This is a genomic window from Pseudoxanthomonas sangjuensis (genome assembly GCF_010211755.1).
Classification (GTDB): Bacteria; Pseudomonadota; Gammaproteobacteria; order Xanthomonadales; family Xanthomonadaceae; genus Pseudoxanthomonas_A; species Pseudoxanthomonas_A sangjuensis.
The window spans coordinates 1-57,332 of the sequence record NZ_PDWR01000010.1 but is presented as its reverse complement, the minus strand read 5'-3'; the positions used below and the strand labels follow the sequence as shown (position 1 = coordinate 57,332).

General features: G+C 64.4%; 49 protein-coding genes and 1 pseudogene (1 of these 50 running past the window's edge). 11 read left to right on the top strand and 39 right to left on the bottom strand.

Going from position 1 to position 57,332, the window contains the following annotated elements:
* On the top strand, positions 1-1,661 hold the 3' portion of the coding sequence (locus CSC71_RS07085; protein ID WP_162373662.1) for an N-acetylmuramidase domain-containing protein. 1,000 nt of this gene lie to the left of the window's left edge; only the last 1,661 of its 2,661 coding nucleotides appear in the window; the start codon falls outside the window, past its left edge; it ends in the stop codon at positions 1,659-1,661.
* Positions 1,662-1,698: 37 nt separating this feature from the next.
* On the opposite strand, the gene CSC71_RS07080 is transcribed toward CSC71_RS07085, so the two are convergent.
* Positions 1,699-3,180: a tryptophan 7-halogenase gene (locus CSC71_RS07080; protein WP_162373661.1), complete on the bottom strand. Its 1,482-nt coding sequence runs from the start codon at positions 3,178-3,180 to the stop codon at positions 1,699-1,701.
* A gap of 126 nt (positions 3,181-3,306) precedes the next feature.
* Between CSC71_RS07080 and CSC71_RS07075 the strand changes: the two genes are divergently transcribed.
* On the top strand, positions 3,307-3,783 hold the full coding sequence (locus CSC71_RS07075; RefSeq protein WP_162373660.1) for a DUF1801 domain-containing protein: 477 nt from the start codon (positions 3,307-3,309) through the stop codon (positions 3,781-3,783).
* A gap of 199 nt (positions 3,784-3,982) precedes the next feature.
* Here CSC71_RS07075 and CSC71_RS07070 read toward each other — a convergent pair whose 3' ends face one another.
* The 3 genes from CSC71_RS07070 to CSC71_RS07060 all read right to left on the bottom strand — a co-directional run bounded on the left by CSC71_RS07070 (position 3,983) and on the right by CSC71_RS07060 (position 5,622).
* Entirely contained in the window at positions 3,983-4,669 is a 687-nt protein-coding gene (locus CSC71_RS07070; protein ID WP_425501926.1) for a hypothetical protein, read from the bottom strand.
* Positions 4,670-4,820: 151 nt separating this feature from the next.
* A complete protein-coding gene (locus CSC71_RS07065; protein WP_162373659.1) occupies positions 4,821-5,087 on the bottom strand; it encodes a hypothetical protein in 267 nt (88 codons plus the stop codon).
* A gap of 355 nt (positions 5,088-5,442) precedes the next feature.
* Complete coding sequence (locus CSC71_RS07060; protein WP_162373658.1) at positions 5,443-5,622, bottom strand: hypothetical protein; 180 nt, start codon at positions 5,620-5,622, stop codon at positions 5,443-5,445.
* Between the two features lie 35 nt (positions 5,623-5,657).
* Here CSC71_RS07060 and CSC71_RS07055 point away from each other — a divergent pair, with 35 nt between their 5' ends.
* Positions 5,658-7,070, top strand: a complete 1,413-nt coding sequence (locus CSC71_RS07055) for an acetamidase/formamidase family protein (RefSeq protein ID WP_211367921.1) — start codon at positions 5,658-5,660, stop codon at positions 7,068-7,070.
* 72 nt (positions 7,071-7,142) lie between these two features.
* On the opposite strand, the gene acnB is transcribed toward CSC71_RS07055, so the two are convergent.
* Genes acnB through CSC71_RS07040 form a run of 3 tightly spaced genes read right to left on the bottom strand, consistent with a single transcriptional unit; the run spans position 7,143 to position 10,369 of the window.
* On the bottom strand, positions 7,143-9,737 hold the full coding sequence (gene acnB, locus CSC71_RS07050) for a bifunctional aconitate hydratase 2/2-methylisocitrate dehydratase (protein ID WP_162373657.1): 2,595 nt from the start codon (positions 9,735-9,737) through the stop codon (positions 7,143-7,145).
* A gap of 39 nt (positions 9,738-9,776) precedes the next feature.
* Complete coding sequence (locus CSC71_RS07045) at positions 9,777-10,175, bottom strand: type II toxin-antitoxin system VapC family toxin (protein WP_162373656.1); 399 nt, start codon at positions 10,173-10,175, stop codon at positions 9,777-9,779.
* A complete protein-coding gene (locus CSC71_RS07040; RefSeq protein ID WP_162373655.1) occupies positions 10,172-10,369 on the bottom strand; it encodes an AbrB/MazE/SpoVT family DNA-binding domain-containing protein in 198 nt (65 codons plus the stop codon). The genes CSC71_RS07045 and CSC71_RS07040 overlap by 4 nt, the downstream gene beginning before the upstream one ends.
* Positions 10,370-10,527: 158 nt before the next feature.
* Between CSC71_RS07040 and acnA the strand changes: the two genes are divergently transcribed.
* Positions 10,528-13,284 carry an aconitate hydratase AcnA gene (gene acnA / locus CSC71_RS07035; RefSeq protein ID WP_162373654.1) on the top strand — a complete coding sequence of 919 codons (2,757 nt, stop codon included), beginning with the start codon at positions 10,528-10,530 and terminating at the stop codon, positions 13,282-13,284.
* 160 nt (positions 13,285-13,444) lie between these two features.
* Positions 13,445-13,882 carry a hypothetical protein gene (locus tag CSC71_RS07030; protein WP_162373653.1) on the top strand — a complete coding sequence of 146 codons (438 nt, stop codon included), beginning with the start codon at positions 13,445-13,447 and terminating at the stop codon, positions 13,880-13,882.
* A gap of 7 nt (positions 13,883-13,889) precedes the next feature.
* Here CSC71_RS07030 and CSC71_RS07025 read toward each other — a convergent pair whose 3' ends face one another.
* On the bottom strand, positions 13,890-14,324 hold the full coding sequence (locus tag CSC71_RS07025; RefSeq protein WP_246192058.1) for a nuclear transport factor 2 family protein: 435 nt from the start codon (positions 14,322-14,324) through the stop codon (positions 13,890-13,892).
* 139 nt (positions 14,325-14,463) lie between these two features.
* Between CSC71_RS07025 and CSC71_RS07020 the strand changes: the two genes are divergently transcribed.
* Together CSC71_RS07020 and CSC71_RS07015 are read left to right on the top strand one after the other, a co-directional pair.
* Entirely contained in the window at positions 14,464-16,149 is a 1,686-nt protein-coding gene (locus tag CSC71_RS07020) for a long-chain fatty acid--CoA ligase (RefSeq protein WP_162373652.1), read from the top strand.
* Positions 16,150-16,400: 251 nt separating this feature from the next.
* Complete coding sequence (locus CSC71_RS07015) at positions 16,401-17,273, top strand: crotonase/enoyl-CoA hydratase family protein (protein ID WP_162373651.1); 873 nt, start codon at positions 16,401-16,403, stop codon at positions 17,271-17,273.
* Between the two features lie 116 nt (positions 17,274-17,389).
* Here CSC71_RS07015 and CSC71_RS07010 read toward each other — a convergent pair whose 3' ends face one another.
* From CSC71_RS07010 to CSC71_RS06990, 5 genes are all read right to left on the bottom strand, one after another.
* Positions 17,390-19,588 carry an ATP-binding protein gene (locus CSC71_RS07010; protein ID WP_162373650.1) on the bottom strand — a complete coding sequence of 733 codons (2,199 nt, stop codon included), beginning with the start codon at positions 19,586-19,588 and terminating at the stop codon, positions 17,390-17,392.
* 7 nt (positions 19,589-19,595) lie between these two features.
* A complete protein-coding gene (locus tag CSC71_RS07005; protein ID WP_162373649.1) occupies positions 19,596-20,732 on the bottom strand; it encodes a response regulator in 1,137 nt (378 codons plus the stop codon).
* 326 nt (positions 20,733-21,058) lie between these two features.
* Positions 21,059-22,582, bottom strand: coding sequence for a lysine--tRNA ligase (gene lysS, locus CSC71_RS07000; RefSeq protein ID WP_162373648.1), 1,524 nt, complete (start codon positions 22,580-22,582; stop codon positions 21,059-21,061).
* 43 nt (positions 22,583-22,625) lie between these two features.
* Positions 22,626-23,751, bottom strand: a protein-coding gene (gene prfB / locus CSC71_RS06995; protein WP_162373647.1) for a peptide chain release factor 2 whose coding sequence is annotated in 2 segments (ribosomal slippage) — positions 22,626-23,675 and positions 23,677-23,751 — 1,125 coding nt in all. Because the reading frame shifts where the segments join, the coding sequence is not laid out codon by codon here.
* 52 nt (positions 23,752-23,803) lie between these two features.
* Positions 23,804-24,682 (bottom strand): LytTR family DNA-binding domain-containing protein, encoded by an 879-nt coding sequence (locus CSC71_RS06990; RefSeq protein WP_162373646.1) that lies wholly within the window; start codon positions 24,680-24,682, stop codon positions 23,804-23,806.
* A 153-nt stretch (positions 24,683-24,835) separates the two neighbouring features.
* Between CSC71_RS06990 and CSC71_RS06985 the strand changes: the two genes are divergently transcribed.
* Positions 24,836-26,038 (top strand): acyltransferase family protein, encoded by a 1,203-nt coding sequence (locus CSC71_RS06985; protein WP_162373645.1) that lies wholly within the window; start codon positions 24,836-24,838, stop codon positions 26,036-26,038.
* Here CSC71_RS06985 and CSC71_RS06980 read toward each other — a convergent pair.
* From CSC71_RS06980 to CSC71_RS06930, 11 genes and pseudogenes are all read right to left on the bottom strand, one after another.
* Positions 25,992-27,032, bottom strand: a pseudogene (locus CSC71_RS06980) (DHHA1 domain-containing protein); the annotation flags it as partial. The gene CSC71_RS06985 and the pseudogene CSC71_RS06980 sit on opposite strands and share 47 nt — an antisense overlap.
* A gap of 800 nt (positions 27,033-27,832) precedes the next feature.
* Complete coding sequence (locus tag CSC71_RS06975) at positions 27,833-28,588, bottom strand: enhanced serine sensitivity protein SseB C-terminal domain-containing protein (RefSeq protein ID WP_162373644.1); 756 nt, start codon at positions 28,586-28,588, stop codon at positions 27,833-27,835.
* A gap of 124 nt (positions 28,589-28,712) precedes the next feature.
* On the bottom strand, positions 28,713-29,114 hold the full coding sequence (locus CSC71_RS15545; protein WP_246192056.1) for a copper-binding protein: 402 nt from the start codon (positions 29,112-29,114) through the stop codon (positions 28,713-28,715).
* Positions 29,115-29,191: 77 nt separating this feature from the next.
* Complete coding sequence (locus CSC71_RS06965; protein WP_162373643.1) at positions 29,192-29,557, bottom strand: hypothetical protein; 366 nt, start codon at positions 29,555-29,557, stop codon at positions 29,192-29,194.
* A gap of 53 nt (positions 29,558-29,610) precedes the next feature.
* Entirely contained in the window at positions 29,611-32,799 is a 3,189-nt protein-coding gene (locus CSC71_RS06960; RefSeq protein ID WP_162373642.1) for an efflux RND transporter permease subunit, read from the bottom strand.
* Entirely contained in the window at positions 32,796-34,331 is a 1,536-nt protein-coding gene (locus CSC71_RS15535) for an efflux RND transporter periplasmic adaptor subunit (RefSeq protein ID WP_162373641.1), read from the bottom strand. The genes CSC71_RS06960 and CSC71_RS15535 overlap by 4 nt, the downstream gene beginning before the upstream one ends.
* Positions 34,328-35,620 (bottom strand): TolC family protein, encoded by a 1,293-nt coding sequence (locus CSC71_RS06950; RefSeq protein ID WP_162373640.1) that lies wholly within the window; start codon positions 35,618-35,620, stop codon positions 34,328-34,330. The genes CSC71_RS15535 and CSC71_RS06950 overlap by 4 nt, the downstream gene beginning before the upstream one ends.
* Positions 35,621-35,697: 77 nt before the next feature.
* Positions 35,698-36,084, bottom strand: coding sequence for a hypothetical protein (locus CSC71_RS06945; RefSeq protein ID WP_162373639.1), 387 nt, complete (start codon positions 36,082-36,084; stop codon positions 35,698-35,700).
* Positions 36,085-36,177: 93 nt separating this feature from the next.
* A complete protein-coding gene (locus CSC71_RS15530; protein WP_484573186.1) occupies positions 36,178-36,468 on the bottom strand; it encodes a GDCCVxC domain-containing (seleno)protein in 291 nt (96 codons plus the stop codon).
* Positions 36,383-36,667 carry a heavy-metal-associated domain-containing protein gene (locus CSC71_RS06935; protein WP_162373637.1) on the bottom strand — a complete coding sequence of 95 codons (285 nt, stop codon included), beginning with the start codon at positions 36,665-36,667 and terminating at the stop codon, positions 36,383-36,385. The genes CSC71_RS15530 and CSC71_RS06935 overlap by 86 nt, the downstream gene beginning before the upstream one ends.
* 10 nt (positions 36,668-36,677) lie before the next feature.
* Entirely contained in the window at positions 36,678-37,034 is a 357-nt protein-coding gene (locus tag CSC71_RS06930; RefSeq protein WP_162373636.1) for a mercuric transporter MerT family protein, read from the bottom strand.
* A 41-nt stretch (positions 37,035-37,075) separates the two neighbouring features.
* Between CSC71_RS06930 and CSC71_RS06925 the strand changes: the two genes are divergently transcribed.
* Positions 37,076-37,480 (top strand): MerR family transcriptional regulator, encoded by a 405-nt coding sequence (locus CSC71_RS06925; RefSeq protein ID WP_162373635.1) that lies wholly within the window; start codon positions 37,076-37,078, stop codon positions 37,478-37,480.
* A gap of 26 nt (positions 37,481-37,506) precedes the next feature.
* Here CSC71_RS06925 and CSC71_RS06920 read toward each other — a convergent pair whose 3' ends face one another.
* The 9 genes from CSC71_RS06920 to CSC71_RS06880 form a co-directional block, all read right to left on the bottom strand.
* The gene (locus CSC71_RS06920; protein ID WP_162373634.1) at positions 37,507-38,400 is read right to left on the bottom strand and encodes a cation diffusion facilitator family transporter; all 894 of its coding nucleotides are present in this window, start codon (positions 38,398-38,400) and stop codon (positions 37,507-37,509) included.
* Between the two features lie 24 nt (positions 38,401-38,424).
* Positions 38,425-39,687 carry a sodium:proton exchanger gene (locus tag CSC71_RS06915; RefSeq protein ID WP_170295390.1) on the bottom strand — a complete coding sequence of 421 codons (1,263 nt, stop codon included), beginning with the start codon at positions 39,685-39,687 and terminating at the stop codon, positions 38,425-38,427.
* A gap of 34 nt (positions 39,688-39,721) precedes the next feature.
* Positions 39,722-40,042: a P-II family nitrogen regulator gene (locus CSC71_RS06910; RefSeq protein WP_162373633.1), complete on the bottom strand. Its 321-nt coding sequence runs from the start codon at positions 40,040-40,042 to the stop codon at positions 39,722-39,724.
* Complete coding sequence (locus CSC71_RS06905; RefSeq protein WP_162373632.1) at positions 40,039-43,167, bottom strand: efflux RND transporter permease subunit; 3,129 nt, start codon at positions 43,165-43,167, stop codon at positions 40,039-40,041. The genes CSC71_RS06910 and CSC71_RS06905 overlap by 4 nt, the downstream gene beginning before the upstream one ends.
* 40 nt (positions 43,168-43,207) lie before the next feature.
* Positions 43,208-44,368, bottom strand: coding sequence for an efflux RND transporter periplasmic adaptor subunit (locus CSC71_RS06900; protein WP_162373631.1), 1,161 nt, complete (start codon positions 44,366-44,368; stop codon positions 43,208-43,210).
* The gene (locus CSC71_RS06895; RefSeq protein ID WP_162373630.1) at positions 44,365-45,645 is read right to left on the bottom strand and encodes a TolC family protein; all 1,281 of its coding nucleotides are present in this window, start codon (positions 45,643-45,645) and stop codon (positions 44,365-44,367) included. The genes CSC71_RS06900 and CSC71_RS06895 overlap by 4 nt, the downstream gene beginning before the upstream one ends.
* A 64-nt stretch (positions 45,646-45,709) precedes the next feature.
* Entirely contained in the window at positions 45,710-46,135 is a 426-nt protein-coding gene (locus CSC71_RS06890) for a hypothetical protein (protein ID WP_162373629.1), read from the bottom strand.
* On the bottom strand, positions 46,132-46,833 hold the full coding sequence (locus CSC71_RS06885) for a cation efflux transmembrane domain-containing protein (protein ID WP_162373628.1): 702 nt from the start codon (positions 46,831-46,833) through the stop codon (positions 46,132-46,134). Before CSC71_RS06885 ends, CSC71_RS06890 begins: the two co-directional genes overlap by 4 nt.
* 10 nt (positions 46,834-46,843) lie before the next feature.
* Positions 46,844-48,727, bottom strand: coding sequence for a cytochrome c/FTR1 family iron permease (locus tag CSC71_RS06880; RefSeq protein WP_246192053.1), 1,884 nt, complete (start codon positions 48,725-48,727; stop codon positions 46,844-46,846).
* Between the two features lie 152 nt (positions 48,728-48,879).
* On the opposite strand from CSC71_RS06880, the gene CSC71_RS06875 reads away from it, so the two are divergent.
* Positions 48,880-49,293 carry a MerR family transcriptional regulator gene (locus CSC71_RS06875; RefSeq protein WP_162373626.1) on the top strand — a complete coding sequence of 138 codons (414 nt, stop codon included), beginning with the start codon at positions 48,880-48,882 and terminating at the stop codon, positions 49,291-49,293.
* Positions 49,294-49,327: 34 nt separating this feature from the next.
* Here CSC71_RS06875 and CSC71_RS06870 read toward each other — a convergent pair whose 3' ends face one another.
* Positions 49,328-49,669: a helix-turn-helix domain-containing protein gene (locus CSC71_RS06870; RefSeq protein WP_246192051.1), complete on the bottom strand. Its 342-nt coding sequence runs from the start codon at positions 49,667-49,669 to the stop codon at positions 49,328-49,330.
* 106 nt (positions 49,670-49,775) lie between these two features.
* Between CSC71_RS06870 and CSC71_RS06865 the strand changes: the two genes are divergently transcribed.
* Entirely contained in the window at positions 49,776-50,546 is a 771-nt protein-coding gene (locus CSC71_RS06865; RefSeq protein WP_162373624.1) for a hypothetical protein, read from the top strand.
* Between the two features lie 63 nt (positions 50,547-50,609).
* On the opposite strand, the gene CSC71_RS06860 is transcribed toward CSC71_RS06865, so the two are convergent.
* Genes CSC71_RS06860 through CSC71_RS06840 form a run of 5 tightly spaced genes read right to left on the bottom strand, consistent with a single transcriptional unit; the run spans position 50,610 to position 57,213 of the window.
* The gene (locus CSC71_RS06860; protein WP_162373623.1) at positions 50,610-52,376 is read right to left on the bottom strand and encodes a single-stranded-DNA-specific exonuclease RecJ; all 1,767 of its coding nucleotides are present in this window, start codon (positions 52,374-52,376) and stop codon (positions 50,610-50,612) included.
* Positions 52,373-52,879, bottom strand: coding sequence for a hypothetical protein (locus tag CSC71_RS06855; protein ID WP_162373622.1), 507 nt, complete (start codon positions 52,877-52,879; stop codon positions 52,373-52,375). Before CSC71_RS06855 ends, CSC71_RS06860 begins: the two co-directional genes overlap by 4 nt.
* A complete protein-coding gene (locus tag CSC71_RS06850) occupies positions 52,876-55,017 on the bottom strand; it encodes a helix-turn-helix domain-containing protein (protein ID WP_162373621.1) in 2,142 nt (713 codons plus the stop codon). The genes CSC71_RS06855 and CSC71_RS06850 overlap by 4 nt, the downstream gene beginning before the upstream one ends.
* 1 nt (position 55,018) lies before the next feature.
* Positions 55,019-56,617 carry a hypothetical protein gene (locus CSC71_RS06845; protein WP_162373620.1) on the bottom strand — a complete coding sequence of 533 codons (1,599 nt, stop codon included), beginning with the start codon at positions 56,615-56,617 and terminating at the stop codon, positions 55,019-55,021.
* Positions 56,599-57,213 (bottom strand): site-specific integrase, encoded by a 615-nt coding sequence (locus tag CSC71_RS06840; protein WP_162373619.1) that lies wholly within the window; start codon positions 57,211-57,213, stop codon positions 56,599-56,601. The genes CSC71_RS06845 and CSC71_RS06840 overlap by 19 nt, the downstream gene beginning before the upstream one ends.
* Positions 57,214-57,332: the final 119 nt, after the last annotated feature.

Genomic DNA, 57,332 nt, shown 5'->3' with positions numbered 1-57,332 from the left:
AGGACGAGGACGGCGGCTCGTCGCTGCGCGGCGCGCTGAAGGGCTGGCTGCGCCACGGCGCCAGTGCCGCGCGGCTGTGGCCGAAGCTGGAAATGCCCGAGGCCAGGCCGAACGCCGGCGAGGACTGGTGGACCGACGCGATCAAGCGCCCGCTCGGCGCCTACTACCGCATCGATCCGCGCTCGCTGCGCGACATGCATGTCGCGATCGACCAGGTCGGCGCGCTGTACGCCAGCGCCTTCACCCACCGGGGCTGGGAGGAGCTGCTCGCCGACAGCGCCGTGCCGCGACCGGAGGACCCGGAAGACCTGCCGCTGATCCGCCGCCTGAAAGGCCGCCCCGACGGCGGCCATGCCTTCGCCATCGTCGGCTACACCAAGGACGGCTTCATCGTGCACAACTCGTGGGGCCCGGCCTGGGGCAAGGGCGGCTTCGCGGTGCTGCGCTACAGCGACTGGCTGGAGAACGCGATGGACTGCTGGGTCGCGCAGCTGGGCGTGGTCACCGCCGAGCACGAGGCGATCGCGGAAGCGACGTCGCTGCGCACCGACGAGAGCGACCGTTCGCGCGCGGTGGTGTCGAACAATCCGATTCTGGCCGCGCACGAACTGAGCCCGTTCATCATCAACATGGAGAACAACGGCCTGCTCAGCCGCCGTGGCCAGTTCCGCACCCGGCCCGAGGACATCGATGCGCTGTTGCGGATCCACCTGAAGGAAGCCTGCCGCAAATGGAAGATCCCGGCCAACGGCACGGTCGACATCGCCATCTACGCGCACGGCGGCCTCACCAGCGAGGACACGGCGGCGCAGAACGCCCGCTTCTGGGTGCCGGCGCTGTACAACGAACGCATCTTCCCGATCTTCCTGATGTGGGAAACCGGCGCGATCAAGACCATCTCGAACATGATCGAGGACAAGCTGGCGCCGGAAGCCGCGCGCGCGGGCGGCGCCTGGGACCGCCTGAAGGAAGACTGGAAGGAGTGGTGGAACGAGCGCCTCGAGACGCTGGCGCGCCCGCTCGGCCGGCCGCTGTGGCGCGAGATGAAGGAGAACGCCGGCAAGATCAGCAGCAACCCGGATTCCGGCGTCAGGATCCTGTTCGACGACTACCGCGCGAAGGCGCGCGAGTACGCGTTGCCGAAGATCCGCCTGCACCTGATCGGCCATTCCGCCGGCGCCATCCTGCACAACCACCTCGGCGCGCGCGCGATCCAGGCCGGCTTCGACCTGCGCACGGTGAGCCTGATCGCACCGGCGGTGCGCGTCGACGAATTCGACGCGATCCTCGGCAAGGCGGTGCAGAAGACCGGTACCCGGCTGCTGGTCGGCCACCTGACCGACGCGGCCGAGCGCGCCGACCCCACCTGCAAGCCGTACGGCCATTCGCTGCTGTACCTGGTGTCGCGTTCGTTCGAGGACCGGCAGGAAACGCCGATCCTCGGTATGGAGCGCGACCTGGTGCCGGCGCGTGCGACGCTGCCGTGGGGCGCGCGGACGATCGCGGTGGCCAGCCCGCAGATGAGCGCGTCCCGGCTGCCGCACGTCAGGGCGGACGGCGGCGAGCGGCCGGGCAAGCCGACCGAGGCCACCACGCACGGTTCGCTCGACGACGATCCCGGCCTGCAGCAGCGGATCTTCGACCTGATCCACGCGAAGTGAGGCAATCTGCCCTGCAGAGCGCCGGGCAAGCCCGGTGCTACGGGGGCGATGCGTGCACCGATGCGACGAAGGCATCCAGTTCCCTGCGCTGCTCCGGCGGCAGGCTTCGCAGTTCCGCCTGCGCGGCCTGCGGCGGGATCGCGCCGACGCCCTGCCCCACCGCCAGCCAGCTCGGCGGGCCGAACATCGAGATCTGCGCGCGCAGCCGGTACGGCACCGTGTCGAACGGACGCGGCGTGCGCCGCTGCCATACCTGCTTCAGTGCGGCGTAACCCGGCGACAGCGGCCGTTCCGCGGCGTCGCGCCAGAACGGCGTGTCGCGCCGGCGCACGTCGTAGTGCATGCGCAGGAAGTCGAGGATGCCGCGCCAGTAGTCGGCGTTGGCCTGGTTGAAGCGCTCGATGGCGAGGTCCGAGACCACGCCGTGGCTGCCGGCGACGAGCAGGCCGAACGCGGCGAGCTGCTCCAGCATCTGCCCGATCGACGTCGCTTCCAGCGGTTCGACGAAGCCCGAGGCCAGCCCCACCGCCATCACGTTGCCGCGCCAGACCTGCTCGAAATGCCCAGGCTCGAAGCGTAGCGTGCGCATCGGCTGCACGGCGAAGCCGAGGCGCCGTTCGATCTCGCCCAGCGCGGCATCGTCGTCGACGTGCGCGCTGCTGTACACGTAACCGGCGCCAACGCGCTTCTGCAGCGGGATCTGCCACATCCAGCCGTTCGGCATCGCCAGCGCGTTGGTGACCAGCGCCGGATTCGGGCCCGGATGCGGCATGTGGAAAGGGATCGCGCGGTCCAGCAGCAGCCACGGCGCGAACGAACGCCATGCCGCCTTGTAGGTGCGGCCGAGGCTGAAGCGCGCGAAGCCGGAGGCGTCGATCAGGAAACCCACCGGAACCTCGTCGCCGTCATCCAGCTTCAACGCACGGACCCAGCCGGTTTCCGGGGCCAGCAGCAGTTCCTGCACCTTGGCCAGCCGCAGCTGCACGCCGCGCCCGGTGGCGACGCGGCGCAGGTATTCGGCCAGGCGATGGCTGTCGAAATGCAGCGACGCGGTGAAGCCGGGATTCTCTTCCTTCAGCGCCTGCAGCACGTCGTCCTGCGAAGCGCCGCGCACGACCAGCGGCATCGAACGCACGGCATGGCCGATGCCCAGGCCGTTCGCCAGCAGCGCCGACATCTGCGGGTCGAAGCCGTTCGCCAATTCCAGCGGGCCGTTGAACAGGTGGTAGTAGACGTCCTCCTCGCCGCCGCCGTGCCAGCCGCGGTAGGCGAAGCCGAGCTTGAACGCGCCTTCGGTCTCGCGCATGAAGGCCAGCGGGTCGATGCCGTTGCGCTTCAGCGCCTCGACCAGGTTGACGATGCCGCCCTCGCCCACGCCGACGATGCCGATGTCCGGCGATTCGACCAGGGTGACGGCGGTCTGCGGACCGAACAGGCGCCGCGCCTCGGCGGCCGCGAACCAGCCCGCCGCGCCGCCGCCGAGCACGACGACGTCGCGGATTTCGTTGAAGTCCAGCATCGCCCCTCCCAAGGCCCGACCAGACGCGGCGAGCATACACCGGGCCATCGCGGGCCCCCGCGGCGCTGCATTCGTATTCGATGCCTGCGCTATGCTTCGGCACGGCTCAAGGTTCGGGAGACAGGAATGACCACGGGTACGTCCGGCAGCAGCAAGCCGCGCAAGTCGGCCACCAAGTCCGTGCGGAAGACGGCGAAGAAGGCCGAGCCGGCCGCGAGTCCGGCGGATTGGCGCGTCGAAACCCTCGCGCGCATGCGCGCGCTGATCGTCGAGGCCGTGCCGGATGCGGTCGAGGAGCGGAAATGGATGAAGCCCAGCAATCCGCTGGGCGTGCCGGTCTGGTCGCGCGACGGGATCATCTGCACCGGCGAGACGTACAGGCAATACGTGAAGCTGACCTTCGCGAAGGGCGCCAGCCTTCCCGACCCGGCGCAGTTGTTCAATGCCAGCCTGGAAGGCGGCACGCGGCGGGCGATCGACATCCACGAGGGCGGGAAGATCGATGCGCGCGCATTCAAGGCGCTGGTGAAGGCTGCGGCGGCGTTGAACGGTTCGTCGGCGAAGAAGAAGGCCAAGCCTGCAGCGGAAAAACGCAGCCGGTGAAGCGGCCATCGAGCGGCAACCCGCGGCCTTCGCGGGTTGTCAGCTGCAGTCGGGGCCGAAGCCGGTTGGCGATTTTGCAAGAGCGTCGATGGCTGCCCGGATGCTCATGCGGCGAGCGTATGCCCGGGCTTGTCCCGGTTTCGCGGAACCGGCTTGCGCAGGAGTCTTGTTCGGACCCTGGCCATGACCTGCGCGGGCTTCACTGGCGGGCGGACCGCCTGCGTTTTTTGACGCTGCGTTGCGCAGTCGCGCGACTTTGTGCGAACTCCGGGAACACCTCCGCCAGCGACGCCTTTTCCGGCAGGATGTAGAACACCCCGCCCCGCTCGAACGTCGGGCGGACGACCTGCTCGTAAAACTCGGGCGAGACGTTGATGCAGCCATGCGTGATGCGGTTGTCGTCCGGCGAAGGCGATGCAAGGCGTTCGACGCGCCTCTCGGCCGGGACGCCGGTAGCGGTAGGGTGCATGGAGACCGCGGAATCGTAGTCCACCCACAGCACGCGCCCGGCGTCGATCGACGGGCCGAAACCGCCCACATAGCGACCGGCAGGCGTCGTGCGATCCCGGCCCGGAATCTCGCGAAGCGCGAGACCGGCGACGCCGGGGGCAGAATGATCCCCGATCGCCGAGCCAAAGAGCCCGGGCGCTACGCCGCGAAGCCGGCCGTCGCTGCCGAACACCAGGATCTGTGCGGCGGCCTTGTCCATGATCGCGAATGGATAGCCTTGGCTGTCCTGGGTCGCGACCACCCAGCCCGCGAGTTCAACCACCGTGTCGGACACTTCCTGGTCTGGCGGAAGCAGGTCGACGGCGGCTACCGGTTGCGCGTTGGCATCCTTGGCGCTGGCCACGTCGAAGTTCGCGGATGCCAGTGTCAGCGCCAGCACGCCGCAAGCGACCCGGATCGCAGGGAGTATGTACGTACGGATGGGATGGCTCCTTGGAGTGAAGACCGAGTGAAGAAAGGAGACCGGTGGCCAACGAAGGCCACCGGGTTCCGGATACAAACCGTTCGTCACGAATCGTGAAAGGCGATCAACCGCGCGGCGCGCGGCGCGGCGCCGTTTCGAGCTGCTGGACACGGCTTTCCATTTGATCCAACCGCTGGTTGGCCTGCTGCGCGGACTGATTGGCGGATTCGGCACTCTGAGCCGCACCCTGCACCTTCATGTCGAGCTGATCGAGGCGCGAATTGATCCCTGCAAATTCGTCGTCATAGGTAGCGCAGGCGGCAAGGCTCAGGGCGACGATCGCCACGCCGAGCGTACGCGCCGTCTTCAGATGTTGCTTGGTCAGAAACATTTCCACTTCTCCTTCTTCTAGGGGCACGCGAAATATAACCACCCTTTTTGTTGGAGTCACTACAAGTATTGGTCTCCTATCTTGCTACGTGAAAGCCAGGTGAAATGCATCACGCGGCATTAACAAAGAAGGCGAACCACCATCTGGATTAGCGCTATAGATTGTGCGCGGTGCAACCGATTGGTCTTGGTGCAGCGATGCTCAACATCGCAATCCATCCGGCATGGCGATGTTGGGTTGCACTCCGTTAACCACAATCCGCATGTCGCTTGTCATTCCCGCTTTCGCAGGAATGACGGGCAAAAGAAAACGCCCGGCTATACCGGGCGTTTTCGTTACTGCGTTCGACCGCGAATCAAGTCTCGACGCTCTCCGCCACTTCAACATGACCCGGGATCTTGTCCAAGTTGAGGTGGGGGTGGATCTTCCTGCCATTCGCATTGATCGCGCCGATGCCCGCCATGTACTCCTCCCTGGTCGGGATGAGGCCCAGGCGCACGCAGATCGTCACCCGCTCTGCCGAACCCGGATACATGCTGGTGTCTCCATCCAGATGGTTCGGGAAACGATTTGCGGACCGGGACGATAAACCTGGCGCTCCGGGATATTGCTGTCCTGCGACGTTTTGCGCGTGATCGGCATCCAGATACGGTGTGTCCCAACCTGGAGAACGGCATGCGATGGTTCCCTTCGGTGGCCTTGGCCTGTTGCCTGTCCTTGCCGTTCCCCGCTCCCGCGTCCACGCAGGACTGGGTCGTCGCCATCGATCTCTGGGGCAATTGGGCGTACCAGTCGCTTCACCTCGTGCGCGATGGCGACAAGCTGGGCGGAGAACTGGATGGAGACGACTTGCGCGGACGCGCGAAGAACGACGGACTGGAGTTCGTTTCCACCGACGCGCGGGGCAACGAGTATCGGTTCTCCGGCAAGCTGTCCGGCGATACGTTTGCCGGCACGGCCGATTTTCCCGATCCCAATGATCGCTCAAGGCGTGTCGAACACGCATTCAGCGCCCGTCCCGCTCCGGAACGCCAGGCCGGCGGAACACGACGCCACGAATTCACCCCGACCGACTACGCCAACGAATTCAGTCCGCACCGCGCCCCGGTGCTTGCGATCTGGCCGGGAGACACGGTGCATACGCGCACGCTGGATTCGGGCGGCGTGGACGAACATGGCGTCACCCGCGCATTGTTCGGCAATCCGCAAGTCGGACCGTTCTTCGTCGTCGGCGCGGAACCCGGCGACACCCTGCTGGTGAAGATCGAACGCCTGCGTACGAATCGCGACTATGCCGACAGCCTGGACGGCATCGTCGGCCGCGCACTGGGGCGATCGCTCGCTGCCAAGGCGACGGATCTCGGCAAGCCGAAGCGCTGGCGGCTGGATGCCGCCCGTGGCGTGGCGCGTCCGGACGCTGCCGACGACGCGTTACGCAACCTCGAAGTGCCGTTGCGGCCCATGCTCGGTGGTTTGGGCGTTGCGCCGGGTTTTGGCTGGCCGGCGATATCCAGCGGGGACAGCGGCCGTTTCGGCGGCAACATGGACTTCAATGAAGTCGTGGAAGGCAATACCGTGTACCTGCCGGTGTCCCAGCCGGGCGCCCTGCTCTACCTCGGCGACGCGCACGCGGCGCAGGGCGACGGCGAGACGACCCAGTACGCACTGGAAACCTCGATGGACGTGGAATTCGGCGTGGAACTGGTCAAGGGCAGGCAGGTCGGCCTACCCCGGGTCGAATCGCCGACGCATTTGATGGTGCTGGGACAGGCCGGCTCGCTGGACGAAGCCTTGCGGATGGCGACTACCGGCATGATGCAATGGTTGCAGCAGGACTACGGGCTGGGCCTGTCCGAGGCCTCGCAACTGCTGGGCGCCTGCGTGGAATACCGGGTGGCGACGCTGGCGGGACGCAACGTCGGCCTGGTCGCGAAAGTGCCGAAAGCGCTGCTGGAGCCCCTCGTGCCAGACAGGAAAAAATAGGCCGATGCCTGCCGTCAAACGACAACGCCCGGCTTTGCCGGGCGTTGTCGTTGCGACCTGCTTCCGCGGGGATCAGGCCGCGACCTTGTCGGCCACTTCCTTGTAGTCCGCGATCTGGTCGAAGTTCATGTAGCGGTAGATCCTGTCGCCATTGGCGTTGATCACGCCGATGTCCGCCATGTACTCCTCCCTGGTCGGGATGCGGCCCAGGCGCGAGCAGATCGCCGCCAGTTCCGCCGAGCCCAGGTACACGTTGGTGTTGCGGCCCAGGCGGTTGGGGAAGTTGCGGGTCGAGGTCGACATCGCGGTGCTGCCTTCGCGGATCTGCGCCTGGTTGCCCATGCACAGCGAGCAACCCGGCATTTCCATGCGCGCGCCCGCGCCGCCCAGCACGCCGTAATGGCCTTCCTCGGTCAGCTGGTGCGCGTCCATCTTGGTCGGCGGCGCGACCCACAGGCGGGTCGGGATGTCGCGCTTGCCTTCCAGCAGCTTCGACGCCGCGCGGAAGTGGCCGATGTTGGTCATGCACGAACCGATGAACACTTCGTCGATCTTCGCGCCGGCGACGTCCGACAGCGTCTTCACGTCGTCCGGGTCGTTCGGGCAGGCCACGATCGGCTCGTGGATCTCGGCCAGGTCGATCTCGATGACCGCGGCGTATTCGGCGTCGGCATCCGGTTCCAGCAGCTGCGGGTTGGCCAGCCAGGCTTCCATCGCCTTGATCCGGCGGCCCAGCGAACGCGCGTCGGCGTAGCCTTCGGCGATCATCCACTTCAACAGCGTGATGTTGCTGTTGATGTACTCGATGATCGGTTCCTTGTTCAGGCGCACCGTGCAACCGGCGGCGGAACGCTCTGCCGACGCGTCGGACAGTTCGAACGCCTGCTCCACCTTCAGGTTCGGCAGGCCCTCGATCTCGAGGATGCGGCCGCTGAAGATGTTCTTCTTGCCCTGCTTCGCGACGGTCAGCAGTCCGGCCTTGATCGCGTACAGCGGGATCGCGTTGACCAGGTCGCGCAGGGTCACGCCCGGCTGCATCTCGCCCTTGAAGCGCACCAGCACGCTCTCGGGCATGTCCAGCGGCATCACGCCGGTGGCCGCGGCGAAGGCGACCAGCCCGGAACCGGCCGGGAACGAAATGCCGATCGGGAAACGCGTATGCGAATCGCCGCCGGTGCCGACCGTGTCCGGCAGCAGCATGCGGTTGAGCCAGCTGTGGATCACGCCATCGCCCGGACGCAGCGAGACGCCGCCGCGGGTGCTGATGAATTCCGGTAGCGTGTGATGGGTCTTCACGTCGACCGGCTTCGGATAGGCCGCGGTGTGGCAGAACGACTGCATGACCAGATCGGCGGAGAAGCCGAGGCAGGCCAGGTCCTTCAGTTCGTCGCGGGTCATCGGGCCGGTGGTGTCCTGCGAACCGACCGAGGTCATCTTCGGCTCGCAATAGGTGCCCGGACGCATGCCCTTCCCTTCCGGCAGGCCGCAGGCGCGGCCGACCATCTTCTGCGCCAACGAGAAGCCCTTGCCGGTGTCCGGCGGGTTGACCGGCAGGCGGAACAGGTCCGTCGCGGGCAGCTTCAGCGCTTCGCGCGCCTTCGCGGTCAGGCCGCGGCCGATGATCAGCGGGATGCGGCCGCCGGCGCGGACTTCGTCCAGCAGCACTTCGCTCTTGAGTTCGAACTCGGCGACGACTTCGCCGTTCTTCAGCGCCTTGCCTTCGTACGGGCGCAGTTCGATCACGTCGCCGTGCTCCATCTTCGACACGTCGAGCTCGATCGGCAGCGCGCCGGCGTCTTCCATGGTGTTGTAGAAGATCGGGGCGATCTTGCTGCCCAGGCAGACGCCGCCGAAGCGCTTGTTCGGGATGTACGGGATGTCTTCGCCGGTCCACCACAGCACGCTGTTGGTCGCCGACTTGCGCGAGGAACCGGTGCCGACCACGTCGCCGACGTAGGCGACCAGGTGGCCCTTCTCCTTCAGCTTCAGGATTTCGCCGATGGGGCCGCGCTTGCCGTCTTCCTCCGGCGCGAACGGCGCGTCGGGGCGCTTGTTCTTCAGCATCGCCAACGCGTGCATCGGGATGTCCGGGCGGGTGGTCGCGTCGGGCGCCGGCGAGAGGTCGTCGGTGTTGGTTTCGCCCGGCACCTTGAACACGGTGACGGTCAGGCTCTGCGGCACCTCCGGCTTGCTGGTGAACCACTCGGCGGCGGCCCAGCTCTCCAGCACGGCCTTGGCGAAGGCGTTGCCCTTCTCGGCCTTCTCCTGCACGTCGTGGAAGGCATCGAATACCAGCAGGGTGTGCTTCAGGCCTTCCGCGGCGGCGGCGGCGGTTTCGTCGTTCCTGTCCAGCAGCTCGATCAGCGGCGCGACGTTGTAGCCGCCGAGCATGGTGCCCAGCAGTTCGGTCGCGCGCACGGCCGGAATCAGGCCGCACTTCTCGGTGCCGAAGGCCACGGCGGCGAGGTACGAAGCCTTGACCTTGGCCGCGTCGTCGACGCCGGCCGGCACACGGTTGGTGATCAGATCGAGCAGGAATTCCTCTTCGCCCGCCGGCGGGTTCTTCAGCAGTTCGATGACGTCGGCGGTCTGCTGCGCGCTCAGCGGCAGCGGCGGGATGCCGAGGGCGGCGCGTTCGGCGACGTGTTGGCGGTAGGCTTGCAGCATCGGTGGCTCCGGGGGGTTAGCGAAAGGGGTTGAGGGAAATCATTCGGCGACCGGGACGATCAGCTTCAGTCCCTTGAAGTAGTCGCGGTGGAAGGCGGCGTCGAAGGTGACCAGGCCGTCGCATTGCAGCAGCGCGTGTGCGCCGACCAGGAAATCGGCGATGGGGCGGTCGCCGCCGCGCGCCCGGTGGCGGCGCTGCATTTCGCCGGCGCGCAGCGCGGACTTGGATTCGATGGCGCTGAAATGCACGCCCATTTCCTCGAGTGCCGCCAGCGCATCGGCGCCGTTGCGCAGCGCGGAACACAGTTCGGCCAACGTCGCGTCGCACACCACTACGCGCCCGCTGCCCAGGCACTGGCGCAGGCAGGCCTCCACCGCGTCGGCACGCGGGCCGTCGGCCAGCAATTCGACCATCACCGGGGCGTCGACGGCGATCATTTGCCCTTGTCCGCGTGGTCGTCGCGGGCGAACTTGCCGCGCACGCGCGAAATCGCGTCGTCGACGTTCTTGCGCAGGATGATCCGGCTGCCGTCCAGTTCGACCTTCAGCACGCTGCCCTTGGTCAGGCCGAGGGCATCGCGCACCGCCTTGGGCAGGGTGATCTGGCCGCGTTCCGCAACAGTGGCTTCCATCGGTAGGCCCTCAGAAGTATGTGCAAATCATACATACTTTCCGGCGCATACTCCAGCCGGGCCGGCGCCGACCAAGGCCGCATTGCCGCTTCCGCGGCCATGTCATTGAATAGGCGGATAATCCGGTCTTTCCCCATCCAGCCACGGGAGTCCCCACCATGAGCGATTCTTTCGCCACCCGCAGCATCCTGGACGTCAACGGCAAGTCCTACGCCTATTTCAGCCTGCCGAAGCTGGGCCGGCGTTTCGACATCGCCCGCCTGCCCTACTCGCTGAAGATCCTGCTGGAGAACCTGCTGCGCAACGAGGACGGCGGCCAGACCGTCGGCCCCGAGCACATCGAGGCGGTGGCGAAGTGGGACGCGAAACGCGAGCCGGACACCGAGATCGCGTTCATGCCGGCACGCGTGGTGCTGCAGGACTTCACCGGCGTGCCCTGCGTGGTCGACCTGGCGGCGATGCGCGACGCGGTGGTCAAGCTGGGCGGCCGGCCCGAGCAGATCAACCCGCTGATCCCGTCGGAACTGGTCATCGACCACTCGGTGCAGGTCGACGTGTTCGGCAAGCCGGACGCGCTGGACCTGAACGGCAAGATAGAATTCCAGCGCAACCAGGAACGCTACGGCTTCCTGCGCTGGGGCCAGAAGGCGTTCGACAACTTCAAGGTGGTGCCGCCGAACACCGGCATCGTCCACCAGGTCAACCTGGAGAACCTGGCGCGCGTGGTGATGGCGGTGCCGAAGGATGGCGAAACCCTCGCCTACCCGGACACCGTGTTCGGCACCGACAGCCACACCACGATGATCAACGGCATCGGCGTGCTCGGCTGGGGCGTCGGCGGCATCGAGGCCGAAGCGGCGATGCTGGGCCAGCCGTCGTCGATGCTGATCCCGCAGGTGGTCGGCTTCAAGCTGACCGGCAAACTGCCGGAAGGCACCACCGCGACCGACCTGGTGCTGACCGTCACCGAGATGCTGCGCAAGCACGGCGTGGTCGGCAAGTTCGTCGAGTTCTTCGGCGATGGCCTGCAGCACCTGCCATTGGCCGACCGCGCCACCATCGGCAACATGGCCCCGGAATACGGCGCCACCTGCGGCATCTTCCCGATCGACGCCGAATCGCTGAACTACCTGCGCCTGTCCGGGCGCAGCGAAGAGCAGATCGCGCTGGTCGAGGCCTACGCCAAGGCGCAGGACCTGTGGCACGAGCCCGGCGCGCCGGAGGCCGAGTACAGCAGCGTGCTGCAGCTGGACATGGGCGACGTGCGCCCGTCGCTGGCCGGCCCCAAGCGCCCGCAGGACCGCGTGCTGCTGGAGAAGGTCAAGGACAACTACCGCGCCAACCTGCCGGCGCTGACCGCCAACCGCGACAAGCGCAGCCAGGAGGTGGCAGACTTCGTCGCCGAGGGCGGCGGCGCGGCGGTCGGCAACGAACAACTGTCGCGGGGCTTCGCCGACATCGAGATCGACGGCAGGCACGTACGGTTGAAGGACGGCGCGGTGGTCATCGCCGCGATCACCTCGTGCACCAACACCTCGAACCCCGCGGTGATGATCGGCGCCGGCCTGCTGGCGCGCAACGCGGCGGCGAAGGGCCTGACCCGCCAGCCGTGGGTCAAGACCTCGCTCGGCCCCGGTTCGCGCGTGGTCACCGACTACCTGCAGAAGGCCGGCCTGCTGGAAGCGCTGGAGAAGATCGGCTTCTACGTGGTCGGCTACGGCTGCACCACCTGCATCGGCAATTCCGGCCCGTTGCCGGTCGAGGTCAGCGCCGGCATCGCCGCCGGCGACCTGGTCGTCGCCTCGGTGCTGTCGGGCAACCGCAACTTCGAGGGCCGCATCCACGCCGAGGTCAAGATGAACTACCTCGCCTCGCCGCCGCTGGTGGTGGCCTACGCGCTGGCCGGCACCACCGACATCGACCTGACCGCCGAGCCGCTGGGCACCGGCAGCGACGGCCAGCCGGTGTTCCTGCGCGACATCTGGCCGAGCAACAAGGAGATCGGCGACTTCATCGCCTCGACCATCGGCCCGGAGATGTTCAAGCAGAACTATGCCGACGTGTTCAAGGGCGACACGCGCTGGAACACGATCGCTTCCCCGGACGGCGACCTGTACGACTGGAACGCGGATTCCACCTACATCAAGAACCCGCCCTACTTCGACGGCATGACCATGCGGGTCGGGCACATCGCCGACATCCATGGCGCGCGGGTGATGGGCATCTTCGGCGATTCGATCACCACCGACCACATCTCCCCGGCCGGCAACATCAAGAAGGACTCGCCGGCGGGGCGGTTCCTGGTCTCGCGCGGGGTGCAGCCGGTGGATTTCAACAGCTACGGCTCGCGCCGCGGCAACGACGACGTGATGGTGCGCGGCACCTTCGCCAACATCCGCATCAAGAACCTGTTCTTCGGCGGCGAGGAAGGCGGCAACACGCTGTATTTCGGCAGCACGCCGCCGGAGAAGATGTCGATCTACGACGCCGCGGTGAAGTACAAGGCCGCCGGCGTGCCGACCGTGGTCTTCGCCGGCAAGGAATACGGCACCGGCTCGTCGCGCGACTGGGCGGCCAAGGGCACCAACCTGCTCGGGATCAGGGCGGTGGTCGCCGAAAGCTTCGAGCGCATCCACCGCTCCAACCTGGTCGGCATGGGCGTGCTGCCGTTGCGCTTCCGCGACGGCCAGAATGCCGCCTCGCTGGGCCTGGAAGGGCCGGAAACCATCGACATCACCGGCCTGCAGGACGGTGCGTCGAAGGTCGCCAGGGTCGTGGCGACCAAGCCGGACGGCAAGAAGGTCGAATTCGACGTCGACGTGCTGCTGCTGACGCCGAAGGAAGTCGAATACTTCCGCCATGGCGGCCTGCTGCATTACGTATTGCGGCAACTGGCGGCGAAGAAGGCCGCGTAAAGGAACGACCTGGGGCGGCTGCGGCCGGCGCTTGGCGCAGCCGCCGCAATGCAGGCAAGCCGCATTTCCGACGGACGGTTGCCGCGCCGCCCCCGCCTTCGCGTTGTCACTCATTGCGATGCCGCTACCGTGGCGACGCCGCGAATCGGGGAGAACGACGATGCGCCTGCCAGCACCCACGGTCGCCGTACTGGCGACCATCGCGGCCATTTCCACCGCGAACGCGGTCGAGATCGACGACCTGAAGGATTTCGCGCCGCTGTTCGGCCGCTACGCGCCCGCCGGCAATTGCCAGCGCCAGCCGCAGGTCGTCGTCGACGCGAACGGCATGACCTTCGAAGTGGCCGGGAAGAAGGACCGGGTCGTCCGCCTGGAGTACGCCGCCAGCTACGGCGGGAACTTCTACCAAGGCATCAGCCAGTGGTTCTTCCCGTTCGGAAGCGATGGCAACTATCCGATCCTGATGACCTTCAATGCCGACGAGACGGCCGGCGTGCTGGCCATCACGCCACATGACGAGGGCTGGCAAGGCGGCCCGCCGCTGGGTCCGCGCAACAAGGCACTGGTGGACGGTTCCCCCTATCGCCGTTGCAAATGACCGCCGCCTACAGCTTCGCCTCCCACTTCGCGTAGTACACGCGCCACTCGCCGTCCTCTTCGCGCCAGCCACTGTCGATCTCGTAGGCCTGGGCGCGGTCCGGCACGAAACGCCCCGAGCCCCCGGTCAATGCGGCCTGGAAGCGCACGCGCGCGGTGTCGCCGCTGACCTGCACGTCGAGCGGGCCGCTGACGACGCCGATGCTGGCGTTGGCCAGTACCTGTACCCGCAGCAGGTTGTGCAACGCATCACGATCCATGCCGCCATTGCCCTGGAAATCCGCGGCAACGCCCTGCATGAAGCCGCGCGGATCGCGCTGCGAAACCGCGTCCTGCATCGCTTCGACCTGCTGCCGCAGGCGCGTTTCCGCCGGCGCCCTGCCGCAGGCGGGCAGGACGGACACCGCCATCGCCAGCAGCGCCGCCGCGACGCGCCGGGACAACGGGCGTGAGGGCCGCGGCCCGGCACGGGTGGGTTTCGCGTTTACCATTCGGAACGGTATGCTCATCCGCTAAAATGCCGCGAGGGGACCCAGACGCCCGTCGCCAGAACCAGCCAGACAGCCCGGAGGGGGAAGCAAGATGAGTGAAGATCGGCCGTGGTTCAAGAGCTACCCGGCGGGGATCCCGCATGAGATCGACCTGGACGAATACCGCTCCATCGTCTCCGTGCTCGACGCCGCCATCGGCAAGTTCCGCGACCGCCCGGCGTTCTCCAACTTCGGCAAGACCTTCAGCTACGCCGAAATCGACGAGCTCAGCCGCCAGTTCGCCGGCTACCTGCTCGGCGAGCTCAAGCTGAAGAAAGGCGACCGCGTCGCCATCATGATGCCGAACTGCCTGCAGTACCCGATCGCGCTGTTCGGCACGCTGCGCGCCGGGCTGACCGTGGTCAACGTCAACCCGATGTACACGCCGCGCGAGCTCAAGCACCAGCTGGTCGATTCCGGCGCCAGCGTGCTGCTGGTAGTCGACAACTTCGGCCATACCGTGCAGCAGGTCGCGCACGAGACGCCGCTGAAGCAGGTCATCACCACCGGACTGGGCGATCTGCTCGGCTTCCCGAAGGGCCCGCTGATCAACTTCGTGCTGAAGTACGTGAAGAAGATGGTGCCGGACTACGCGTTGCCCGGCGCGATCCGCTTCAACGACGTGCTCAAACTGGGCAAGGCCTACGCGCTGCCGAAGATCGACATCGAGCCCGACGACATCGCCTTCCTGCAGTACACCGGCGGCACCACCGGCGTGGCCAAGGGGGCGATGCTGACCCACCGCAACCTGGTCGCCAACATGCAGCAGGCCTCGGCGTGGCTCGGTACCGTGCTGCAGCCCGGCCAGGAAACGATCATCACCGCGTTGCCGCTGTACCACATCTTCGCGCTCACCGCGAACGGCCTGGTGCTGATGAAGATCGGCGGCCTGAATCACCTGATCACCAACCCGCGCGACATGCCGGGTTTCGTCAAGGAATTGCAGAAGGTCCGGTTCACCGCGATCACCGGCGTCAATACGCTGTTCAACGGCCTGTTGAACACGCCTGGCTTCGACCAGCTGGATTTCTCCAGCCTCAAGCTGACCCTCGGCGGCGGCATGGCGGTGCAACGTGCGGTGGCCGAGAAGTGGAAGAAGGTCACCGGCGTGACCCTGGTCGAAGCCTACGGCCTCACCGAAACCTCGCCCGCCGCCTGCATCAACCCGCTCGACCTGAAGGACTACAACGCCTCGATCGGCCTGCCGATCCCGTCCACCGACGTTTGCGTCAAGGCCGACGACGGCCGCCGGCTGCCGGCCGGCGAAGTAGGCGAGCTGTGCGTGAAGGGTCCGCAGGTGATGAAGGGCTACTGGCAACGCCCCGACGAAACCGCGAACGTCATCGACGCCGACGGCTGGCTGCACACCGGCGACATGGCGAAGATGGACGCGAACGGTTTCTTCTACATCGTCGACCGCAAGAAGGACATGATCCTGGTGTCGGGCTTCAACGTGTATCCGAACGAGATCGAGGACGTGATCGCCGGCATGCCCGGCGTGCTCGAGGTCGCCGCGATCGACGTGCCGGACGAAAAGTCCGGCGAGGCGGTCAAGGTCTTCATCGTCAGGAAGGATCCGGCGCTGACCGCGGAACAGGTCAAGGAGTTCTGCCGCGAGAACCTGACCGGTTACAAGCAGCCGAAGCACGTCGAGTTCCGCAACGAGCTGCCGAAGACCAACGTCGGCAAGATCCTGCGCAAGGAACTGCGCGAAACCGCCGCTCCCGCCGCCGCCTGACGGCAACAATCCGCGCATCTCACCAGAAAAGGCCGGCTCAGCCGGCCTTTTCATTGTCTTCACATCCGTAAATTATGTGACGCCGTTCACATTTTTGACGTAAGCGACTGATTCCAAACCGCCATTCCCCGGAAAAAAGGGGGGACTTGCTTTTTTTTTGCGACTGAGGTGTAGCATCCGTTCAGGTTCAGCCGCCCGCTCAACCGATATCCGACCGTTCCAACACCGAATCCAGCCCTGAGGTAACCGCCATGAACAATGTCGAAAAACTGATGCGCGCCCGCGCCTATCCGACCATCCGCGTCGAATCCGAACCCAATGGCGCCAGCCACTGGATGTACATGCACGCCGACGCGGCGCCGGGCACCCGCCCCTGCTTCCACAGCCAGATGCTCGACGACGTGCTCAGCTTCCTGAGCTCCGCGACGCTGCGCGAATCGCAGCGCCAGGCGGGCAAGTTGCGCCACCTCGTGGTCGCCTCGGCCGCGCAAGCCTTCAACCTCGGCGGCGACCTCGAACTGTTCGCCAAGCTGATCCGCAGTGGCGACCGCGAACACCTGCTGTCCTATGCGCGGCGCTGCGTCGACGGCGTGCACCAGTTGAATACCGGCCTCGGCGGCGACGTGCGCACCGTCGCCCTGGTCCAGGGCGACGCGCTGGGCGGCGGCCTCGAGATCGCCCTCTCCTGCCACACCATCGTCGCCGAGGAAGGCGTCGACATGGGCCTGCCGGAAGTACTGTTCGGCCTGTTCCCGGGCATGGGCGCGTATTCGTTCCTGTGCAAGCGCGTTTCGCCGCAACTGGCGGAGAAGATCATCCTCGACGGCAACATCTACAGCAGCGACGAGATGTACCGGATGGGCGTGGTCGACGTGCTGGTACCGAAGGGACAGGGCGAAGCCGCGGTGCAGGACCTGATCGCACGGCAGCAGCGCGCGCCGCACGCGCACCTGGCGCTGAATTCCTGCCGCAACCTCGCGCAACCGGTCGGCTACAACGAACTGATCGGCATCACCGAAGTCTGGGTCGACACCGCGCTGTCGCTGGGCGACAAGTCGCTGCGGATGATGGAGCGCATCGTCCGCGCACAGGAGCGGCGCGCGGCGAGCCAAGCTGCCGCCTGATCCGATCGAATCCCGGCTGGAATCGAAGGATACGGGGCCGCTCCGCAAGGGGCGGCCCCGATTCTTTTCCGCCATCCGTACGCGGTTACCGCATCGCACGGATGCGGCATGCGGATTCAGGTGCGTTCGCCCTGGCTGCCGGGCGCGCCGGCACGCTGTTTCTCGCGCGCTTCCAGCGCCAACCGGCCCTGGCTGAGATGGTTGTTGATGGCGGCCAGGCGCTGGCGCCATTCCTGCGAAATCTGCCAATCGCTCAACCGCATCAGTTCGCTGCTGGCCGCCGCGACCCGCACCAGCCCGAGGTTGCTGGCCACGCCCTTCAGCGCATGCGCATGCTCGCGGATGTGCTCGATGTCGCCACGCTCCATCGCATGCGAAATCGCGCCGATGCAGCCGTCGGCATCGTTGAGGCACTGGGCGATGAATTCGCGCTCGAAGGCCTCGCCGAGGCCGAGCGAAGTCAGTTCATTCAGCACGGTGACGTCGAGGATGCCGTCGTCGAGCGCCGGCGCCGGGTTGCGCGCGACGGGAATGGGGGCCGCCGGCGCGGCCGGCGCACCACGGCCATCGGTCGCCGCGATTTCGGCGAGGGTATCGAGCAGGCGGCCGACCACGATCGGCTTGGCCAGGAAGGCGCGCGCGCCGGCCTGCTCGCAGCGCCGCACCGATTCGGGCGTGACGTCGGCGCTGAAGATCAGCACCGGGGTGCGCGAGCCGCTGCCGGCTTCCATGATCCGCAACTGCTTCAGCAGGTCCAGCCCGCTCAACTCCGGCATGTGCAGGTCGCAGATCACGGCGTCGTAATCCGACGCTTCGACCATGTTCAGCACTTCCTCGCCGTTGCCGACGCAGGTGACGCGATGGCCGGCCTTCTGCAGCAGGCGTTGCAATACCATGCGGTTGGCCTCGTGGTCGTCGGCCACCAGGATCTGCAGGCCGCGCACGCGCGCGCGATGGCGCAGGAACGGGTCGGAGAAGGCGATGACGTTCGCTTCGCCCGCTTCCTGGAAGGATTCGACCACGGCCGGCACGAACGGCCGCTTCTCTTGCGCCGGGGCGATCGCGGCGAACGGCAACTCCACCCAGAACGTGCTGCCGCGCTTCTCGGCGCTTTCGAAACCGATGGTGCCGCCCATGGCATCGACCAGGCCCTTGGCGATGGTCGTGCCCAGTCCGGTGCCGCTGGAACGGCGCGACAGGCTGGTATCGCCTTGTTCGAACGCGTCGAACAGCCGCGCGCGGAGATGGGCCGGAATGCCGATGCCGGTATCGGCGACGGTGAAGCGCAGGTGCACCGACGCATCGTCGCCCGCGGCGACCGTCTCGACGCGCAGCCGGATCGAACCCTTGTCGGTGAACTTGACCGCGTTGCCGGCCAGGTTGAGCAGGATCTGCCGCAGGTGGCGTGCGTCGCCGCGCAGTTTCTCCGGCACATCGTCCGCCACCTCGACCACGTACTCCAGGCGCTTGGCGCGCGCCTGCGGCAGCAGGATCAGGCCGATGTTCTGGATCACTTCGCGCGGGGCGAAATCGACCACGTCCAGCTTGAGCTTGCCCGCCTCGATCGCGGAGATGTCGAGCACGTCCTCGACTAGCGCCAACATGCTGCGCGTCGAGGCCTGGATCGTCGAAAGGCATTCGCGCTGCTCGGTGTCGAGGCGCGTGGTCGCCAGCAGTTCGGACATGCCCGCCAGACCGTTCAGCGGCGTGCGGAACTCGTGGCTCATGTTGGCGAGGAAGCGGCTCTTGGCCTCGTTGGCGCGCCGCGCTTCCTCGGTCGCATGGGTCAGCTGCCGCAGCAGGCCCGACAGGTACATCGGCACCGCGACCAGGCCCAGCAGCAGGCCGATGCCGAGGCTCAGGTTGCGCTGCCAGTAATCGTTGAAGGCCACCACGCAGGCGAAGCTGACCACGGCCATCGCCACCGCCGCGATCAGGTAGCGGTTGCCATAGCGCAGGCCGTTGCCGACGGTGACCCACATCAGCACGATGTAGCCCCAGGCCAGCGGCTCGCCCATGGCGACCATCGCCGCGGCCAACAGGCCGTAGTCGGCGAACATGCCGAGGACGCGGCGCGGGTTCGACTTGGCCGGTTTCCACAGCAGCCAGGCGAAGATCAGCAGGCCGTTCGCGAGGCCGGACAGCACGATGGTCAACGCGGTCGAATCGGATCCGCCGCCGCGCGAAGAATGCAGCAGCGTGTACGCCAGGATGATCGAAATCAGGGCGATGCGTACCAGCGCCTGACCGTGCTCGCTATCCTGGCGCCGCGAGAGGCGGTTCCTGATCCAGCTCAGCGGATGGGCCGGGTTCATCGCTGCGTCACTCCAGGCCCGGGCGGCGCGTCGTCGAGTAGCGCGAGTAGATGTCGCCCAGGCGGTCGCGGCCGCGGACCAGCGCTTCCACGCAGACCGGGTCGAACAGGCGCCCGCGTTGCGCGTACAGATAGGCCAGCGCGGCATCCATCTCCCACGCCTTCTTGTAGGGGCGCGGCGACAGCAGCGCGTCGAGCACGTCGGCGACGGCGACGATCCGCGCTTCCAGCGGGATCGCGTCGCCGGCCAGGCCGTCCGGGTAGCCGCTGCCGTCGTAGCGTTCGTGGTGGCGCAACGCGATGACCGCGCCGGACTGGATGAAGCGGTTGTGGCTGCCGGAAAGCAGCTCGTGGCCGATCAGCGGATGGCGGCGCATGACCGCCATTTCCTCGTCGGTCAGCGGGCCCGGCTTCATCAGGATCGCGTCGGGAATGGCGATCTTGCCAATGTCGTGCAGCGGCGCGGCCAGTTCGATCGCGCGGGCGTCGTCTTCCGGCAGGCCGATCATCTCGGCGATCAGGCCGGCGAAATGGGCCATGCGCTCGAGGTAGGCGCTGGTGCCGCTGTCGCGGTATTCGATGGCGCGCGCCAGCCGCGACAGGGTCTCGCGCTCGCGCTCCTCGACTTCGTGCATGCTCGACAGCAGGCGCTGCTCCAGCGACATCGCGCGCTGCTTGACGTTCTCCGACTGCTGGCGCAGCTGCAGCAGGTTGCGGCAGCGCGCGCGCAGTTCGCGCGGGCGCACCGGCTTGACCAGGAAATCGATGACGCCGGCTTCCAGCGCGGCCTGGCGGATCGGCTCGTCGCCGACCACGGTGATCAGGATGATCGGGATGTCGCGGTGCAGCGGCAGGCGCCGGAAGCGCCGCGCCAGCTCGAGCCCGTCCATGCCGGGCATGCGGTAGTCGAGCAGCAGCAGGTCGGTGCGATTGTTCTCGCACCAGCTCAGCGCGACCTGCGGGTCGCCGAAATCGTGTACGTTCAGCTCCGAGGCGATGTCTTCGATCACGTGCCTGAGCATCGTGCGCGCAGAAGTCTGATCGTCGACGATCACGATGTTCAATGCGTTGCCTTCCCCGTACTGCCACGCGTCGTGGCCAGCTTGGGAGGATACAGCGCCGCCCGCCCGGTTGGCATCCAACATGTCGTTGCCCTCGTCGTCGACCGGGCGGCCGGATATCCGCCGGCCGTCCGGGGCGCCGGCCGGGGTCGGGGTCGGGCCCCGGCTGCGACAGGCGCTTAAACCATTTTCTGAAGAGTGACGCATAAGCCGGGCCAGCAGGCACGCCCGCCGCCGCCGGGCCGGCCACGGCCGGGAAAATATGCGATTTTGGTCACATATTCCACGTGAATGGGGGTTTTGCCCGGACGCAGGCCACGGGCGGCGCCCGGGAATGCCGGCCGGGGCCTGCCCGAACCCGGGCGGGGACCGGGCCGAAAGTGCCCCACCGCGTCAGCGATTGACCCGGCTCAGCCCGGGTTTTCCGGGCGCATGTACGGGAACAGCAGCACGTCGCGGATCGAGTCCGAACCGGTCAGCAGCATGACCAGGCGGTCGATGCCGATGCCCAGGCCGCCGGTCGGCGGCAGGCCGACCTCGAGCGCGCGGATGTAGTCGGCGTCGTAGTGCATGGCCTCGTCGTCGCCGCCCTCCTTCGCCTCGACCTGGGCCCGGAAGCGCGCGGCCTGGTCCTCCGGGTCGTTCAGCTCGGAGAAGCCGTTGGCGATTTCCTTGCCGTTGATGAACAACTCGAAGCGGTCGGTATAGCCCGGCTCGGTGTCGCTGGCGCGGGCCAGCGGCGAGACCTCGACCGGGTGGGCGGTGATGAAGGTCGGCTGGACGAGGTGGTGCTCGACCGTCGCCTCGAAGATCTCCAGCAGCAGCTTGCCCCAGCCGTACGACGGCTTGACCTTGAGCTTCAGGCGTTCGCAATGGCGCAGCAGCGCGTCGCGGTCGGTGCAGTCTTCCGCGGCGATCTCCGGGTTGTGGTGGCGCACCGCCTCGTCCATGCGCCAGCGGCGGAACTTCGGGCCGAGGTCGATCGCCTGCCCCTCCCATTCGACCTGCGCGGTACCGAGCACCTTCAGCGCGGTATCGCGGATCACGCTCTCGGTCAGGTCCATGATCTCGTTGTACGTGGCATAGGCCTCGTACAGTTCGAGCATGGTGAATTCCGGGTTGTGCCGGGTGCTGACGCCTTCGTTGCGGAAGTTGCGGTTGATCTCGTAGACGCGCTCCAGCCCGCCGACGACCAGGCGCTTCAGGTACAGCTCCGGCGCGACGCGCAGGTACAGGTCCAGGCCCAGCGCATTGTGGTGGGTCGTGAACGGCTTGGCCGTGGCGCCGCCGGGGATGTAGTGCATCATCGGCGTTTCCACTTCGAGGAAGCGCCGGTCGTCGAGCCAGTTGCGGATTTCGCGGATGATCTTGCTGCGCTTGATGAAGACCTCGCGCGCTTCCGGAGTGACGATCAGGTCGACGTAGCGCTGCCGGTAGCGCTGCTCGACGTCGCTGAGGCCATGGAACTTGTCCGGCAGCGGCCGCAGGGACTTGGTCAGCAGGCGCAGCTTCTGCGCCTTCACCGACAGCTCGCCGGTCCGGGTCCGGGTCAGCCCGCCCTCGACCGCGACGATGTCGCCGATGTCCCAGCCCTTGAACGCTTCGTAGGTCTCGCCCAGCGCGTTCGCCTGCAGGAACAGCTGGATGCGGCCCGATTCGTCCTGGATCTGCGCGAAGCTGGCCTTGCCCATCACCCGCTTGGCCAGCAGGCGGCCCGCCAGCTTCACTTCCCTCCCCGCGGCTTCCAGCGCCTCGGCGGTCCACCGTTCCTTGTCGGCGAACTCGGCCTGCAGGTCGCCGGCGTAATGCTCGCGGCGGAAGTCGTTCGGGTAGGCGATGCCCTGCCCGCGCAGCGCCGCCAGTTTCGCGCGGCGCTCGGCGATGAGGCTGTTCTCGTCGGCGATGGGCGCGGGATTGGCGGTCTGGTCGGTCATGGCGTCGGCTGCAGGGGAACGAAGGGAACGTCGGTGGGATGGATTATGCGTCGATGCGCTTGGCGCCGGCGTCCAGGCCGGCCTTCAGGCTGGCTTCGAGGAACTCGTCGAGGTCGCCGTCCAGCACCTTCTGCGTGTCGCTGCGTTCGACGCCGGTGCGCAGGTCCTTGATCCGCGACTGGTCGAGCACGTAGTTGCGGATCTGGCTGCCCCAGCCGATGTCGGACTTGGTGGCTTCCAGCGCGTTCTTCTCGGCGTTGCGCTTCTGGATCTCGATCTCGTACAGCTTGGCCTTCAGCATCTTCATCGCGCGGTCGCGGTTGGCGTGCTGGCTGCGCTCGGTCTGGCAGGCGACGACCACGCCGCTGGGCACGTGGGTGATGCGCACCGCCGATTCGGTCTTGTTGACGTGCTGGCCGCCGGCGCCGCTGGAACGGTACACGTCGGTCTTCAGGTCGGCCGGGTTGATCTCGATGTCGATGTTGTCGTCGACTTCCGGCGAGACGAACACGCTGGTGAAGCTGGTGTGGCGGCGGTTGTCGGAGTCGAACGGCGACTTGCGCACCAGCCGGTGCACGCCGATCTCGGTCTTCAGCCAGCCGTAGGCGTAGTCGCCCTCGACGCGGAACGTCGCCGACTTGATGCCGGCGACTTCGCCGGCGCTTGCTTCCATCAGCTCGACCTTCCAGCCGCGCGATTCGGCCCAGCGCAGGTACATGCGCAGCAGCATCTCGGCCCAGTCCTGCGCCTCGGTGCCGCCGGCGCCGGCCTGGATGTCGACGAAGGCGTTGGCCGAATCCATCTCGCCGGAGAACATGCGCTGGAATTCCAGCTTCTCCACGCCCTTCGAGTAGCGCTCGACGTCGTCGGAAACCGCCTGCGCGGTGTCGTCGTCGTTCTCCATCTCGGCGAGCTCGAGCAGCTCGCTGGCGCCGGACAGGCCTTCGTCCAGTTCGCGGATGCCGTTGACGGTCTTGTCCAGCAGCGAGCGCTCGCGGCCGAGCTGCTGGGCGTATTCGGGGTTGTTCCAGATGTCGGGGCTTTCCAGCTCCCGGCTCACTTCTTCCAGGCGTTCGCGCTTGGAATCGTAGTCAAAGATACCCCCGGAGCGAGGCCAACCGTTCCTGCAGGTCGGCGATGCGCTGGCGGATGGGGTTCAGTTCGATCATGGCGGGGAAACGATGCGGAAAATGGCCGTCGATTCTAGCAAACGCGGGGGTTTCATGGCTCGGCGCCGAGCCGCCCGCGCAGTTCCCCGCGGTAGGTGCGGCTGCCCGGCAGGGTCGCGCCGTCCTTCATGTGCACGCGGGCGTCGCCGGTGTCCAGCGGCTCGATCGAGGCCACCTGGTCGAGGTTGACGATGTAGCTGCGGTGGATGCGCGCGAAGCGCGCCGGGTCGAGTTTGGCTTCGATTCCGGCGATCGTGCTGCGCAGTGGGTAGTCGTGGCCGCGCACGCGCAGGTTGACGTAGTTGCCCGCGGCCTGCAGCCATTCGATGTCGTTGGCCGCGACCAGGAACTCGCGGCCCAGCTTGCGCACCAGGAAGCGCTCGGGCCGTTCGACCGGCTCGAGCGGCAGGCCGTCGTCCGGCGCGGACAGCAGGCTGGCCTCGCCCTGCAGGCGCCGCATCAGCAGCCGGTAGCCCTCGATGGTCAGTATCACGCCGGCATACGAGCGCACGTCCTTCAGGTATTCGTAGCCGAATTCCCACCACCACAGGCCGAAGTCGTAGTGTTGCCCCTGGCTGGCGTAGACCGCCTTGCGGATCGCGACCATCCCGGCGACATGCAGGACCGACCAGACGATGCTGCCCAGCAGGTGCAGCGGCAACAGCCGCCGCCAGTTGTCCAGGTGCAACGGCCAGCGCCGGGTGAACACCACCACGGCCGGCACCAGGGCCAGCGCGACCAGCGAACTGCTGGCCTCCCAGACCGCCGGCTGCCAGGCGGTGAAGCCGAGCTGCAAACGGCGCACGTCCATGTTGACGGTGATGCTGTTGGCAACCGCGCCGATCAGGTACTGCAACACCCAGAACCCGACCTCGAAGCTGCGCCGCCAGGGCTGGAAGCGTTCGTAGGCGGTGGGGGCCGGCGGATTCATCCGCGCATTTTATGCCGCCCGGGCCGCAACCCGCCCCGGATCGTCCCCGCCGGCCTGCGCTTCGCCCCTTTTCCCCGCCACCGGTCACTTCCCGCTGGCGGGCCCGGCCACGGCCAACGAAGCTGCGCGCCTTCTTCCCGACCGGAGCACGCCATGTCCCGCCGCCACGACATCGACTGGGTGCGCATCTGCGCCTTCGGCCTGCTGGTCTTCTACCACGTGGGCATGTACTACGTGAGCTGGGACTGGCACGTGAAAAGCCCGTACGCCGGCACGGCGCTGGAGCCGCTGATGCTGCTGACCAGCCCATGGCGGATGTCGCTGCTGTTCGTGGTGTCGGGCGTCGCCACCGCCTTCCTGCTGGGCAAGGCACGGCGCGACGGGGGGCGCTTCCTTGGCCCGCGCTCGTGGCGACTGCTGCTGCCGTTGCTGTTCGGGATGTTCGTGGTGGTGCCGCCGCAGGTCTACCTGGAACTGGCGGAGAAGGTGCCCGGCGGCTACCACGCGGGCTATGCCGCCTTCATGGCCACCTACCTGCGGGCCGGCGACATCTACTGCACGGCGCCCGGCGACTGCGTGGACAGCCCGACCTGGAACCACCTGTGGTTCCTCGCCTACCTGTGGGCGTACACCGTCGTGCTGTGGCTGGTGTCGAAGCTGGCGCCGAAGCCGGTGGAGGCCGTCGGCGCATGGCTCGGTCGCAGGCTGTCCGGCGCGGGCGTGCTGGTCTGGCCGGTCCTGTGGCTGGCGCTGGCCCGGCTGGCGCTGGTGGGGCGCTTCGGGTCGACCCATGACCTCGTCGACGACTGGTACAACCATGCGCAGTACTTCCCGATGTTCCTGCTGGGCTACCTGCTGGCGTTCGCGGACGGATTCTGGGAATCGCTGCAACGCCGGCGCTGGACCGCACTGGCCGCGGCGCTGGCCGGCTACCTGACACTGATCGGCGTCTGGTACTTCTCGGGTTACGGCGACGACAATCCGCCGCCGGACGCGATGCGGATGCTGTTGCGCGTGACGTGGGCAATCGAGCAGTGGTGCGCCATCGCCGCCGCATTCGGCTTCGCGTACCGCTTCCGCAACGCCGACAGCCGCGCCCTGCGCTACCTCACGCCGGCGGTCTTCCCGGTCTACATCCTGCACCAGAGCGTGATCGTCGTACTGGCGCATGCGTCCAAGCCGCTGGACCTGCCGGTGCTGCTGGAAGGTCCGTTGCTGGTGGCGCTGACCTTCGCCGCGTGTTTTGGCGGTTATGAAATCGTCCGCCGCATCCCGCCGCTGCGGCCGCTGTTCGGGCTGAAGTGGAAGGCTACGCCGGCGACGCCGCTTGCAGATGCTCGACCAGCAGCTGGATAGCCTGCCCGCCGCGGTAATCGTCGGGGGCGAGCCGATAGGCCAGCCGCACGCGCGGCGGCGGCGGCATATCGCGCCAGCCGCCGAAGTGGATGGCATTGAGCGGCTCGCGGCGGCCTTCGAGACGCAGCACCAGCTTGAGATGGCGCTCGCCGACCACGCGCCAGTCGGCCACCCCGAATTCGCCGTCGAACAGCGGTTCGGGGAAGCCCTGCCCCCACGGGCCGCCGTCGCGCAGGGCCTCGGCGTGGGCACGGTCGAATTCGTGCGGCAGCAGTTCGCCGTCGCTGAGGATTTCCGCCTGCACCTGCTCCGGCGCCAGCACCGCCGCGGCATGGGCGGCGAAAGCGTCGCGGAACGCCGGCAGGCCGGCCTCGTCCAGCGACCGGCCGGCCGCCATCGCATGCCCGCCGAACTTGCCGATCAGCCCCGGTTGCGCGGCGTCGATCGCGGCCAGCGCGTCGCGGATGTGGAAGCCGGGAATCGATCTCGCCGAGCCGCGCAGCGTCGCACTGCCCGGCTCGGCCGGCGCGAACGCGATCACCGGCCGGTGCAGGCGGTCCTTCATCTTCGACGCGACCAGGCCGACCACGCCCGGGTGCCATTCCGGGTCGAACAGGCACGCGGCGATCGGCGCGTCGCCTTCGTCGCCGGCAAGCCGCGCAAGCGCCGCCGCGGCCTGGTCGGTCATCTGCTGCTGCACGCCGCGGCGTTCGGCGTTGATGCCGTGGAGGATTTCCGCCAGCTCGCGCGCACGCGCGGCGTCGTCGCACAGCAGGCATTCGATGCCAAGCGACATGTCCTCCAGCCGGCCCGCGGCATTCAGGCGCGGGGCAATCGCGAAACCGATATCGGCCGCACTCAGCTTCGCGGCCTCGCGGCCGGAGATCTCGGCCAATGCCTGCAGGCCGGCGCAACCGCGTCCGCCGCGCAGGCGTCGCAGGCCGGCGGCGACCAGCGCGCGGTTGTTGGCGTCGAGCGGAACCAGATCTGCTAGGGCGCGGCGCCCGCTTGGACACTTTTTTGCAAACAGACCAATTTTAGGCGCCTCAACCCGCCGATTTGAAACAGAGCCGAACACTTTAAAAATTCCTTTAGCTGTGCACTTTTGACCATGGCCCCATCGTTCGTGGGGAAGCTAGCTGACAACGTGCATTAACCCTACCAGCCATGTGACTTCGTCGGAAGCGGACATAGAACGGGATTCTAAACAGCAGATCTGAAGGGTTTGAAACAGAAGAAAAGTCAATAAACAATATGAATATCAATTACTTAATGAGCGCAAGTTGTCGTAGTTGTTGCCTCATTACGCTCGCCAAAGCTTAGGCGTGAGATCAGACGCGGCTTGATACAGCGGCAGACGGTAGGTGCCAAATAGCCGCCGGAGTCGGCGCCAATCGCGCCCCATGAAGAGCCAGCGGAAATCTTCGTCGAATTGAAACTCCGAACGGAATGGATAGGTCGGCCCTTCGTTGTCCGCTCCTTCCAGTAGATCGAACCCATCCAGCACAAGCACGCTGACCGCAGGCGCATCCTTCCGCTCGCGCCTACCCTCAAACCCACATAGCCGTTTGGTTATCTCAGCGAGGCGCTCAGTAGGCGCAGGACGCAGATCGATGATCTCTGTGGCAACTCCCCTGGCACCTGCCGCTCGCGAAATTGCAGCGAGCACTGCTTTGGCGCACAAATCGTCTAGGCAGGCTAAAAACGCTGGCGTGCGGAAACTCGGGAACAACGCATGTACGAATTCCGTAGCTACCTGCTCAGCGAGAACTTCACCTTCTCGTGGCGAAGCCATTACTGCAGGCCCTGAGGACCAAGGCGTATACGCTCGCCCATGGCCCGCACATAGAACGGTTCAAGGCTGGCGTCCTTTAACCAACCCGGCAGATCGCCAGGTTCAAAAGCGGTCATGTCGACGCTGGTACGTAGCGCTTGGCAGTGCGGCTGCAATTCCGTCGTCGTGGCGCGGGCGACACGCTCAGCATCTTTCGACGGCACAGAGACGGCAACCAACAGTCCTGGCTGTTCGGAGCCTTCGGGTGCACCGATGTCAGCCAGATAAGCCGCCGCGACACAATCCAGACCCGCGTAAAGCGCAATCAACCGGTCGACCAACCAGGCAGGCCTCTGGCTGGCAGGCCCTACCCAAAGCTGCTGACTACCCGTATCAACCCGCTCGACGATGGCTACCTCTCCGTGATCGAGCAACGCTGCGATCTCTTCGGGATACAAGGTACAACTGACGTCGTTTGGGTTGAGCATCAGTGTCGCACCCCGCGTCCATTCGAACAATTGACGCCCGGCAAGCACCACGACGGTTGCGGCAGACCCGGCCGCGATTCTCGCCTGCGATTCTTCAGTAAAGAATGGCAACACCGTCAGACCATCAGGCGTTGTGAACTGGATGAAACACAGACGTCCACTACGACCATTGCGAGGCGTGTGAGCGTAGACCGTCGCATCCAGAAGTGCACGGAAGAAGGCCGGTTCCGCCGATTTGTCGGAGAGCGCCTGATGCATCAGCCTGGCGAGTTCGTCTGCAGGAATCATGCGCGTCCGCTAGGCTCGATTAAACTAAGTAATACTTAGTCTAACCGGATTACACGCTTCGCTTCCAAGACAGAGCAGCCAACGCCTGGGGCGCGACCGTGCGCGCCCCATTTGCCGACGCGCACTATTTGCGCGCTATTTTTGTGATGGTGCCATCCATGCCGGTCGAGGTGAGTTCGAAGCCAACTTGATCGCCCTGTTTCAGGGTGGCCAGATCCACGTCAGGGGCTTTGAAGGTCATGGTCATCGCCGGCCATTTCAGAGCATCGATCGGCCCATGGGCAATCGTGATGGTCTTGGCGGCGGTGTCGACCGCCTCGACGGTGCCGCTAGCCGACGCCCTAGTGGCCGCCGGAGCCATTTCTGGCATGGGCATCGATTCGTTGGAGGCTGACGCCGTCGTGGATGCCTTCCATTCTGCGGGTGTTTCCGGATGGCTCGCCGACGTGGGGGCATTCGCATCCCCTGATGGCGACGAACAGGCGGTCAGCAGAGCAAGCGCGAGTACGAGGGTAGGCGTTTTCATGAGTTCTCCTTGGTTGAGGTGATGGATACAAAAAAGACCACCCGCGCAGCTGCGAATGCCCAGGTGGTCATACTTCGTCAGCAAGGGCAATCGCCGTCGCCCTTTTGGGCAGCAGCAGTCACGTCCTCCGTGATGACGCGGTCGTAGCGGTTCGCGGCGCCGTCCACCAGCTCAGCGGTCACGCACGAGTCTTCGGCAGCGGTGACGCGCGCGTGACCAATGGTTCTGTATAGCGTGGCGCCGCTGCTCTTGTAAGCGACGAAGCCGCGCTGGATCGCCAGTGATGTGCCGACGTCCGGTCTCGACGTGTGCTTGAAGCATACTTGGAGTTGATGATCGCTGATCTGATGGACCGAGCCGACCGGCGCCCGATCACGCGGCGCGGCCGCGGCAGCGACCGGGAGCAGCAGGATGATGGCGAGTGATGTCAGTTGCAGCTTCATGGGAACCTCCTGATAGGCAGAGGAAGTGGCACGACGAGCACCAAACGGGGCGCTCACCGTGTCCGCCATGTCGGCAACGCCGACGAAGAAAGTGGGCCAGGACGTGATTTGCGTGATCGCTGCAGGCGATGCCGTTGCAGCAAGCGATAGGCCGCCGGGATCACCAGCATCGACAGCAGAGGCGCACTGAGCATGCCGCCGACCATGGGGGCAGCGATGCGCTGCATCACCTCCGAGCCGGCACCGCCTCCGATCAGGATCGGGAACAGACCGGCGAGAATCACGGCCACGGTCATCGCCTTCGGGCGTACGCGCTGCACGGCACCTTCACGAATGGCGGCATCGAGTTCTGCTTCGCCGGCATTGGGATTGACGGCCAACTGTCGCTCCCACGCGTGACGCAGGTACAGCAACATGATGATGCCGAACTCGGCGGCAACGCCGGCCAGTGCGATGAACCCGATCAGCGTGGCGACTGATACGGCATGGCCCATGGCCCAGATCAGCCACAAGCCGCCGACCAGTGCGAGCGGTAAGCTGAGCATGATGATCGCGGCTTCCGATGCGCGTCGAAATACCAGGTAGATCAGGCCGAAGATGATCACCAACGTCGCAGGCACGACCACGCGCAAGCGTTCGCTGGCGCGCTTGAGGTACTCGTATTGACCGGACCAGCCCACGGCGTAACCGGCTGGCATTGGCACCTGCTTTGCGACCGCACGTTGCAGATCGGCAACCACCGAACCGAGATCGCGTCCGGCCACATCAACGTAAACGTAGTTGCTGAGGCGGGCGTTGTCGCTGCGCAACATTGGCGGGCCTTCGCTGAAACTCAGCTCGGCGACCTGCCCCAAAGTCAGCTGCACGCCAATGGGCGCGAGCAATGATAACTCCGCGAGCGCGGCCGGCGAATCGCGGATCGAGCGCGGGTAGCGCACCACCACCGGGTAGCGTTCGCGGCCCTGGATGGTCTCCGCGACCGGTTCGCCACCCACCACCGTCGCAATCAACCGCTGCACATCGGCCTGGCTCAAGCCATACCGTGCGGCAACGTCGGGCCGTACCATCACGTCGATGTAGCGACCACCGGCGATGCGTTCGGCCAGCGCGGAGCTCACGCCGGGCACCCTGCGTGCCACTCGCTCGATACGATCGCTCAGCTGCGCCAGCACGGCCACGTCCGGGCCCGACACCTTGATGCCGATTGGGCTCTTGATGCCGGTGGCCAGCATGTCGATGCGGTTGCGGATTGGCGGCACGAACAGGTTCGTCAGGCCCGGCACCTTAACTGCACGATTGAGTTCCTCGCGCAGCTTTTCGGGTGTCATCCCCGGCCGCCATTGGTTGCGCGGTTTGAAGGTGATCGTAGTCTCGAACATCTCCAGCGGCGCCGGATCGGTAGCGGTCTCCGCCCTTCCCGCCTTGCCGAAGACATGTTCCACCTCGGGCACCGTCTTGAGCATGCGATCAGTCTGTTGCAGCAACTGCGATGCCTTGCCGGCGGACAAACCGGGCAATGCCGAGGGCATGTACAGCAACGTGCCCTCCTCCAGCGGCGGCATGAACTCGCTGCCCAGACGTAAGAACGGAATCAGGCTCACCAGTAACACGACACCGGCCAGCGCCAAGGTCAGCTTCGGGAAGCGCAGCACCGCATCCAATACCGGTCGATACAGCGCAATCAGGATGCGATTGAGCGGGTTGTCTTTCTCGGACCGGATATGGCCGCGGATCAGGTAGCCCATCAACACCGGAATCAGGGTGATGGACAGACCTGCCGCTGCGGCCATGGCATAGGTCTTGGTGTAGGCCAGCGGAGAGAACAACCGTCCTTCCTGCGCCTGCAAGGCAAACACCGGCACGAACGACAACGTGATCACCAGCAAGCTGACGAACAGCGCCGGGCCGACCTCGCCGGCGGAAGCTGCCATCAGTTCCCAGCGCTCAGCGCCCCCTGGCTCACGGTGGTGTTCGTCGCGGAAGTGTTCGAGGTGCTTGTGCGCGTTCTCGATCATAACCACGGCCGCATCGACCATCGCACCAATCGCGATCGCGATGCCACCGAGCGACAGCAGGTTCGCGGTAATGCCCTGCATGTGCATGATGATGAAGGCCGCGAGCACGCCCAACGGCAAGGTGATCACCGCCACCAACGAGGAGCGCACGTGCCACAGGAACAACGCGCACACCAACGCCACCACAAGGAATTCCTCGCCGAGCTTGCGTGTGAGGTTGTGCACGGCTTCGAGGATCAGCCCGGAGCGGTCGTAGGTTGGAACGATTTCGACGCCCGGAGGCAGACTTGCTTTCAGCTCCGCCAGCTTCGCCTTCACCGCCTTGATCGCGGCGAGCGCGTTCTTGCCCGAGCGCAGGATGATCACGCCACCGGCGACTTCGCCTTCACCGTCGAGTTCGGTGATGCCGCGACGCAAGGCCGGCCCGCGCTGCACCATCGCCACGTCCTGCAGCAGGACAGGAACTCCATCGGCGCCCGTTGTCACCGGCACGCGTTCGAAATCCTCGCGCGACCGCAGGTAGCCTTCGCTGCGCACCATGAATTCGGCTCCCCCCTGCTCGATTCCCGAACCGCCGGTGGCGCCGTTTGCGGCCTGAATGGCATCCGTGAGCTGCGTGATGGTGATTCCGCGGGCGGCCAATGCCTGCGGATCCGGCGTGATCTGCCAGGCCTGGACCATGCCGCCCACGCTTGCGACTTCGGCCACGTCGGGCACGGTCTTGAGGTCGTAGCGCAGGAACCAGTCCTGTAACGCACGCAACTGGCCGAGATCGTGTCTGCCGGTACGATCCACCAACGCGTACTCGTAGATCCAGCCTAGGCCCGTGGCGTCCGGCCCGATCGCCGGGCTGACCTGCGCCGGCAGGCGATCACGCACCTGGCTCAGGTACTCGAGCACACGCGAACGCGCCCAGTACAAGTCGGTCTTGTCGTCAAATAGCACGTAGACGAACGAATCGCCGAAGAACGAGAAGCCGCGCACCGCCTTGACCCCCGGCACCGACAGCATGGTCGTGGTCAACGGATAGGTGACCTGGTCTTCGACGATGCGCGGCGTCTGACCGGGCCACTCGGTGTGGATGATGACCTGCGTATCGGACAGGTCGGGCAAGGCATCGAGCGGCGTGCGCGATACCGACCAGATGCCCGTCGCCGCCAACGCGATGGCGGCCACCAGCACGAACAGCCGGTTGGCAATGGAAGCGCGAATGATGCGGGCGATCATGGCTGTCGCTCCACAGCGGGCACATCACGGATCGTGCAATCCGGGGTCGCCCCAGGCGCGAACTTGGGCACCAGTTGCATGTCCATGAAGGGCGACTTGCCGGGCTTGTCGAAGCGCTGATCCGGCACCATCGGGTCGTACCAATAGGCCACCGGGCATTGCCGCGCCTTGGGTGACGCGGTGACCGCTGGCTTTGCAACGGCTGGGGGCGCCTTCTTCTTGGACGGCACGGATGGTGTCGGGCGCGCGGGTGCAGGCGGAGCCGGCATCGCCATGTCAGGCATACCGGGCATGACATCGCTCGGCATATTCGCTGCTTCATCGCCCGCGCCGGCATTGAGGCGTTCGAGTGCGCCTGACAGGTTCGCTTCCGAATCGATCAGGAACTGCCCCGAGGCCACCACCTTCTCGCCACCTTTCAGCCCCGCAAGAATTTCAGTCATGCCGTCGCCACTGCGACCGGTCTGCACGCGCACGGGATGGAACGTGTCGTCGGCGCCGAGCACGATCACGCGGGCCTGCGCCCCCGCTCCGATCAACGCGTCCGTCGGTACCAGCGGCCGTTCGACGCTCGCGGTTGGCTGCAAGGTGATCTGCGCGAACATGCCCGGTGCCAGCAGGCCGTCCGGGTTGTCCAGCACGATGCGGGCTCGCTGCGTGCGGCTGCTCATGTCCACTTGCGGCAGCAGCGTTTCCACGCGACCCTGGAAGGTCGCACCTGGCAACGCGTCGACAGCCGCTTCCACCGGCGTACCCGTTGCGATGCCCGCGATTCCCGCTTGCGGAATCGACGCTTCGAGCCAGACCGTCCGGGTACCGTTGACGCGGAATAGCAGCGTGCCCATCGGCGCGGACTGACCTTCGCGCACGCCGATTTCGCTGACGACGCCGGTCACGGGCGAGGTCAACGTGAGTCGTCCGCCCTGCCCTGCACCACTGGGCAATCCCAACGCACGCAGTCGTTCGTGGGCGGCGGACTGCAACTCACGTGCTGCGGCCGAGCGGGCTCCACTTAGCGCTCGTGCTTCAGCAATCGCGGTGCCCCAAGTTGGCGCGATGATGCTGGCCAATGGTTGCCCCGCACGCACTGGCTCAAATGGGGCGCGTACGTGCAGGTGCTCGACGATGCTGTCGACGCGTGCGCTGACGATGCGTTCCTGGCGCAGGTCCCAGCCGATGGTGCCGGGCACGCGGACGGCTGCCGTCAATTGGCCACGCTTGACCACCACCGTGCGGATACCGAGGTTTTGGCGCACACCCGGTGCAACGGCAACGCCTTCGGTCGTCGCTTCATCGGCGTACTTCGGCACCAATTGCATGTCCATGAAGGGCGACTTGCCGGGCTTGTCAAAGTGCTGGTCGGGCACCATTGGGTCGTACCAATACAGGGCTTTACGTTCGGCGGACTGCGGGCTTGCGGTGTCGCTGGCGGAGGTACCCCCGTGAGAACCCCACCAGTAGCCGAGGCCAACCGCGGCGACCAACACGAGCGAAACAGCAGCAATGACCACGCCGCGATGAGTGGTGTTCATGGCTGCATCTCCAAGGGCAGCAGGAAGGCCAAGGCGGCCCAGGCACGTCCGAGTTCACCGAGGTGTTCGGCGTGCGCGAGATGGACATCAAGTTCGTCACGTCGGGCGTTGAGCCACGGCTGCAGCTCGCCGCCGGCGCGATACGCCGCAAGCGTGGTCGCACTGCGGTCCTGCGCAAGCGGCAAGAGGGAGTCCTCGTGCAGGGCGACCTGACGCTTCAACCCTTCCCACCGTGCGAGGTCGGCACGAATGCGTGCCGTTTCCTGACGGCGCAAATCTTCCCGCGTAGCCAATGCAGCCTGGTAGTCCGCTTCGCGAGCGGCAACGCCGCGATCTTGTCGATTGCGCGAGAACAACGGCAAGCCGATGCCCACTTCGAACATGATCATGTCGTCGCGACCACCGGCACGCTGGCCATAGGACGCACCCACGCTCCAGTCCGGGCGTTTGTCGGCGCGGGCGACATCGACCGCAGCCGCGGCGGTTTCAAGCTGAGCCGTGGCGGGAAGCAACGGCCCTACTCGATCCACCTCCTCCAGCAATCGGGCTTCGGAGACGGGCAGCGAGTCGAGGTTCGGGGCTTGATCGGAAACCTCGACCATTGCGTCGCCCAGCCAGCGCGCCAGTCCGGCCTGGGCCGCCAGTTTTTCGGCCCGCGCGGCCTCGATGCGGTTGTCGAGTTCCAGCAGCGCCGCTTCGGTAGCCAGCGCGTCACTCACCGAGTCGCCACCACCGGCCACCCGCGCCTTCGACACCTTCGTAGCCAACACCGCCTGTTCCCGCAACTTCTGCAACGCGCCCAATTGACGTTGCGCCGCCCAGACCGCGATCCAGGCATCGGCCGCAGCGCGACGGATGGACAGCACCTCGGCCTGTGATTGCGCCTGGGCTTCGTCGATCTGCCTAGCGGCGAAGGACTGACGCGCCGAACGCTTGGCCCGCGAGGGAATCTCCTGCCGGAGGCCGATCTTCTTCATGGTCATATCGTCAACGCGGCTGTTAAACGCGTTGCTGCCGGTCACTGGCAGGTTGTCGATGCCCACGGTCAGCATCGGATCAGGCAAGGCGCTAGCGCGAGCGGCTTCTTCCTGCGCGGCCGATACACCGGCCCGACGTGCATCGAGCATGGGCGCGCGCTCGGTGGCCAAGCGCACCGCCTCCGCCAGCGTGAGCTCGTGGGATGCGGCCAAGGCCGCGCTTGGCGTCGCCAGCACGGCCACGCACAAGGTCCGGACCAGCACACGCTCAAGTGCGCCCCAGGACCGACAACGATCAAAACGGGAGTTCATGACGCCTCCGAAACAGACATGACACGACGCGCACGGCGCATCGGCGCCGGCGCGAATTCGCTACGTCGTTTCGGGGGCTAGATCAGAAGACTGCAGAATCGCAGCCGCGGAGGCGGATCGGATCGGGCGATCGGCACGTCGACCTGGATGGCGACGTGGGATACGGGTTGCTCAAAGACCGGCGCAAGGACGAACGCCGGCATGGCCAGCGGCGGCACGGACAGTTTGGCTGTATCGGTCGTTACTGTGTGATCAGGATTACAGTGCTTCTGACAAAGCAGTGGATTGTCCGTGTCCTGCTGCTGTGCCATGCCCATCTCGGCGCAAGGCTCGGCCATCGCCGTGGTTTCGGCGGGCCTCTGCTCTATCGGGCACAGGTACGCCGCCAACGCCGCCTGCTGGAACAGCAGGCAGACGATCACCAGGACGGCGATCTGTAGGCGGTGGCGGGCGCGCCGGGTCATGGGCCGGATGGTACTCCTCCGGCGACGGGCAAGCCGGATGGCCCATAGACACGGTTTAACCCGGCGAGTTCCTCACACCCGGCGTCCAACCGCCTACCCACAGCAGGGCCTTTGTTGCTGGATCGGCGGGCAAGGCACCGTGCCGTAGGAGCAAAAGACGCAGCAATCGCCTGGTTTGGGCCGCAGCAGCTCGCCACAGGCCGTGCACTCGTAGAAGTACTGGCACGCCGTCGTCGGCATGGTCTCGACGGCCTGGTGCCCGCATTGCGGACACGTCAGCGTACTCTGCAACTGCAACTCAGCCACCGTTCGCTTTCGCCTTGGCCGGGAAGCCTGCCTCGGTGATCGCACGCGCGATTGCCGGCACGTTGGTGCGATCGGCATCGAAGTCCACGGTGACAGTGGCCGCCTTGGTGTCGACTTGTCCCTTGGAAACGCCAGGTACTTTACCGAGGGCCTTTTCGATCGTGATGCTACACGCCGGGCAGGTCATGTTTTCAACATCGAGGACGGCCTTCTTCGGCGTCGCGGCCGACGCCATGCCCGTCCACAGGATCATCAATCCAACAATCAACTGGCGCATCGTTCGTCTCCTACAAGAACCAGACTGCGTAATACGGGAAGAGCAGCAGCAGCGCGATCACGACGGTCGCAATCCAGAGCCAACGCCGGCGGCGGCGCAGGACACCCGGATCCATGCAAGCTCCCTCCGTTCGACAGCGGGAGGCAGGGCCGTACAGGCTCCAGAATGCCCAGCCAAGGCACACCAACGTGGCCAGGCTGAACCAAGGTCGCCAGGCATCCAGCGCGGTGAGGTTGGCAATCCACGCGCCGCTGATACCTAGCAGCACCAGAACCAAGGGCACAACGCAGCACACCGATGCCCCTATAGCGGCAAGGCTCGCTGCAACGATGGCCGGAAGGGACGATTTGGCAGGAAGGCTAGCCATGGGCGCATACTACAGTCCGTACCCAAGTACGGAGTCAAGCCATGGCCGCGAGCGCCCTCACCATCAGCAAACTGGCGGCATCGGCCGGCGTGAATGTCGAGACCGTGCGCTATTACCAGCGTCGCCAATTGCTGCCGGAACCCCAGCGGCCATTGGGCGGCTTCCGCCACTACGGACCAGCCGATGTCACCCGTCTTCAATTCATCCGTCGCGCCCAGGCGATGGGATTTGCCCTGGATGAAATTGCTGGGCTGTTGGAGCTCAAAGGCAAGCGAGCCTGTGAACAAACGCGTCAACTGACCGAGCTCAAGCTGGCCGATGTTCGCCAACGACTCGATGCATTACATCGTTTGGAAGGCGATCTGATGAACCTCATTGCCGAATGCAGTCAAGCACCTGCCGGCAAGTCATGTCCGACTCTGGACCGTCTGGAGCATGCGGAGTAGCACTCAAGCAACGCTGCAATTGCTGGTCACACATGGCCATGTGCATCGTCACATGGCGTCATTTCAACTTGCAGTGTCGCGTGGTGAATGTTGAACCGCTCCTCCAGCGCGGCGGCCAGCGAGCGCCGGACCTGCTCTCCATCGCCCCCGTCGCGCAGCACGATATGCGCCGTCAGTACGGGCTCCTTCGAGCCCAATGCCCACGCGTGCAGGTCATGCACGGCGGTGACGTTGGGATGCGACAGCATCATGGTGCGGACCTCATCCAATTCCAGCCCGTGCGGCACGCCTTGCATCAGCACCTGACCGGCTTCCCGCAGCAATGTCCACGTGCGCGGCAGCACCCACAGGCCGATCAACACGGCAATGATCGGATCGGCGACTTTCCAGCCGGTGAACTTGATGATCAACGCGCCGATCAGCACGCCCACCGACCCCAGCATGTCGCTCCACACTTCCAGATAGGCACCTTTGACATTGAGGCTGGTGCCGCTGCCGGCCTTGAGCAGTCGCATGGAGATCAGATTGATCACCAAGCCGATGGAGGCAATGACCATCATGCCGGTCGAGGCCACTTCCGGCGGCTGGCGGAAGCGGCCCACGGCCTCCCACAAGATGTAGCCGGCCACGACGAAGAGCAGGCCACCATTGACCATCGCGCCAATGGCCTCCATCCGCGCATAACCATACGTGCGCTTGGCGTCCGGCGGCCGACGGCTCAGACGCACGGCGATCAGCGAGATCGCCAACGCGATCACGTCGGTCATCATGTGGGCCGCATCCGACAACAGCGCCAGGCTGTTGGTGATCAAGCCGCCAGCCACTTCCGCAATCAGGAAGGCAGCGGTGAGCCCGAAGGCCCACCACAAGGGCTTCTCATGCTGTATTTCGCCTGTTCCGTGATCGTGCCCTGCGCCCATGTTCGGATTCTCCAATCTGTGAAATCAAGAAGATGCTTCTTTCGACTCAGCCAGGCGCACTGCCCACGCCGAACGGAATAGCAGCGGCAACTGTTTGGCATTGAAGATCATCAACACCGCCGCCAGCGCCAGATAGACCCAGGCCATCCCGGCAAGCACGGCGATTTCGCGCTCCGGCGTCGCTTGGTAGAAGAACGCCAATCCAAGCTGGGTGACGAACAGCAAGACCAAGGCGACCGCACCCCATGGCCCCAAACGCCACGACAACAGCAACATGAGGGCGAACACCGATTGCGCCGCCGTCAGGAAGAACTCCTCATGCTGCCGCGCGTCCAGCGGAAGTGAGGTCAGTTCGCCAGCGCCAATGCTCATGGCGATCGGGAGCATGCCCACCAGCAAGGTCCATTGATTGATCTTGTCGCTGATCATGGTGGTCAAACCGGCACGAGCACGGCCATCCAGGACAAACAGGATGGCGATGGTGACCGCCGGGGCCTCACTGGCCAACGGCGCCAGCCATTGGATCAACAGGAACTCGTCGACCCCTAGGCGGCGCCCTGAAGCCACAAGAGACTCGGCGAAGGGCTCGGCGGCCAGCAAGATGACGCCAGCCGCCACCAGACTCATCACTGCCATCGCAGTCCAACGCTTTGCGGGCGACCACTGCGCAATCACCGCTCCCGGACCTGGTTCCTCGTCATCTGCTTCCTCTTCGTTGTCTGCCTGCGAGGTGCGCCACAGGTAGAGGCAGAACAAGGCACCCAGCACGACAAAGTCGAAGATCCCGATCCGGTCCTTCAGAACGATGACGAAGGCATACACACTGGCCAGAGCCAGAAACACAATCTCGACCGAGTTCTCTGGCTGCAACGCAATCCCGCGTTGCCTTGACCTCCACCAATGCAGCCCGACCAGCAACGGCCACGCCAGACCGATCAACAGGCGATTGGCGCCAGTCATGTTGGCCGCGGCGTAGGCGACGTAGCCGGAGGCCGGATCCTGACCTGCACGATAGGCGTAGTAGAAGTCGACTGCGTACTCGGGCAGCACCGTGATCAACGCGACCACCGCCAGCACGAAGCCGGTGGCGATGTATTTCTCGGCGGCTTCCGCCCCCCACGACAACAGGAACCCGGCGGCCAGAATGGCCACGCCAAACAGCGCTGTGTCCCCCAGTGCGCCGACGCTACTGCCGGTCACGCGAAGGAACAGCGCTGGCACAACTGCCAGCGCTGCCACGCCCACCGGAATCACGAACTCGCGTACAGCGTTGTGTGTTCGGGCCATGTGTCTGATCCTCAACCGGGTCTATGCAACGCCGCTACACGGCGCCATCGATCGCAAGCGCCTGTTCGACCGGGCTGACATAGACCCAGCCGGCGTCAGGCCGACCCGTGTGTCCGACTTGGCGGAAGATCCCAACCGCTCGGGCCACATCACCGTCTTCGCAAAACAGCTCCATCTGCACCTCGTTGATCACCTGATCGCCGAACTCGACGGAATACTCCTGCTCGCGCGCACTGAGTGCGCGCAGCAGGCCTTTCACGTCGAACAGGCTGAGTCGCTGGAAGCCGGCGGCTCCCAGCGCGTGGATCAGGTCCGAGACGCGGTTGCGGTGGACGAATGCCTTGATCTGTTTCATGACGCGGTCTCCCTGGAGTTGCGCTCGGCCACATTGCGGTCGGAGCGGTTTTCAAGCCATTCGTACAGGACCGGAAGCAGGATCAACGTGAGCAGCGTCGAGCTGATCAGACCGCCGACAACCACGGTCGCCAACGGCCGCTGGGTTTCCGCGCCAACACCGCTCGAGAGCAGCATCGGCACCAGACCGAGGATCGCCACACTCGCGGTCATCAGCACCGGACGCAGACGCAGCGCCGTGCCCTCCACCACCGCCTCGCGCACCGATAGGCCCTTCTCACGCAGCTCGTTGAGGAAGCTCACCAGCACGATGCCGTTGAGCATTGCCACGCCGAACACCGCGATGAAGCCGATCGCCGAAGGCACCGACAGGTACTGGCCGGTGACGAACAATGCTAGCAGGCCGCCTATGGTGGCGAACGGCACGTTGGCCAGGATCAGCGCGGCGTACTTGACCGAGTTGAACGCGGTATAGAGCAGCACGAAGATGAAGAAGATCGTGACCGGCACGATCAGCGCCAGCTTGGCCAAGGCGCGCTGCTGGTTCTCGAACGCCCCGCCCCACTCGATCCAGTACCCCGGCGGCAACTTCACCTGTTGCTTGATCGCTGCCTCAGCGTCCTGGACGAAGCCATCGACGTCGCGGCCTCGCACATCCATCTGGATCACGGCATAGCGTTGCAACTGCTCGCGGCGTACGAACGAGTAGCCTTCGGTCACGTTGATGTCGGCGACCTCCGACAGCGGCACTAGGGCGCCGGTCGCGGTGCGCAACGGGATGCGGCGCAAGGACTCGACCGAATCGCGTGTCGCGTCATCCAGCCGCACCGCGATGTCGAAGCGTTTCACGCCATCGAGCAATACGCTCACCGGTTCGCCGCCCAAGCCGTTGCGGACGATGGTGAGCACCTCCTCGGCGTTCATGCCATGTCGGGCGAGTTCGTCGCGCTTGACCGCGATGCGTATCTGCGGCTTGCCGATGTTGGCTTCCAGGGCGAGATCAGCCACGCCAGGCACCTTGTCCAGCACGCGCTTGATCCGGCCGCTGAGCTTGTCGAGCTCACCCAAATCTTCGCCGTAGAGCTTGAGCGCCAGCGTGGCGCGCACACCGGAGATCAACTCCTCTACGCGCATCTGAATTGGCTGGGTGTAACCGGGCACCACGTTGGGAACCACCTTTTCCAGCGTCTCCTGCATCGCCGCTTCGAGTTGCTTGATGTCGCGGCCCGACTTCCACTCGTCCTCGGGTTTGAGCGCGGTGTAGATCTCCATGTAGTTGACGTCGGCGGTCTCGCCCTTCTCGGCGCGGCCGATCATCGCCAGCGTGGTCTCGACCTCGGGGAACTGCTTGAACGCCGCCGCGATCGTGTTGCTGGTGCGGATCGATTCGTTGAGCGAGGTCGACGGGATGCCGGTGATCCGCCACATGATCGAGCCTTCCTGCAGCTGCGGCATGAACTCCTTGCCGAGGAACGGGAACAACGCGAGGCTCGCCACCAGCGCCACGACGGCACTGACCACCACCACACGCTTGCGTGCCAGTGCCTTGTCCAGCAGCGGGCGATAACCGCGCTTGATCCGTGCGACCAGCCAGGTGTCACGCTCCGGCTTGGGCTTGAGGATCATCGAGGCCAACACCGGGATCAGGGTCAGGCTCAGGATCAGCGAGCCGGCCATGGCGAAGGCGATATTGAAGGCCATTGGCTTGAACATCTTGCCTTCGAGACCTTCCAGCGAGAACAGCGGCAGGAACACCACGATGATGATGCCGATCGCGAAGGTGATCGGATTGGCGACTTCCTTGGCGGCAGCCAGCACCGCGGAGGTCTTGTCGACCTTCTCGCCGTGCTCCAATCGCTCGGCCATGATCCGGAACGCGTTCTCGACCATCACCACCGCGCCGTCCACCATCATGCCGATGCCGATCGCCAGGCCCGCGAGTGACATCAGATTGGCGGACAAGCCGACTTGCCCCATACCAATGAAGGCAATCAGCATGGCCAGCGGCAGCGTGACGATCACCACCAGCGCCGAGCGGACCTCTCCAAGGAACAGGAACAGGATCACCGCGACCAGAAGCGAGCCTTCCACCAATGCGCGTACGGCCGTCTCCACCGCCTTGTTGACGAGATCGGTGCGCTCGTAGATGGGCTTGAGCACCATGGTCTTGGGCAGTGCATCGCGCACCACATCGAGCTTGCCCTTGACCGCCTCGACCACGTCCTTGGCGTTCTCGCCGATACGGGCGAGTGCTTGGCCCATCACAACTTCCTGGCCGTCGCGCGTCACCGCACCAAAGCGCGGCGCGGGGGCTTCGACCACGGTCGCCACGTCGCGCAGGTACACCGGCACACCGTCCTCGGCCTTGAGCACGATCGCGCCGATATCTTCGGTCGATTTCAGCAGGCCCAGGCCACGCACCAGGAACTGCTCGCGGCCCACGTCCATCACGTTACCGCCGACCTGGCCGTTGTTGGCGGGGAGCGCGTTGATTACGTCGCCAAAGCCCAAGCCGCGGGCATAGAGGCGCTGCGGATCGATCTGCACCTGGTACTGACGTTCACCACCGCCCCAGGAACTGACGTCGTCCACGCCTGGCGCGGTGCGCAGGATCAGACGCACGGTCCACTCCTGCCAGGTGCGCAGGTCCATATCGGTGACCTGATCCTTGGTGACACCGGGGGCGCGTTCGACCGTGTACCAGTACACCTGTCCCAGGCCCGACGTGTTCGGACCCATGCTCGGCTTGCCGTAGCCTTCCGGCAGACGGTCGCCGATTTCCTGCAAGCGTTCGTTGACCAGTTGGCGGGCGAAGTAGATGTCCATGTCGTCCTTGAAATAGACCGACACGTACGACAACCCGAACAGGCTGACCGAGCGGATTTCCTGCACCTTGGGCAGCCCGGCCAGCGCCGACTCCACCGGCGTGGTGAGCAACTGCTCGACGTCCTCGGCGGCCAGACCAGGGGACTCGGTGTAGATATTGACCTGGACCGGCGTCACGTCGGGGAAGGCATCGATCGGCACGTTGCGTACCGCGCTGACGCCAAGGAAGGCGACGACCGCGAACACGATCAGGACCAGGAATTTGTAGCGCAGGGAGAGTTCGACCAGGCGATTCAGCATGGCGCACCTCCCGCGAAGGCGGGCTTGGCGTCAGGGGTCATCACTCTTCCCCCAGCTGCGACTTGAGCATCTGCGCCTTGACCGCAAAGGCGCCTTCGACCACGACGGCGTCGCCGGGCTTGAGGCCTTCGCGGATGACGGTCCGATCACCGATCGCCTCACCGGTGCGAACCGGCGTCGGTTCCAGCGCACCGGCTGCGTTGCGGCGGAACACGACCGTGTCGCCTTCCAACTGCACCACCGCGTCGGTCGGTACTGACACGACCGTCGCAGCAGGGCTCTTTCCATTGGCGGCGTCGCTGGCTTCAAAGAACACATCGACGTAATCGCCGCTATGCAGCTGGTCGCCTTTGTTGGGCACCTCGATGCGCACCACCGCGTTGCGGGTCGCGTCCGAGGTGCGATGCGCGGGGTGCTGGACGGTGCCCGTCAGGCGTTCGCCGTTGAATACGACCGTTGCTTCCGTGCCAGGCGTGATGCGCGGGACGATCCCGGACGGCAACTTGGCATCGACCCAGACCACCGATTCGTCGACCAGGCGGAACAGCGTCTTGCCCGGCTCGATCTTTTCGCCGATGACGACCGCATCCTCGGTGATGCGTCCTGCATGCGGCGCGGTCAACGTGAACTGGCCGTTGCTGCGCCCGGCCGCCGTACCCGGCAAGCCGTACGCCTGCGCGGTGGCGCGGGCGCGATCGAGCGCGACCTGCGCCTCGTTGATGCGGCGCCCGGACACGGCCTCACGGCCAAGCGCGGACACGCGACGCCATTCCTGTTCGGCGATGCGCAACTCTGCCTGGGCATTGGCGACCTCGACGCTGGACAACGTCACCAGCGGTGTACCAGTACGCACTTCGTCACCGAGCTTGGCATGTCGCCGCACGACCAGGGCTTCGACGCTGGGCGTGATCAGCGCCGTGCCGTAGGCATTGTCGAGCACTTCACCGGGCGCACGCAGCTGTTCGCTCATCGAAGCGGGTTGCAACGCCTGCACGACGATGCCGGCCGCTTTCATAGCTGCGGCATCGAGCTTGACGGGCGCGATGCCGGCTTCGCTTTCGGCAGGCGCTTCAGCGCTCTCGGCTTCGGTTGCGGTCGACTCGGTCGAGGGGGACTTGGAACATGCGGCCAGGGCAAGCAGCAACGCCGCTGCGAGCAACGGGGACATCAGACGGAACGGGGTCATCGAAATCTCTCTCATGGGGTGCCCTCCAGGCCGGCCCAGCGCTCGAGCTGTCCGGTGGCGGCGAGGTAGTCGGCGTAGCTGCGCCACAGGCGCGCTTCAAGTTCGGCGCCGGCGAGCTGCGTGTCGAGGGTCTGTTTGAGCTGCAGCAGGTAGTCGGCGGTGGATAGCTCGCCTTCACGCCAGAGCTTTTCCAGCAGATTGGCGCGACGCTCCACATCCGTGCCGCGGCTCGCCTGCCAGCGCGACCAGGCCGATTGCGCAGCGGCGTAGCTGTCGATGGCGCGGCGGCGATCGGCATCCAGTTCGACGCGCACGCGTTCGGCTTCCGCGACCGCGACATCCGCATCGGCTTGGGCCGCTACCACTTCGGCGCGATACGAATTGCGCACGAAGAGCGGGATGCTGAGCGACACGCCGATCACGTTGTCCTGCACATTGCCGTAGTCGATACGTCCTCCGCGCACGCCCACGGTGGGATCGGCGATGCGGTTGCGACGGGCGACGGTGACTTCGCGTTCGGCGGCGAGCGCAGCAGCTTGTGCGGCTTGCCAATCGGGCAACTGTTCGATGCCGGTTTGGGGCGCCGTCGGCGGTGGCAATGCATTGCTGGGCAGCGCCAGGCTCGCCAGGAGTTCCGGTAAGCCGCCGACCGCGCGGAAACGCGCCTCGGCCTCCGCCTGTTCGGCGACGAGTTGCGACTGCTCGGCCTGCGCCTCATCGCGGGCCAGCAGCGCCAAGTCGCGTTCCAACCCGGAAATGTCGGCGGCCGCAAACTGCTTTTGCGCCAAATCGCCGAAGCGCGTCACCAACGCCAATCGGCGTTCACCGGTACGCACGCGTTGCTGCATCGTCTGCAACTCCGCCCAACTGGCGAACCACTGTTTGGCGAAATCGCGGCGACGCAGCTTTGCCTCAGCGGTGGCTTGATCGACCCGAGCGGCGGCCGCTTCGCGACGCACGCGGCGCTTGCCGCTCAGATCGAGCGTGAGGTTGAGGCCCGCGGTCGTGGTGCGATCCGGGCCTTCATCGTCACCAGCCAACTCAACTTCGGGGTTGTAGAGCGGCTGTCCGGCTGCATCGAACCGGGCACGCGCCGCGGCCAGTTGCGCTTCGGTGGCACGATAACTGGGATGGTGTTGCCAGGCGGCCTGCAGCGCGTTGCGAAGCGCGGCGGGGGCCTGTGTCTCGGGAGATTGGGCGGCCACGGCCAAGCCCGACAGCAAGCTTGCTGCCAGGGCCAGGACGGCCAGCCGCGCGACGCGACGTCGTCGCGGCGAACGAACAAAATGCATTGGAGGATCCTCTGAGTCGACGGTGTCCTCGGGCGCTCCGCGCCCAAGGGGCATAACACCTGACTCAGGCGATCGGCGGCCTCAGCTCCAAGGGTTGCGACGCGCTGGGCGGCAACCCGGACGTACGCATAGGCAGCGCCTGTGGCACGAGCACAATCACGACCTGCGTATCCGGCACCATGGCTGCAGCATGATGGCAACCGCAGTGGCTGCAAGCGGCATGCCCGAGCTTGAGCTTAGTGGAATCGTCATTACCGCTATCCAGCGGCGATGCTTTCACCGCCACGGCATGGCTGCCATCCGTGCCGAAGCCCAGGTCGGCAAAATCGTGTTTGACGCAGGCGGCCGCAGCGCCAATCTTCATGGCGAAGATCAGCAACACCAATACCGCCAGCCGCGTGGAAGCGCGCAGGCGGGCGAGCAAGGTACGGGAGGCGGCCGAAGTCACCCGCGCACAATACACACCCGGCTGGACGTTATGAAATTTCATCCGCGACGGTTGGCGGCAGCGTCGGGTGTGGCGGAACGCCGCGCGCCACACGATGACGGCTGGGTGACAACCACAGACTCCGGACGGTGCCAATCCTGCCATGCCCCCGTGAGGACATGGGCCGCCGTGCGCAGGAACAGCACGGCGACCAGCAGGCCAATCAGCAAGTCCGGCCATGGGCTGTCGAACCACTTCACCAGTCCTGCTGCTGCGATCACGCCGACGTTATTGACCAGGTCATTGCGCGAGCATAGCCAGACCGAGCGCATGTTCATGTCGTCACTGCGAAAGCGTGTCAGCAACCCAAAGCAGATCAAATTACCCACAAGCGCGATGCTCGCGGCGATCGCCATGATCGGTGCGACGGGCTCGGCCCCCAACCATGCGCGACGCCCAACCTCGACCAGCACTGCAAGGCCGAATAGCGCCTGGATGCCGCCCTTGAGAAACACGGCCTTGGTTCGTTGCCGCAGCGTTCCGCCGATCACCCACAAGCTCAGGATATAGACCAACGCATCGCCCAGGCTGTCGAGCGAATCGGCCTGCAATGCACTGGAGTCGGCCCACCAACCGGCGCTGAACTCACCAACGAACAACAACACGTTGATCGCCAGCACAACCCACAACACCCGACGACGGGCATTGTCGCTGTTCCTGCTCAGCGTGGCGGCGGTGTCGTGGCAACCACAATCGCTCATCGAAAGATCCTCACTTGGCGGCGCGCGCTAGGGCACGCGAAGAACGGGCATTGAGATAGAAGCCGCCGACCGCGATCACGGCAACCACGATCTGGGCCGTCAACGATTGCCAGGACGGATAGACGCCGAGCCAATCGATCCGCGGCACGGCGACCAGCGCCTGCCCAATCCAGCCCGCCTCCTGCAGCGCGGCGATGCCCTTGCCCACCAGCACGACGGCGAGCACCGCAATCAGGATCGAACTGATGGAGAAGAACTGGCTGATCGGCAGGCGCTTGCTCATCCGCAGCATCCAGTAGGCGATCGCCGCAAGCGCGGCGCTGCCAGCCACCAATCCGGCGACGATCGCACCACCGTTGTGTTCGCTCCACATGGCGATGAAGAACAGGATCGTCTCGAACACCTCGCGGTAGACCGCGATGAAGGCCAGCGAGAACAGGAAGATCGCCGAACGCCGTGTCAGCGCCGCCGACATCTTGGCGTGGAGGTACTGCTGCCAGCGGCCCGCCAGACTCTTCTGATGCATCCAGATCCCAACGCTGAGCAGCACGATCGCCGCGAACAGCGCGGACAGGCCTTCCGTGACCTCGCGGTTGGCGCCGCTGACGCCGACCAGATAGGTGGCGATCGCCCAAGTCACCACGCCGGCCAGCAAGGCGCCGATCCAACCGGCGTGCACGTAAGGCAGCACTTCGCGGCGCTCCGCCTTGCGCAGGAAGGCGATCATGCCGATCACGATCAGCAAGGCCTCCAGGCCCTCGCGCAGCAGGATGGTGAAGCTGCCCAGGAAGGCGGTCGTGCTGTCGGTGTGACTATCCCGCAGCACGCTGGTGGCACGATCGAACAAGCTACTGATCCGGTCGGCCTGCCCCTTCACTTCGGTCGTTGGCGTGTTCCGCCCGAGTTGCGCGCGATACTCGCTCATGGCGGTTTCGATTTCGCGCATCAGGGCGCCATCGCGGGCCGCCAGCGTCGGCTCGACCGGCTCGACCCCATCCAGATACGCCGAGAGAGCCAAGGCCTTGGCCTGTGTGGCGTCGCCCGCCGCAAAGGCCTGCACGCTGCCGGCGAGGCGCTGGCGCGCCAGTGCGAACGGGTCATCCTTCGCATCCACGACATGGGTCGTGACCGCCCGCGGCTGCGAACGCAGGTACGCGATGATCGCCCGGGCCTGCTGGGCTTCACCGAGCGAGGCAGCGAGATCCGCTTCGCTGGTCTGGGTCAGTGATTCAAGAGTCGGAATCTGGCGATACAGTACCCCGCTATCGCGCCACAGGGCCTCGCCTTTCGCTCGCGCCTCTTCGGGATACGCCAGGCCACCGACGTAGAACGCCAGCGCCCAACGGTCGGTTTCCGACAGCTGCGAGAAGCCCGTCATGGCCGTGCCCTGGATGCCCTGCGAGATCGCCTGGTACAGCGCCAGCGGGCTACGGCGTGCCGCGCGATCGGTGTCGGTGAAGTTGATCGGGGGCGGATTCAGGCTGGCCGCCACCGGACCATCACCCCGACCCGAGGCGCCATGGCAACCGGCACATTGCTGTGCGTACAGCGGCGCGGCCCGGCCCGGGTCGGGCGGCGTCGAAGGCACCGCCGCGATGGGATAGCTCTTGAGCAGGGCGTCGGCCAACTGGTGGGCGGCCGCGGCGACCTGTTGCGCCTCGGCCTTGGCCTCCACGGTCGCCACCAGCTGATCAGCTTGCGCGATCAGCTCAGTCTGGGCCGGGGTTGCCGGCAGCGCCGACAGCTGCGTTCGCACGGTCGCGGCGAACTCGCGCATCTCGGCGTACTCCGCCGGCGCCACCACCTGCCCGTCCTGCACCGCGCCGGCGTAGTCCACGGCGATGTAATCCAGCAGTTGCCAGGTCTGGCGCGGGTTAGCGGGTTCGGCGGCCACTGCCACACCAAACGCCCAAGCCAAGCAGAGCAGCAAACCGAGTCGGGCTACGAATCGCACAGGACGGACATCCATGGGAGGGCACCGGACTGGCGCCACACAGGAGCCCAGCGTAAAGTCCGTAGCTACTACAGGGTCAAGGGCAAATGCGAATGAAAATCAGTGAAGCGGCGGCCGCTAGTGGCTGTCACCTGGAAACCATCCGTTACTACGAGCGTTCGGGCCTGATGCCCGCCCCTGCCCGCACCGCCAGCGGCTACCGGGAATACAGCCCCATCGAGGTCGACCGGCTGCGCTTCATCAGCCGCGGCCGCGAGCTCGGATTCAGCCTGGAAGAGATCCGTAGCCTTCTCAGCCTCGACGACAACCCGACGATGTCCTGCTGCGATGTCGACGTCATCGCCCGTCAGCATCTCGCCGACATCCGTGATCGCATTCGCGAACTGAACAACATGGCCGCCGAACTCGAGCGCGTCATCTCCCAGTGCGCCGGTGGCGAACGCGACCGTTGCGCGATCCTGGGCGCCCTGCGACAGCCTTACGAGCGCAGCGCGACTTCGTCGTAACCGTTGGGATCGGATCGCTGGTGGCGCCAGGCTATCACGCCGCCCTGCGTGACCTCTTCGTGTGGGGCGCCTTGGCGCCCTCGACCAGCTTGAGCAGTTCTCTCTTCTTGCGCAGGGACAGGCCGTTCCATTGCAGCAGGAGTTCCGCGAGCAGGTCGTCCTCGGTATAGAGAAAGGCCGGCGGGATGCCCAGCACCTCGGCTAGCCGCTTAGCCCGTTTGAGCTGGGGTTCGTGCTTGCCGCGCTCGTATTGATTGATGGTGGGAGAGGCCACGGCAGGATCCAAGCCGGCGAGCACACCGAGTTGCGTCTGCGAAAGGCCTGAGCGCTCACGCGCCTGGGCCAGTCGTAGCGCAAAAACCGGGTACTTTGCCATTCGAGTCGTCACTACCATCCCCTAAGGAAGCCTTAAGGATGGCGGAAGTGACCGGTCCTTGGATACTAAGTTATTCTTAGAACCCCAACAACCACCTCTGCCTCACATGGCGTCGCCCGCCCCCGCCACCGTCGATGAACTTGGGCTGAGAGGATGCCTGTACCTATGGGCGCTATTGACCGGACAGGAATACCGCCTGCCGATTGCCCAGACCAAGCGGATGACCCTGGTGGCCATGGGGTACTTACAGGAGCGTGGCGTCATCGAAGTACCTTGGCCCGAGGCGCGTTGGGAGCTGAAGCCCAATGCTCTTATCACGCCGATCGAAGGCTTGCAGTGGCATCTATCCTGGACCGTGTATGAGTCGGGGCGGCTGATCGATGCGCTGGATGACTACTTCAACTCACTTGAGCGAGACGACTTTACGACGGCAGAACGATTGCGGCTTTGGACCGAACTGGGATCTGCCGAGGCCGAACGTTTCTTCGAGCAGCAATTACTCAAGCATCGGTTCTCCGGTGAATGGGCACAGGACATCGCGTTCGCCTATCGGGAAAGCGGAGTGGTGCTGACGGTAGCGCAGTGGCGCTACTGTGCCTGGGCGGCAGTGCGGCGGGGCGCTTCCATGGCCATGCAGCACGGGCCCCAGGTGGATGGCCTGCGCGACACGATCTATCAGGAAATACGCCGGCGTGCGACTTCAGTAGCGAGCGGTACGTGGAATGGCTGTTCGTTTCCGCCCTTTAATCCGCAACCTGAGAGCGCATTGGGTCGCGGCTTCGTTCATAGGCTGACGCGCTTGGGGCAACTCTATTGGACAGGGTGGCCAAGTGCAGAGGTATTGATTGGCCCCGGGCTCGAACATTGTCGTGTCTAACAGATGCTTCGTGACTGTCCTACTCATCTCACAACACGTGGCTAGGGCATCCAAACTGCGCAATCAACGCAAATCTATCCCTCGAATTATCAGTTGCAATCGGGTGTTGCCGCGGTAACTTTGCGCATCCAGACAATAAGCAAACCTCACGGTGACTCCGACACCGACGGGAGGAATCCCCTCTTTGTTGGCTCCAAACCAGACTGCATCGATGGCAGTTGCGCTGTTTGAGAGCCGCAACTTCAAGTGGGTTCCGTCGCCAATCAGGCGCATATCGTTCACGCGCCAGGTACCCATGAATATTGGCTGCTCGAATTCCCGCCCATAAGGCTCCAACGCCGACAACTCACGCACATGATCCAAACCAGGCGTTTCGAGCAACCCGTCGACTAGCAGATACGGTGATGGCAGTTCATCGCCATAGGCTTCTTTGACACATGTATCCCATGCATCGGCCAAAGCGGGAATATCGTCTCGCTTCACCTTGAGCCCGCCCGCACCACGGTGCCCGCCAGCGCTCAACAATAGACCGGGCCAGCGCTGCCTGATTAGGGTCAAGGTCTGTAGGACATTAACGTGTGGTGTTGTTCGTATTGAACCGGTGGCAATGCTCTCGTCACCGGCAAGCGGGGACAAGCATATTGTTGGGACGCCGAACCTTTCCACCATGCGAGTGGCGGTAATACCATGCACGCCAGCATGTGATCGCTCCCCCAGCCATAGGCATAGCCCGAGCCGCCCGTCGCGGACACTGGATTTAGCCAAGGGCTCCGCAATGCTGCGCAATGCCGCTTCAATCTCCTTCCGCTCACGATTGTTGGCATCAAGCTCCTGGAGGAGATGAAATGCATCTTCTTCAGTGGTGGAACACAGGAACTCAACGCCCAACAAGGCGTCAGTGAGGCGTCCTCTCGCATTTATACGAGTGGCGATCTGGAATGCGATGTCGGCAGCGGTCCAATCCCCATCCTTATTTAGCAGGCGGCGCATCGCCCTCCAACAAGGCCGCGGCTTCGAATTCATCAAACGGAGCCCGCGCTGAACAATCATTCGATTGTTTAGCGAATATGCCAGCGACGATGCGTCCGCAATGGTGCCAACAGCACAGTAGTCCATGAGATCGGAAACGCGTGGCGAATCCGGGGCTAAAGACCCACGATCAATTAACGCCTCCCGGGTTGCCGCCATGACAAGCAATGCGGTATGGCAGCCCGCTATCGACTTGTCTGGAAACTTGCTATCGCGCCGCACCGGGTTGACCACCGCATGAGCTGATTGCGGCGGCCCTTCCTCTGGAATGCCGTGATGATCTGTCACTACAACGGAATGGCCCGCAGCAACCAACCGGGAGATTCGCGCCTCATCGGTACTTCCCTGGTCAGCGGTAATAATGCATGTATTCGGCGGGAGCTGAGGAAGCATACGGTCAACGAGCGCATCGCTGATACCATATCCCTCGCTCATCCTATGCGAGAGAAAACTCAAGATACGGCCAGTCGGATACCCCATTGCAACCAAGGCATGCTTGAGAATCGCGTGGGATGTGGCGCCATCCGCGTCGTGATCCGTGACTAGCGCAATTGGTGTGCGCGCAGAGATTGCGTCGGCAAGATGCCTAGCGGCTTTATCGATATCGGGCAATTCCTGCGGCCCATCCAGGTCGTTAGGCGATGGTGCAATTAGGGAGGGAAGTTGCGAAAAGGGAACCCCGTGCAATCGACCTGCTATCACCCGCGCCTGTAATGGCGTATAGCCGAGACCGATGGCTTGCTCTTCCACAAGTTTGTCGCACGAGCGCTCCTTAAGCGCTATGCCCTCGCTATCTGTCATCGTTCTCGCCTTCCGGGAGCAGGTTTGATTGGGAAGACATTGCCGCTCTTCTTCCGGCTCGTGATTGCAGAAATATCACCCCCGCAGAACAGGCATGCTGAAGCCTCTTTGCATTCCTCTACAAGAAGCGGTGCCAGCAGCGGCGTGATGTCTGCGGAGCTACGATGAAATCGCCTATAGATTTCAACATGATGCTGTCGAAGCGCCTGAACTTGTCGCTGAGCCACGGCGAGTTCTTCTTGCAGTCGCTCGTTCTGGGCGCGAAACATCGCAATCAAAGCTTCGCCTGAAGTTGACCGGCGCCCCGCTTTCATTGATTTCAGCGTTTCCGATACCACATGCTCATAGCGTCTCAGTGTCGTTCTCGATGCTGGCACGCGCACCGAAACCTCGCTTGCGTTGAACACGTAGTTTTTGCCGAGCTTAGCTGCCTCATCCGCCAGCTCATGGATCACCGTGCGGATGCGATCTGACAATTCCTCGCCACGAAGTTGTTTTCTCATTGCGAAGTCACCTCGGCGCCGAGCCCCATCTGCTCAAGCTTGAGGGTGGTATTGCTGAATATGCGCAAGTAATGACTGAACATTGGAGACTCCGGAGGAATAACCTTCAGCGCTACCTGCGCCTCGCTACGAAGACGTCTGATTTCAGCGACATGCCCAGAATTGTTGCGGTCCACAATCAGATGCTCGCAGGCGCCGCCGTTCTCCTCACTATCCCCACCGCACGTGAAACAACTGAGATAGTGTGGGCACGGATTCATTGCCCAATTCAAGGTGCACAGACCGTGCGGCATGATATTTATCATTCGTAGCGCGCCCGCAAGATATTCCTCCGCTTGCTCTCTGGAGATATCCGCAAGGCGCGAATAAGTATCGCTGATCTCGCCGACGATGACCCCGTCCCGCACCGCATTTCTTAGGCGCTCTGCCCGCTCCTCGCTCGATGTTTGGTCATATGTGGCATTTTGACCGACGTCCCTGCGACCAAAGATCAAGGCAATCTGCTGCTGGCTGAGGCCGCCTCGCTGATACTGTGTGTTGAGCCAGTGCCGCACGTCATGCCAAGTAAACTTGGCAATCTCGCCTGTCCTTGGATCGACGATCCCGAATCGTTGAAAAACGCTCGTCTTGGTCCTTCCGTCATTGCGGTTTAGCCACTTCGCCAAGTCTGCAGTGGTGACCGCAAGAAAATCGCCGGCACGAGAATTGCCTCCCCGGCCGCGCTTGCGAAGCAGCAACGCCTCGTGAGCTTCCAGGCAGGACTCACCCCCCGGACCTCTAATGAGCGCAAATGATCGTTTGAATTGAGCCTCCATGCCTTCATCCCGAGCCGGATTCGGATAGATCTCCCCACGCAACTGCATTTCTTTGGCGTCTTGAATGATCGCCCGGACGGACGGATACAGTTTGTATGTTGTGGTCCGCATGCGCAGCTTGAATTGATTCTCGTTAATGAGTCGAGGATCGAAGTTCCAACTGCGAATCTCCTTTCCCTTGCAGGTCAACGTGCGGAGCTCACCTGCACGGGCGGAATTCTGCTCAGCTAGCATCCTTTCCAGACTCATGTATGAGACATCCAGTCTGCGACATGCCTCAGACTTATTACCCCCGCACTCCTCTAGCGTGCCGATCGCATCGATCAGCTTCTTTTTGAACTTATGCCAAACCGCATCGGGATTGATGAGCCGATTGGCTGGATCTGCCGTCCATTCGTGTGCGAATTTTGATGCGAAGTAGCGTGCTGCCGCTTCATTGGAAGACACCTTGAACCAATCGACTGGCTCGTTCTCTCGTTGTTGCGCGGCAAGCTTCCGCAAATCCTCGGTGGAAGATTTCAATGCAGAAACCGCAGCACGGATTGCCGGCGCCAAGCTCGGAGGCACCACTTTTGGAACTGGACGCCCTTTCTTCTCGGGGAAGTACAGTAGCTGCAATGCGCCATCGTGCTCCACGAGACAATTTTCCGGCAAGTTCGCCAACTCGCCGACGCGGAATCCGGCTCCAACATCGATCGTGAAAATTTGCAAATAGAAGCGATCGGTGTCGCTGATATCGTCCCTGGAATTGACGGCAATCAGATCGCGTATTACCTCGTCTGGCATCAATTTTTCATTTCGGCCCGCATCGTTACCCTTGCGCCCGTGCTTTGCCGGCTTCTTCATGCGGGAAACGTAGCCAAGTCTCGACCGCGTCCGCAAATTCAGCCACTTCGCAAAGGTCGCGAGTACTTTGCATAGCCCGTACGCACCAGCAGGCTCGCGATTCTTTTTGATTCGCCGCTCTGCGGCGTAGAAATCTTCATTCTTGAGCGTGTCGAAGGGTCGCGCTCCAAGAACTTCCCCAAGGATTGCCACGACCGTTAAACGAGCTTGAGCCGAACCTTCCGCCAGATTTCGGGTCATTCGTCCATGGAGAATCCAGATCTTGCATGCCACCTTCAAGTCAGCATGAGTGATTTTGTTGAAGTAGAGGTATCTGCTAATGCTATTTCCAGGGCGTAATACCCACGCAATTACATTCCATTGATCCGAGTCGAATGACGCCCCTGGCGGAATCAAGGCGATCAAGTGTGATCCCAACTCCGCAATGGAAGAATCCGCCGTGTGCTGATGCAGCCAATGAGAAAGTGCGGCCGACATCCTAGTGTCCCTCTTCAATTGCCGTGATCACGTCTTTTATGCCGGCGTAAACCTGCTCAAAATCCTTGCCCAATTTGCTGCGCTCTTTTCCAGCTTCGGCATGACTCCATCGTTCATGTTCCCGCTGGACATACTTCATTGAAGCGCTGTGATCGCCATCCCGCCATGCTTGAAAATGCGGGCATCCTCCGTAGCACGCCCAAAATGGGTGAGTTGGGCACGCCCCGCTGCTGCCACATGAGCCAACGACAGCGGGGGCTCCCGAGTGAAAATCGGGTACGAGAATTTGCTTCTCTCCTAACGCGGGTACAACCACGCCTTGAAAGAAGGCCGCATTAAGACCGGCGAATAGCCCACCTAGCGCACGATCCGCTCGTTCGATCGCAGGCAGTAACTCAGAAGCCACCGCATCTATATAGGCCTGAGCCGATGTAGGATCATCGTGCTCGAAGATTGTCTGGATTTCATCTCGAGGCGTACCTTGCATGGCAAGACGCGTTCCGCCGGTATGACGAACGCGCTTCGCTCCAAAAACGAGTACCTTTCCAGTCCTTGGACTGACGATATTTCTTTCAATACTCCACCTGCGCAGCAATCTTGTCATGGTGCCCGTAGGTACTTGCCCATGCTCATGCCACTCCATCGGAAGTTCTAGGCCGTATTGATCGCGCGAACCGATAGTGGTTGCATTTCGATTGTTGCCGCCTTGTTTTCTGCCTGGCACGACAATCAATCGGTCGAACTTTTCCTGTAAAGCCAGGAGCAACGGGCGATCGCCCAATGCTTGTATCGATTTCCCCAGCGCCTCGCTTACAGGCCACAACTCGGCAGCATCGCCCGTCTGCGCTTTTACCTTCGGAATTCTTAGGAAGTATTGCCAGCGATTCCCTTTATAGGTAACCAAGGCATCTTTGCGCATACCTAGCAACTGCAGTGGACGCTTATAGGTCTCGAACAGAATCCAGCCAAAGACCCGGACGATATATTCAACATCAGACTCATCGTCACCTATGGGGCAGGCCAATGCGCGTCGAGCCAGCTCCGATTCTCCCGACGTGTATGCCCCAGTCTCTGTATTCCAGGTCAACACGTCCTGCATGCCCGCAGGTTGTGGCCACGCGACCCATTCGTCCATTTCGAGTGCTATAGCTGGGCTCGCTCCCGCCATTGATCGCTGAGCCATCTCCCTATAGAAGATTCGGAGCATTGTTCGAGCTTCGTTTGAAAGCAGCACCCACATTGCTGCCCATTCCTTGATTGACAGAGCACCAAGTCCGCCAGAAAGCTCTATCCCGAGACTGCTTGCAGTCGTAACGAGACCATGCAACATCCTATGCACGTGCTGCGCCCACGACGCGGATTTAGTTCGCAATTGCTCCAATGCAAGAACTTGCAAAGGCTCAACAACAGCGTTAGGCAGAGCTCCTTGTTGCCAATCTAACTTCCTCGCTGAGCCACCAAGGCTGAAGCGCCAAACATCGTCCGTTACGTCGATAAACACTGGGGTGTCTGGATTGAATTCATTGCGGACAAATTTGCGTCCGTCCGAATCTTCCCACAGGCCAGTTTCATGGTTCTGCATCATTGCAATGCCATCCACGACCAATTCTCATTTTCAGATCGCATCACTCCCTTCGCGCGATCGGCTCGAGCACGTCGCGAGTAGATCTCGAGGCTCTTTTCGCTCTCCCAGCCACCCCAGTACACAAGATCCTGCAGTTCCTGATTGGTCTTGGCGCGCAGGTACATCCGATTGAAGAAGGCGTGTCGTGCCAAATGCCAGTGGAAGTTGATGCCGGTTGCCGCTTTGATAGCGGACGCCACATCGTTCGCGGTACTGATAGAAAGCGGCTTACCGTTCGTTGCGACAATCAGGAATGGGTGTGGAAGTACCCACCGGTAAACCTGGCGACCATGCTCATTGATCGAGGCGCGACGAAAGCGAGTCGTGTATTGGGCAATTAGATGCGGAAACCTGGTCTCCTTCCATAGAAATCGAAGGTCTCGACTTAGGGTTTTTGGCCTTGGGGCATGCGTTCCTCTCGGATCAATCACTCCGTCGTCGCGCTCTTCAATCCTGACGACACTAATGTAGTTTCGACCCAATGACGGACAGTCCTGAAGCCTCAGACTTAGCGCCTCGCCAAGTCGCAAGCCGAACTCAATCGTCAATCTCCACAGAAGATAGGGGTTCACCCCCGTTTTCACGGACACTTACGAGAAGGCCGATCAAGGCCATGAGGAGTGTTCATGTCGAAGCGAAGGAAGTTCAGCACCGAGTTCAAGCGCGGTGCGGTTGAGCAGGCCAGCCAGCC

Excerpts from the sequence above, each read along its gene's own strand:
- CSC71_RS07080 (WP_162373661.1), bottom strand. The coding sequence starts at position 3,180 with ATGCTGGACTTCAACGAAATCCGCGACGTCGTCGTGCTCGGCGGCGGC.
- CSC71_RS07075 (WP_162373660.1), top strand. The coding sequence starts at position 3,307 with ATGACCACGGGTACGTCCGGCAGCAGCAAGCCGCGCAAGTCGGCCACC.
- CSC71_RS07065 (WP_162373659.1), bottom strand. The coding sequence starts at position 5,087 with ATGTTTCTGACCAAGCAACATCTGAAGACGGCGCGTACGCTCGGCGTG.
- CSC71_RS07060 (WP_162373658.1), bottom strand. The coding sequence starts at position 5,622 with ATGTATCCGGGTTCGGCAGAGCGGGTGACGATCTGCGTGCGCCTGGGC.
- acnB (WP_162373657.1), bottom strand. The coding sequence starts at position 9,737 with ATGCTGCAAGCCTACCGCCAACACGTCGCCGAACGCGCCGCCCTCGGC.
- CSC71_RS07045 (WP_162373656.1), bottom strand. The coding sequence starts at position 10,175 with ATGATCGCCGTCGACGCCCCGGTGATGGTCGAATTGCTGGCCGACGGC.
- CSC71_RS07040 (WP_162373655.1), bottom strand. The coding sequence starts at position 10,369 with ATGGAAGCCACTGTTGCGGAACGCGGCCAGATCACCCTGCCCAAGGCG.
- acnA (WP_162373654.1), top strand. The coding sequence starts at position 10,528 with ATGAGCGATTCTTTCGCCACCCGCAGCATCCTGGACGTCAACGGCAAG.
- CSC71_RS07030 (WP_162373653.1), top strand. The coding sequence starts at position 13,445 with ATGCGCCTGCCAGCACCCACGGTCGCCGTACTGGCGACCATCGCGGCC.
- CSC71_RS07020 (WP_162373652.1), top strand. The coding sequence starts at position 14,464 with ATGAGTGAAGATCGGCCGTGGTTCAAGAGCTACCCGGCGGGGATCCCG.
- CSC71_RS07015 (WP_162373651.1), top strand. The coding sequence starts at position 16,401 with ATGAACAATGTCGAAAAACTGATGCGCGCCCGCGCCTATCCGACCATC.
- CSC71_RS07010 (WP_162373650.1), bottom strand. The coding sequence starts at position 19,588 with ATGAACCCGGCCCATCCGCTGAGCTGGATCAGGAACCGCCTCTCGCGG.
- CSC71_RS07005 (WP_162373649.1), bottom strand. The coding sequence starts at position 20,732 with ATGTTGGATGCCAACCGGGCGGGCGGCGCTGTATCCTCCCAAGCTGGC.
- lysS (WP_162373648.1), bottom strand. The coding sequence starts at position 22,582 with ATGACCGACCAGACCGCCAATCCCGCGCCCATCGCCGACGAGAACAGC.
- CSC71_RS06990 (WP_162373646.1), bottom strand. The coding sequence starts at position 24,682 with ATGAATCCGCCGGCCCCCACCGCCTACGAACGCTTCCAGCCCTGGCGG.
- CSC71_RS06985 (WP_162373645.1), top strand. The coding sequence starts at position 24,836 with ATGTCCCGCCGCCACGACATCGACTGGGTGCGCATCTGCGCCTTCGGC.
- CSC71_RS06975 (WP_162373644.1), bottom strand. The coding sequence starts at position 28,588 with ATGATTCCTGCAGACGAACTCGCCAGGCTGATGCATCAGGCGCTCTCC.
- CSC71_RS15545 (WP_246192056.1), bottom strand. The coding sequence starts at position 29,114 with ATGAAAACGCCTACCCTCGTACTCGCGCTTGCTCTGCTGACCGCCTGT.
- CSC71_RS06965 (WP_162373643.1), bottom strand. The coding sequence starts at position 29,557 with ATGAAGCTGCAACTGACATCACTCGCCATCATCCTGCTGCTCCCGGTC.
- CSC71_RS06960 (WP_162373642.1), bottom strand. The coding sequence starts at position 32,799 with ATGATCGCCCGCATCATTCGCGCTTCCATTGCCAACCGGCTGTTCGTG.
- CSC71_RS15535 (WP_162373641.1), bottom strand. The coding sequence starts at position 34,331 with ATGAACACCACTCATCGCGGCGTGGTCATTGCTGCTGTTTCGCTCGTG.
- CSC71_RS06950 (WP_162373640.1), bottom strand. The coding sequence starts at position 35,620 with ATGAACTCCCGTTTTGATCGTTGTCGGTCCTGGGGCGCACTTGAGCGT.
- CSC71_RS06945 (WP_162373639.1), bottom strand. The coding sequence starts at position 36,084 with ATGACCCGGCGCGCCCGCCACCGCCTACAGATCGCCGTCCTGGTGATC.
- CSC71_RS15530 (WP_484573186.1), bottom strand. The coding sequence starts at position 36,468 with ATGCCGATCGCACCAACGTGCCGGCAATCGCGCGTGCGATCACCGAGG.
- CSC71_RS06935 (WP_162373637.1), bottom strand. The coding sequence starts at position 36,667 with ATGCGCCAGTTGATTGTTGGATTGATGATCCTGTGGACGGGCATGGCG.
- CSC71_RS06930 (WP_162373636.1), bottom strand. The coding sequence starts at position 37,034 with ATGGCTAGCCTTCCTGCCAAATCGTCCCTTCCGGCCATCGTTGCAGCG.
- CSC71_RS06925 (WP_162373635.1), top strand. The coding sequence starts at position 37,076 with ATGGCCGCGAGCGCCCTCACCATCAGCAAACTGGCGGCATCGGCCGGC.
- CSC71_RS06920 (WP_162373634.1), bottom strand. The coding sequence starts at position 38,400 with ATGGGCGCAGGGCACGATCACGGAACAGGCGAAATACAGCATGAGAAG.
- CSC71_RS06915 (WP_170295390.1), bottom strand. The coding sequence starts at position 39,687 with ATGGCCCGAACACACAACGCTGTACGCGAGTTCGTGATTCCGGTGGGC.
- CSC71_RS06910 (WP_162373633.1), bottom strand. The coding sequence starts at position 40,042 with ATGAAACAGATCAAGGCATTCGTCCACCGCAACCGCGTCTCGGACCTG.
- CSC71_RS06905 (WP_162373632.1), bottom strand. The coding sequence starts at position 43,167 with ATGCTGAATCGCCTGGTCGAACTCTCCCTGCGCTACAAATTCCTGGTC.
- CSC71_RS06900 (WP_162373631.1), bottom strand. The coding sequence starts at position 44,368 with ATGAGAGAGATTTCGATGACCCCGTTCCGTCTGATGTCCCCGTTGCTC.
- CSC71_RS06895 (WP_162373630.1), bottom strand. The coding sequence starts at position 45,645 with ATGCATTTTGTTCGTTCGCCGCGACGACGTCGCGTCGCGCGGCTGGCC.
- CSC71_RS06890 (WP_162373629.1), bottom strand. The coding sequence starts at position 46,135 with ATGAAATTTCATAACGTCCAGCCGGGTGTGTATTGTGCGCGGGTGACT.
- CSC71_RS06885 (WP_162373628.1), bottom strand. The coding sequence starts at position 46,833 with ATGAGCGATTGTGGTTGCCACGACACCGCCGCCACGCTGAGCAGGAAC.
- CSC71_RS06875 (WP_162373626.1), top strand. The coding sequence starts at position 48,880 with ATGAAAATCAGTGAAGCGGCGGCCGCTAGTGGCTGTCACCTGGAAACC.
- CSC71_RS06870 (WP_246192051.1), bottom strand. The coding sequence starts at position 49,669 with ATGGCAAAGTACCCGGTTTTTGCGCTACGACTGGCCCAGGCGCGTGAG.
- CSC71_RS06865 (WP_162373624.1), top strand. The coding sequence starts at position 49,776 with ATGGCGTCGCCCGCCCCCGCCACCGTCGATGAACTTGGGCTGAGAGGA.
- CSC71_RS06860 (WP_162373623.1), bottom strand. The coding sequence starts at position 52,376 with ATGACAGATAGCGAGGGCATAGCGCTTAAGGAGCGCTCGTGCGACAAA.
- CSC71_RS06855 (WP_162373622.1), bottom strand. The coding sequence starts at position 52,879 with ATGAGAAAACAACTTCGTGGCGAGGAATTGTCAGATCGCATCCGCACG.
- CSC71_RS06850 (WP_162373621.1), bottom strand. The coding sequence starts at position 55,017 with ATGTCGGCCGCACTTTCTCATTGGCTGCATCAGCACACGGCGGATTCT.